This window comes from Rhodococcus sp. NPDC080181 (genome assembly GCF_040702225.1).
Classification (GTDB): domain Bacteria; phylum Actinomycetota; class Actinomycetes; order Mycobacteriales; family Mycobacteriaceae; genus Rhodococcoides; species Rhodococcoides fascians.
Genome location: NZ_JBFBKN010000016.1, coordinates 1 through 55,239, shown reverse-complemented (window position 1 = coordinate 55,239; position 55,239 = coordinate 1). Strand labels below are relative to the sequence as shown.

The window sequence follows — 55,239 nt, the reverse complement described above, 5'->3', positions numbered from 1 at the left end:
CGCCAGCACGTCGATCAGTTCCGGGCTGACGTCGACCGTCTGCACCGCGTCGGATCCGCGATCCTGCTGTGCGGGCGCGCGGTAGCCCAGATCGGACAGGACGGCGTAAGGAAACGATCCGTCCTGCGTCATGTACCGCAACGAGTCGGTGCGCACTCGCGCGACGGTCAACGTGCTGTTTTCCCGAGGTGAGCGTGACTCGGATTCGTCGACCGCCTGTCGATAGTCCGCCAGCAAACCGTCGGCGATCTCCTGCCGATCGAAGATTCCCGCCAGCTGCTGCAAGGTGTTCTGCCACGAGGCCGGGGTGTATTCCACGACGACGGTCGGCGCGATCGGGGCGACCCGGTCGTACAGCGCTCGGTTGTCCTCACCCGTCGTTCGCATGACGATCAGGTCCGGTGCGGCAGCCGTCAGAGCCTCGATGTCAACGTCGGCGTCGACGGATCCGATGTCGATCGGTTCGGTGGTGAGCCGATCCCGGACGACGGGTGCGTAGTCACCGGTGAGCGGCGGCTTCACCGCCGCGACGGGCTGGATGCCCAACGCGACGACGGCTTCCAACGTGCGGTCGCCGTCGAGCACGGCCACGCGCTGTGGATCGACGGGAACACTCGTCTCACCGAATGCATGCTGCGCGGTGCGGACCTCGCCGCCGGTCTCGCCCGGGGTCGATGCTTCCCGACTGCATGCGGCGACACTCAGCAGTAGCGCCATGGACAGCAACGAGACGACGGTTCGCCGGGCGGATCCTCTGTTTTTCACCGCAGCAGCGTATCGGCTGCCGAGCCGCAGTGGGCCGGCTACGTTTTCGGCTGGCACTCTCCCCATCTTGTGTGCCAGCCGTTTTCGGGTCATTCTTCTCCTTACCCAACGTCGTGTACCCGGCTTCTGCCTCGTACCTGTCTGGGAGGGATGCGCAATGGACGATCGAGATCTCATCGGTGTCTCGCCTTTTCACGCCGCCGGTCTACTGCGCGGGTTCGTGATCTCCGGTCGTTGGCCGGACACCACCAAGGAGTGGGCTCAATTCCTGGCGCTGGCCGTCCGGGTCGCGTCGATGCCGGGTCTGTTGGCGACGTCGACGGTGTTCGGGGTGCGGGAGGAGCTGCCCGAGGATCCGGAGCCGGGGACGGTCGGCCTGGTGTTGGCCGAGGGACCGGTGATCGGCGATTTCGCGTTGGCTCCCGGACGGTTCTCGGACCATCAGCCGGCCGCATTGCTGATGCTGCACCCACCGTCGGAGACGACGCCTTCTCTGCCGGAGTGTGCAGGCGCGGCCTCGGGTTGCGTTCTGCTGCCCGGTCTTCCGCATCTGGGCCTCGATCACCGGGCCGCGTGGGTGGAGGCAGAATCCGACGGCACCGTGACGTCGATGATCAGTCGGGTCGGCCTCGATCCGATCAGCGATCCCGACACCGCAGTTTTGGCGATGCTCCTCGCATCCTGACCGCTCCCCGTACACGATTTTTCGGGTCCCCAAACTTATTGGCGCATTGGACAATTGGAGAAACGGCACTTAAAGTCGTCTGCAGCGAAGGGGAGTAGCCCCCAATCAACGTGTCGACATACTGGTCGTTTTCCACGACCCGGCACCTGAACCGGTACTTCCGGTGGGCGAGACCTTCGGTCCGTTCGACGACCGAGGAGTCTGCTGTGCTGTCCGCTCTACTGTTGAGTTTCGCTGTCATTTTCGTGGCCGAGCTGGGTGACAAATCCCAGCTGATGGCCATGACGTTTGCCTTGCGCTACAAGTGGTACGTCGTCATCGGCGGCATCACGGTGGCCACGACCGTCGTGCATCTGGTCTCGGTCGCCGTCGGCCATTTCCTCGGTGTGTCCATCCCCACCGAAGCCATCTCGATCGTCGGCGGGCTCGCGTTCGTCGTGTTCGGTCTGTGGACCCTGCGCGGAGATTCGCTGTCCGACGACGAGGGTGCCAAGGCGTCGCGAGTCACCAAGTCGGCCTTCCTGGCCATCGCGTCCGCGTTCTTCCTCGCCGAACTGGGCGACAAGACGATGCTGGCCACCGTCACTCTGGCCGCCGACAACGATTGGGTCGGAGTGTGGATCGGCTCGACGGTGGGCATGGTCGCCGCCGACGCCCTCGCTATCGTGCTGGGTGCCGTTCTCGGAAAGCACTTGCCGGAACGGATGATTCAGTACGGTGCGGCCATTCTGTTCTTCGTCTTCGGCGCGGTCCTGTTCTTCGAGGGCCTGATGCCGGGTACGTCGGCTCCGTACGTGGCGGCCGCAGTCGTGGTGGCGATCTCGGCCCTCGTCGTCGCCGCTGCGTTCGTCCGACGCTCCCGCAGCGACGCACCGCAGGAAGTGGAGAAGCGCAGCACCACCGAAGACGTCTGACCTTGGTTTACACTCCTCGCGGAGGGGTGAATGAACGACAACCTGCAGGCGACGGGTAGCGACGCGGCACACCGTTCGACCGATCGGCTCATCAGGATCTTCGGCCGGTTCGTCGGTACCGGCTACGCGGCATATCTACTGCTGCTCGTTCCCGACATCGCACGCAGCAGCGTCACCGTCCCCGGGTGGTGGACCCCGGCCGCCGTGATCGTCGTGTTCGGTACCGGTCTCGCGTTCGGAGCCTTCACCTTTCACCCGAGCATCAGGGTCAGCCAGGTTGCGGGTTCGATCGCAGCGTTGGCATTCCCGGTCATGGCCCTGCTGTGGTGGGTGGCCTGGGACGGGACCACCTTCGATCGGAGCGGAATGTTCCTGTCCGCATTCCCCGGCCTGGCCTCACTCGCGGCCGCGACCGTGTGGCGACCCATCCCGGCATTCGTGCACACGGCCGTCTCGGTGGTGATCGTGCAACTGATCAATCAAGCTGTGCGAGAGCCGTTTCCTCGCAGCAACATCATCGCCGAAATATTCTTCGGGCTGATGTTCTGCACGGTGTTCGTCGCGGCGACTCTGGCCGCACTGCGTACCGGTCGCATTCTCGATGCCACCATCAGCGCCACCCACGGCGATGCCGCACGGGCGGCTGCGGCGAATGCACGCGAAGTCGAACGGGAACGGTTCGACGCCCTCATCCACGACGAGGTCATGTCATCGCTGCTGGCAGTCGCTCGCCAGGGCCGCACTGCCAGCCTGGCCCGTCAAGCACGTTCGGCATTGGCCCATCTGGACGGACTGCACACCGACACTGCGACACACGATTTCACCGTCGACGACACGATCGCTCTGATGCGGGCCTCCGCATCGACAGTCGACGAGTCGATCGATTTCAGGGTCGCCGAGGACCCCGCCGATTCCCCTGCGAACTACCCTGCCGATGCGGTCCGGTCGATCGCGGGCGCACTAGCAGAAGCACTGCGCAACAGCGTCGTTCACGCTCAGGCGTCGACCAGATCGGTGACGGTCGAGCTGGCCCCGTCGGCACTGCGAGTCATCGTGCGAGACAACGGTATCGGCTTCGATCGACGCTCGGTGCCTCCGCACCGACTCGGCGTCGCCGTCAGCATCGAGGGGCGGATGCGTCAGCTCGACGGCGGTTCGGCCGAGATCGACACCTCCCGCCGCGGAACCACTGTGCGATTGAGCTGGGCGCGATGAACGGCGAGGATGTTCGCGACCTGCTGTCGATGAAGTCGGGGGCCGCGTACGCCGTCGCCGGCTTCTACATCCTCGCGTGCGCCGTGTGTGCGTCGGCGACGCTGAAGGGTATGTCCGCGATGTGGCCGCCGTTCGTCTCGGTGCTGGTGTTCTCGGCCGCGGTCATCCTGCTGCTCAGAGCGCCGGGGGATCCGCTGAGCCCACGGTCGACGGCGTTGCTCACCGCGTCGGGGCCGGTGGCCGCGTCGTTCGTCTTCGCCGTGGTGCCGGTGCCGCTGACCGGCAGTCTGCAGTCCTGGCCTCTGGGTATGTCCGTCGTGATCTACACGTTCATGTGTGTCCGTGGCCGCACGCCGGCCGCGTGGTTCGGACTCGCGCTCACCATGTCTGTCGTCGTCGGTTGGGCAGCCTGGACGGGTCAAGGCGCACTGTTCGGGTTGTCGTTCAGTGCCATCAATATTGCTTCGTTGTTGATGGCGACGTTCTTCGCCTTCACCATCCGACCCCTCGGTGCAGCGATCTTCGAGCTCCGTGAACAATCCACCATCCGCATCGCCGCCCAGGCCGCCGCTGCGGCGGTACTCGAAGAACGTGACGCCCGCCTGGCCAGTCTCGATACGCTCGCCCGCCCGCTCCTGCAGCGCATCGCGGACGGCCCCGATCTCACCGACGAGGAAGTCCTGGCGTGCCGACTCCTCGAAGCCGAGCTCCGCGACACCCTGCGGGCTCGCGGGCTCGTACTGCCCGAGTTGGCCAGAGCGGCACGCTCGGCTCGCGCCCGTGGCGTCGAGGTCACGATGCTCGACGACCGAAGCCCCACGGCACTGAGCGAGAAGGTCCGCAACGACATCGCGGCGGGGGCGTCGAGCAGTCTGGACGGTGCCGTGACGGGATCGGTGACGGTTCGCTTGCTGCCTCCGGGCCGACCGGCCGCGGCGACGATCCTGCTCGACGACTTCGGTGACGGTGCCCAGCGAGTCGAGTACGACGACTCCGGCCGCATTCTGCCCTGATCGGCGGGCACAGGAGTGAGGTTCCGTCCTGCCTGGTGTGGGGCCGGAGCCGACCCTCATCGGCCGCCGTCCTACTACTCCTGGCCGGATGCGGTTTCGTCGAGTCCGGCCCGTCGCAGCCGACCGAGGCGATAACGTTGGCTGCATGTGATGGAACGACCACGATTCAGTGTCAACGGGGCACGGGCTCCCGTCGGGATGCAAGGAGTTGGCGATGAATGTTCCGATCGGGACAAGGTGGGTCTTCTTCTGGTCGGCACTGACGCTGCTGTGGGCCGTTGTTTCCGTGAGTCGAACTCAGGACGGTGAGTTTTCGATCTGGTCCTGGGTGGCTACTTGTTTGTTTGCTGCGGCCGCAATCCTGACCGGGCTTCGTACATTTCGCCGCAGAAGTGACGACGAGCGCAGAAGTGACAACGAGCATGGACTCACGAATTCTTAGGGAGTATCACCGTCACTCGAAGGGCGGTAGGCCGACCGACCCCTCGGTGCGGGAGAGTCGGGTGCGGGAGAGCGGGGTGCCTGGGAGTGGGGTGAGGTCCCCCGCCGGTTATGGTGCAGAACACAGCGTGGTCGCTGCCTGTGCCGCGACCCGACACCGCTAACGAAGGGGATCGTACGACGTGGAGATTTCAGGAACAGCAGCACTCGTCACCGGTGGCGCGTCGGGCCTCGGAGCAGCAACCGCAGCACGTCTGGCAGGCGCCGGCGTCACGGTGTTCGGTCTCGATCTGCCGCAGTCCATCGAGCGCGCCGGAGACAGTGTCCCGGACGGCGTGACCCTCATTCCCGCCGACGTCACCAGTGAGGCCGAGGTCGAGGCCGCACTGGACACCATCGTCGAGTCCGGTGTGCCGCTGCGCATCGTCGTCAACTGTGCAGGCGTGGGCTGGGCGGGTCGCATCCTGTCCAAGAAGGGACCGCACGATCTCGAGCTGTTCCGCACGGTCATCACCATCAACCTGCTCGGCACGTTCAACGTGATGCGGCTGGCCGCCAACCGCATTCAGTCGCAGTCCACCGTCGACGACGCCGGCCAGCGCGGCGTTGTCATCAACACCGCATCGGTCGCCGCATTCGAGGGTCAGATCGGCCAGATCGCCTACACCGCCTCCAAGGGCGGCGTGCACGCGATGACCATCACCGCGGCCCGTGACCTGGCCCAGGTCGGCATCCGCGTGAACACCATCGCCCCCGGCATCGTCGACACCCCGATGCTCGCCGGTGTCACCGAGGAATACCGTCAGGGCCTCGAGGCGTCCGTGCCCTTCCCGTCGCGTCTCGCGCAGCCCAGCGAGTACGCCCAGCTGGTGCAGATGATCGCCGAGCACGACTACCTGAACGGCGAGACGATCCGCATGGACGGCGCGATCCGGATGGCACCGCGCTAGAAGTCCTTTCGCGTGTGGCCCCGACTTCTCGGGCGCGGGGTCACACGCGAGCGCGCAGGTCCGCCACGGTCGGGATCTCGTGCTCGGCGCGGTCGGACATCCACTCGCGCAACACTTTGGTGGCGAGCACATCGTCCTCGTTGTAGACGAGTAGCCGTTCTCGCTGGGTGTGATCGGGATCGGCGTCGTATCCGACGGCCTCGCGGTACCAGCCCATCGACGCCTCGCCGCCGGCTTCCTCGTCGCGCCAAGAGAATCCAGCCACCGGGGCAATCTTCTTCAGCCCCTTGCCGTTCGGGCAGATGAACTGGTCACTGACGGCCTGATAGATATCCACCCACTGCTCGCTGTCGATGAATTCGCGTATCTGCGCCTCGGTGGGCACTCCGGGGACGTCGGCGAAGCGTCGGGCCGAGTCGAGTAGCCATTTGTCCTCGGCTTGTCTCGAATAGCAATACGCTGCAAACGTTTTGCCGCGAGCCGCGGCATCGGCCCGCGTGTCCATCAACCAGTTCCAGAACACCGCGAACGAGCGTCCCTCGTCGACGGTGGGCAGCGGATCCCACGTGACGAAGCCGCGATACTCCGACGGCGGTCCGCCTGCCTCGGTGAGGAGCGTGCCCCACAGGTACGCGCCGTGCTCCTGATAGCTCTCCATGTCGACGTCCACCTCCACGTCGGCGCGGTGGACCGTCACGGTCTCCGATCGACGCAGCAGCGGCACGTCGGCACGCCAAGCCAGCGCCGCGGACACCGCGTCGTCGAAGTTGCCGAAGGGCCACTCCTCGGGAGCCGGACCGGTCCATTGCGCCAGCTCGTCGATCGTCCGCACTCCAGCGCTGCGCAGCACGTCCGCTCGGGATCCCGATGCGACGAGAGAGACGTCGCGGGCCGCCACCAACTGTGGCTTGCAGTCGAACCACCAAGCACACGAACGACATTCGCTGATCTGCGAGGGAACGGTCACCGCGTCACCGCTCGCGACAGCAAGCCGGTCCGCGAAGCGAATGTCGTACTCGTCGAGCGCGGCAGTCAGGTCGTGTACCAACACGCACTCTCCGCGGTAACCCACTGCACCCCCGACCGGGGTGGCCGTGGCCAAGCCCTCGTGGGCGAGCATGCGGTACAGGTGCGCGAGGCGGAGCTGATCGCGCAACTGACTGCGCACCTTGCGGGTCTCGTCGACGGCCGGAGCCCAGTGCGTGAGCGGGGTGGTGCGCGCGCCGCGCCCGGGGTCGGTCACCTTGTGATTGACGACGATCACCGGAATGTAGCCGCCCGACGCGTCCCGCACGAGAAGCTCGCTCCGTCCGCGGCGGCCGGTATCGCGTTCGAGTGGCAGAACTGCATTCCAGATACGTTCGACGCCTGCGCGGCAGGCCGCGACGGTCGCATCGGCCGCAGCACGGGCCGTGGGCTCGTCGATCTCGGTCCATTGCATGGGGTCGGCCGCTGCCAACTGCGCGCGAATGTTCTCGCGATGCGCCTGGGCCGCCTCTCGGCGTTGCCGCACCCCGGGATTTTCGGGTTCACCGCGCAGGAGCGCCCCGTAGGCGGTGTCGAGATAGAGCCGGTGCCGACATCGCGTCAACGATCCGGCGTCGAGCAGCACAGGTACGTGCGACGCTGCCGCATCTCGTTGACCGTTCACACCGCTAGACATTAGGTGAGCCCTCCGACAGCCGAAGAAGAACAGCTGCCTATCAGGCGGGAGTGGAGCCTGCGGAATGACCCATTAGGCTGTGTGGAACGCACCGTTACCGCCTAGCAGCACATGTCAGGAGCCTTGTCGATGGGTCTGTTCCGTAAGCGCAAAGGTCGTGCCACTCGCAAGGCGGAGGCGAAGGCCCTCAAGCACAAGGCCACTCTGGAGGCGAAGCTCGGCGCGAAGAACGAGCGCAAGCAGCTGAAGTCGATCGCCAAGGCGCAGCGCAAGCTCAGCGCGGTGGAGGCGAAGTCGCAGAAGAATGTCGAGAAGGCGCAGGTCTCGGCGTTGCGGGCGCAGCAGAAGGCGGCTGCGGCCGGCACGCTGAACGTGGCTCAGATTCGTAAGTATCTCGGTATTGCTCGGCTTCTGCTGCCGGTCCTGGCTCCGATTGCCTACCGCGCTGCCACCGTCGTTCGCGGGCAGCTCGACAACCGTAAGGCGCAGCAGTTGGGTGTCGCACCCGATCAGCTGAGCGAGTACTCGGGCCACGGCGGCAAGCTCAGCGCCCGGATCGCCGGTGCCGAGAAGTCGCTGAGCACCATCGGATCGCGTCATTCGGATCCGGAGACCAAAAGTTTCGGTGCCGCGATCAGCGAGCGTCTCGACGATCTGACCACCGCTGTGCGCGCCGCCGAGCAGATGCCGCCTGCGCGCCGCAAGACTGCCCACGCCGCCATTTCCGCTGAGCTCGACGGCATCGAAGCGGACGTGCTCGCTCGCCTCGGCGTGCGCTGATCTCACCGACCATCCGATGACCGACGGCTCTGCTGCACCGCTTCGCGGCGGAGCTGTCGGTACGGTCACCGCCGCGCTCGCGGTGGCTGCGCACGGAATGGCGGGCGGCGGCTATCTCAGCGGATCGGGATTGGCTCTGCTGATCGTGGTCAGCCTCGGCGTGGGTGCCATGACTGCCGTTCCGCGTCGCTCGACCGTTCTGTTGCCCGCCCTGATGGGTGGCCAACTCCTCGCTCATACCGCACTGAGCCTGAGCGACATGGCCGGCATGTCGGGCTCGTCACACAGCCATTCGCTGCTGCCCAGCGTCGCGATGATCGGCTTTCACGCGGCCGCGTCGCTGGTCGCCGCGCTGTTGATCGCCGCAGCCGAACGTCTCTACGGCCCGATCACATCGATCGTTCGTGCCGTTCTCGCGCTCCTCACTCCCCTGCCCGACGGTTCTGCTGTCGGTCGCGTCCGGTTCTCCGTCGCGATGCCGTCGGCGCACGGTATTGCCCTGGACTGGGCCATTTCTCGTCGTGGGCCCCCGATGTCGGTCAGCTCGTAACTCTGATCCGACATCCCCTTTCACCTTCGTACAGAAATGACCCAACAATCATGAAGAGTTCCATTTCGCGTGCCTTGTTCGTATCCGGTGCCACCGTCGGCGCACTGCTGATCGGCGCAGGCGCAGCCTCCGCCCATGTGGTCGTCTCCGCGCCCGACGCCGCGCAGGGCGGCTACTCGGTCCTGACGTTCCGCGTCCCCACCGAGTCCGATACCGCATCGACCAACTCGGTCAAGGTCACCTTGCCCGGCCTCAATTCTGCTCGCACCCAGCCCATTCCGGGGTGGACGTCCACCGTCGAGAAGGACTCTGCCGATCTCGCCGTGTCGGTGACGTGGACGGCGAATCCCGGTGCCGAGGTCGGTCCGGGCCAGTTCCAGCAGTTCCTGCTCTCGGCGGGGCCACTGCCCGAGCAGGAGACCGTGTCGTTCCCGGCCACCCAGACCTACACCGACGGTGAGGTCGTGCAGTGGAACGAGCCGATGACCGAGGACGGCAGCGAGCCCGAATTGCCCGCTCCCACACTGACCCTCGCAGCATCGAGCGGTGACGCGCACGGCGGAGCCCACGCCGAGACGACGGACGCAGCCGAGCAGACGTCCACGTCCTCCTCGGACACCACCGCCCGTTGGATTGCCGGTGCCGGGCTCGTTCTCGGTGCCGTCGGTGCCGGCCTCGGAATCGGTGCAACCGTACGGAGCCGACGCTCGTGAGGGCGCTGACCGTGTCCGCCAAAGCGGTGGTCGTATCGGCGGTGGCCTTGCTGGCACTGCTGGTCGCGGCTCCGATGGCCTCGGCACATTCGCAGGTCACCGGGTACAGCCCGGCCGACGGCTCCTCGCTCGACGCATCTCCGGCGACGGCATCGGTGACTTTCAACGAGGTGCCGCAGTCGCAGTTCGCCACGCTCAACGTCGTCGGCCCCGACGGCAACATCTGGTCGAAGGGCGATGCTCGCATCGAGGGCCAGAGCGTGGTCGTCGATGTCGGTGATCTGGGCCCTGCCGGCGAGTACACCCTCGCCTACCGGATCACCTCGGCCGACGGTCATCCGGTGAGCGGCACGGCCACGTTCACGCTGACGCAGGAAGGGTCCGGAACACCCGGGGCACCGGCCGATGCGTCGGGTACCTCGGAAGAGTCCGAGGACGGGTTCCTCGGCGGCTACGGTCCCATCGTGCTGGTCGTGGTTGCGGTCCTCGCCTTCGGCGGAGCATTGGCATTCGCACTGCGTAAGCCAAAAGACCAGCGCAAGCCGAAAGACCAGCGCAAGCCAGAAGACCAGCGTAAGCCGAAGAGCGAGAAGTAGATCCGACGTGGCTGCGGTGAGCGAGAGGAGCGTTCGGCTCGTGCTCGCCGCCGCAGCCTCGGCGGTGGTGGGGGTCGCGGCAGCGTTCGCGCTGGCGTACCCCACCTTTCCCAGCGGGTCGTCGTGGCTCCGCGTCATCGCTGTCGCGTCGGGTTCGGTGGTGTTGGGGTTCGGAATTCTCGCTGTCCTGGACGGTAATTCCGCATCTCGACGCCCCGCCCTCGACTCGCTGGTGATGTGGCGGTCGATCGGGTTCCTGTCGGGTCTGTGGGCGGTGGCCGAGTTCGTCCTGTTGGCAGCGGCCGCAGCCGAGGCCGAGGGCCGAGCAGTGACGGCGCTGTCGCCGAGTGCATTTGCGGCCTTCGTCGCGTCGATCTCCGTCGGTCGACTCGGCGCGACGACGGTGCTCCTCGCGCTCGTTCTGTGCGCCATGGGCGTACTCGGATATCGACGAGACGCATCCTGGTCCCCGGTTCCCGTGGTCACGCTGGCGGCGCTGGCCCTGGTCGCGCGACCGATCACCGGACACATGTCGCAATTCGCATTCGGGTCCATTGCCGTTGCCGTGCATGTGGTGTGCGCCTCGGTGTGGCTCGGTGTGCTCGGCGCGATGGCGCTGAGTCTGCGGACCAAGACAGCCTGGGCGACGCTTTTACCGGCCTACTCCCGGATCGCGCTGTGGTGCGTCGTCGGGGTGACCCTGACGGGCGTATTCGACGCGGTACTGAAGTTGGAGAGCCCGGCGGCTGCGATCGAGACTGGTTACGGCCGAATCGTTCTCGCCAAAGTCGTGATGACCGTGATCCTGGTGGCCCTGGCATCTCGGATCCGCCGCACGTGGTTGCCGACCGCCACTGCGCACCGCTCCACGGCGGACTACTCGGTGGGACGAGCTGCCGCCCATGTCTGTCTGCTGACGGTGGCGTTCGGACTGGCGGCGGCGTTGGCGACCACGGCCTGAGGCCGGAGTGCAGCCAGCGGAATGACCAGACAAGCGAGTCTGTCGGGGCTCTGTACTAGCCTGAGTGCATGCCGAAGTTGACTGTGGTGCCGGGTGGTTCCTCGGTGTCCGCGCGCGATCGGATTCCCACGGTCGCCGAGTTCTTCGCAGGTATTGGTTTGGTGCGAATGGGCTTGGAGCAGGCCGGTTTCGAGGTGTGCTGGGCCAACGACATCGAGCGCGACAAGCACCACATGTATCGCCAACACTTCGGTGACGACGCGGCCCATTTTCAGCTCGGGGATGTTGCCGGCACGCGCGGCGACGATCTGCCGGACGGTCTGTCGTTGGCATGGGCGTCGTTTCCGTGCACGGATTTGTCTCTGGCCGGGGGCCGGGCCGGTCTCGCCGGTAAGAACTCCTCGACATTTCGGCACTTCACTCGGGTGCTGGACGAAATGGGTGACGGCCGTCCCGAGGTAGTAGCGCTGGAGAACGTCGTCGGCCTGGCCACCAGTCATGGGGGCGACGATCTGGCGGCTGCGGTCCGTGAGCTCAACGAACTCGGTTATTCGGTGGACGTCCTCACCATCGATGCTCGACGGTTCGTCCCGCAGTCCCGTCCTCGTCTGTTCCTGATCGGTGCGCAACATCCGCCGGAGGATGCCCGCGATCCCAACAGTGAACTGCGTCCGGATTGGTTGCAGGCGGTCTACGGCGATTCGACGCTGTCGACGCATCGGGCTCCGCTGCCCAGCCCGCCGATCCCGTTGACCAGTGGTCTCGGCGATCAGGTCGAGCGGATGGATTACCGCGACGAGCGCTGGTGGGATGCAGACCGCACCGAGGCGTTCGTACGCTCGTTGTCTCCGATTCAGTTGCAGCGCATCGAGATCCTGAAGAAGGCACGCAAGGTCAGTTACCGCACCGCCTACCGTCGTACCCGCAACGGCGTCGCGGTGTGGGAGGCCCGCCCCGACGACATCTCCGGCTGCCTGCGTACTGCGCGCGGTGGGTCGTCGAAGCAGGCGGTGGTCAAGATCGGCCACGGCCGGTTGCAGGTGCGCTGGATGACGCCTCTCGAGTACGCCCGCTTGATGGGAGCCGGCGACTACACGCTCGGCGGTCTGCGGAACAACCAGGCGCTCTTCGGTTTCGGTGATGCGGTGTGCGTTCCGGTGGTCGCGTGGCTGGCGGAGCACTACCTGATGCCCCTGGTGAACGGGACACTCGGTTCCATCGCGCCGAATGCGACTGCTGCGCATGTCCAGTCACGGTAAGTCCTCGCTGCGGGCGTCGGCGGTCGCGCCGCGCAAGAGCAGTCTGCCTGCGGACGATGTGCAGTCATTTCGAGCTGCACTGCGAGAAGTGCTGAGCGAGAAAGACGATCGAGGGCGCGTCTGGTCGGCGGCCAAGTGGGGCGTGTATGCGTTCTACGACTACGACGGCGAGCCGATCTACGTGGGGCAGACCAAGGAGAAGCTCAGCGTTCGGGTACAGCGGCATCTGACCAATCAGCGGACCGACGCCGTCGCGATGCGAGTGCTGGACGTGTTCGAGGTCGCGGAGATCGAGATCTGGCCGCTCTGGCAGTACGAGGACCTCAAGAAGTCCGACGGCGCAGAACAATTCCGCGCAGCCGAACGAGATTTGAACGCCCACGAGTACACGGCGTACCTCGAGGCCATCGACAGGTCGCGCCACAAGGCGATCCTGAACGAGAAGATCCCGCCGGTCTCCGAGCCCGTCACTCTGCCTGCGTCACTGCGGCGCTCGCTGATCTCCGAACAGACCCGAATCGAGCGCGGGCACCCCGACATTCGGATCGCGCGACGCGCGGAGACCATCTCCCGATTGGCTGCGGTCACTCGCGAGCGCGGTGAGGTGTCCGAGGGTCTGCGACGCGTCCTGGTGGTGCAGGCGGTGCGTCTGGCGTATTTGTCTGCGGAGCGACTCGCCTTTGTCGAGGGTCACCCCATTCCCGATCCCGCGGCCATCGACGTCACCGCCCTGGTGGGTTCGGTGCTGCACGAACGTAGCGATCCCGAGGATCCAGACGACCCCGGAGACCCAGAGGACCTACCCGAGCCCGACGCCGAGCTGGACCTGTTCAGCGACTACTGACTCCCGTCGCCGTAGGCTCGACCTGTGCCGCTTCCCCCTCACGTTGCCGATCTCACCAGCATCGATCTGTTGCTGTCGGTGGCAGAGCTCGGCAGCATCGGCCGTGCCGGACACGCCCACGGCATGTCGCAGCCCGCGGCAAGTTCTCGCATTCGCGCGCTGGAGCGCCGCGTCGGAGCGCCGTTGTTGAAGCGGGGCGCACGCGGAACGGTGCTGACCGAGTTCGGCGAGCTCGTCGCGAGTTGGGCAGCGCCGGTCGTCCGGTCGGCCGAGGACTTGGCGACGGCGATCGCCACGCTGCACGCCGAGCGCATCGGCCACCTGCAGATCGCGGCCAGTCAGACTGTCGCCGAGTACCTTCTACCGCGATGGCTCGTCACGCTGCATACAAAACTGCCCCAGATCGTGCCCACGCTGAGCTCGGGCAATTCGGCGGTGGTCGCCGCGACGGTGCTCGCCGGAGACGCAGACCTGGGGTTCATCGAAAACCCCAGTGTCCAGGCCGAACTCACGTACCGCACCGTCGCAACCGACGAACTGGTTCTCGTCGTGGCACCCGGGCATCCGTGGGCGCACTCTGCACCGTCGACCGAGGAGGTGGTCGAGACGGCGTTGGTCACCCGCGAGGCCGGGTCGGGAACCAGGTCCGTGTACGAGAGTGCCGTTGCTGCAGCCGGTCTCGGCCCGCCGACAACTCCTCTGCTGGAAGTGTCGTCGACGACGGCCATCAAGTCCGCTGTCGCGGCTGGGATCGGCGGTGCCGTCCTCAGTTCACTGGCCGTCGCGACGGAGCTGGCGGCGGGCAGTCTGATCGGAGTGCCGCTCCCCGATCTGTCCCTGCACAGAGACTTGCGCGCCATCTGGCGATCGGGCCGTGAGCCCAGCGGCCCGGCCGCAGAACTTCTGACGGTCGCGACGTCCATCCAGCCATAAGCTTCGGTTATGGCTGGCTAGCGAATTGCTGTCTACCGGACGTGGGCCGCGTCGCGCACAGTGAGGTCATGACCGTCCTCGAGTCCGTCTCGTATGCACCCCGGCTGTCGCGCAGGCGGACCGTCGAGCACATCACCCCCAACTGGTTCGCCGCCGTCATGGGAACCGGCATCGTCGCCACCGCGGCCGCCACACTGCCCGTCGACCTTCCTGCGTTGCACGTCTTCGCCGTCGTCGTATGGGTACTCGCTGCCGCAGCACTCGTAGTGATCGGCGCAGCCTTCGTGCGGCACTGGACCGGTTACCGCGCACGCGCAGTCGACTACGCGCAGCACCCGGTGATGATGCAGTTCTACGGCGCACCGCCCATGGCCTTGCTCACCGTCGGTGCCGGGGCCGGCCTGCTCGGCGGAGACCTCATCGGTCCCACGGCGGCGACCGCACTGTTCGCAGTCCTGTGGGTCGCCGGCACGGTCACCGGCCTGCTCACCAGCGTCGCCGTCCCCTTCCGAATGATCACATCCGCTCACCGGGAGCAGGTCACGGCACTGCCCGCGTGGCTGATGCCCGTCGTCCCGCCGATGGTGTCCGCGTCGACCGGCGCGTTGCTGCTCCCTCACCTGCCCGACGGCCAGTGGCGGTTGGCGCTGCTGTGCGCGTGCTACGCGATGTTCGGGCTGTCGCTGATCGTCGGAATGCTCACGTTGACTCTGATCTACGGACGCCTGCTGCACGGCGGTCTGCCGTCCGTCGACGCGGCTCCGACGGTCTGGATCACGCTCGGGTTTGTCGGCCAGTCGGTCACGGCGGCCAATCTGCTGGGCAACGATGCAGCGACGGTGTTCACCGGTGCGCAGTCGTCGATCGCCGTCGGGCTGCACGTCGTCGGGATCGGCTACGGACTGATCATGGGCGGATTCGGCGCGCTGATGTTCGCACTGGCCACTGCGCTGACCGTCCATGCGGCGCGGAGGAAGATGAGCTTCTCACTGACGTGGTGGTCGTTCACTTTCCCCATCGGCACCTGCGTCACCGGAGCGACCGCACTGGGCAATGCCCTCGATTTCGGCGCGGCCCGTGCCCTTGCCGTACTGCTGTACGTCGTACTCGTGACGGCCTGGATCACTGTCGCTGCTCGAACCCTCCGAGGCGTGTGGCGAGGAAACCTGCTGCAGCCCAGCTGATCTCACATGTGCGCGAGTACGTTCACCACGTTGCCGCCTGCGTCTCGGAAGAAGAATCGGCGCACGCCCCACTCCTCGTTGGTGATCTCGTACGCGATTTCGAGATTCGCATCCACCGCGGCGCGGTAGGCCGCGTCGACGTCGTCCACTTCGAGAGACGCCGACGGATTCACCGGGCCGGTGGGGTCGACGGTGATCAGACTCAGTTGCGCGGTGCTGTCCCCCGGTGACGCAAGTGTGGCGATCCAACCGTGGTTCATCACCACCTCCATGCCGGTGACCTGGACATACGCGTCCAGAGCAGCATCGAGATCGGTGACCGTGAGCAGGGGCATCGCGCGCACAACGTCCATCGTCGGACTGTATCGCGCCGAAAGCGTCCCCGCGGGGACGTTCTCGACAGGCATCTCGCACATGGGGGACGATGTTTCGATGCTGACGATCAAGGTGACTCTGGCCGACATCGAACCAGCGGTGTGGCGGCGGTTCACCATCAATTCCGACGCCACACTGCCCGAGCTACACGACGTCATCCAAGATGTCATGGGCTGGGAAGACCGACACCTGCACATGTTCTTCGTCGGCGACGATCCCTATCGAACCAGTCGACGCTACGAGATGAAGTCCGCGCTCGAAGAGTGGGACGACGGCGCCGGGACGCTCGAGGACGGCGTTCGAGTGGACGAAGTCCTCGGTGCCGTCGGGGATCGTCTCGGGTACGAGTACGACTTCGGTGACGGATGGACACACCACCTGGTCGTCGAAGAAATATCGCCCGTTGCCGGTACTGCAGCCTGCCTCGACGGCGCCCGCGCCTGCCCACCCGAGGACTGCGGTGGCACGTCGGGCTACGACGAACTGTTGAAGGTTCTGGCTGATACCGATCATCCTGAGCACAACCATATGAAGCAGTGGGCGGGCAGCTTCGAGGAACGCTTCGCGGTGGCCGACGCGAACAACAGAATCGCGTTGCGGCGCGCGGTGACGGAGTTGGCCGGACGCGTGCGGGAGCGCCTACCCAAACTCGGCTCGCTTCTCGAACGCGGGCCCCTCGAGTATCACCCCGATCTGCCCGATGTCCTCGCACGCGTCGATTTCGATGTGGCACAGCTGGACCCCGTAGCGGCGGCATCGGCAATGGAAAAGCTGACATGGATGCTGGCGCGGGTGGGCGCAGACGGAATCACGCTGACTGCTGCGGGCTATCTCCCACCCAAAGACGTCGCTGCGATGCGTGCAGAGCTCGAGTGGGGTGCCGAATGGTTCGGAAGCTCCAACCGCGAGGTGGACCATCAGCAGGTGCACTGGCTTCGGGCTGCAGTGACGCAACTCGGGCTGGTTCGCGTGCTGAAGGGACGGCTACTTCGCACCCGGTTGGGCAACACCCTGGCCACCGACCCGCTCCGACTGTGGTCGCACGCCGCGGCTCGGATGCCCTTCGGCCGCGAGCAGTACGAGAAGGATGCAGGCCTGCTGCTGCTGGTTTCGGTTGCAGGGGGTTGCTTTGCGACCGAACGCAATTCGCTGATCCTACGAAGCCTCGAGACCATCGGGTGGCGAATCCCCGAAAGCGAAAGACGCTACGCCCAGTACCTCGCTCGACCGACCTTCGACTTCCTCACTCTGATCGGCGCTGTGCCGTCGACTTTGGGTCGCGACGGGGCCGTACCGGATTGGGGACGCACTTTTGCCGTACATGCACTCGGCTCGTGAACCAGAAGGTGCTACCGGCCGCTCGTCAGGTCATGCTGCGCGCCCTGCGCGCCGCAGACGATCTCGATCGAGCGCCTCGAGCAGCAGGGGCGCCAGAAGGTCAGGTACGCAGAACTTGTCGTTCACCTTGACGAGCAATCCGAGGTCGAACATCGACATGAACCGGAGTGTCGCGACGGTCTGAATCACCTTGCTGTCGGACATCTTTCCCAGGACGACACCGTCGGATTCCCCTACCGGATCACCGACGAGGCTGCGCACGAGCACGGTGGTCGCCAACGTCGAGCCTGCCACGAGCTCGGACTGCACGGAATCATCGCCGGAGTCGTACACAGGCGTCAAGCAGGATGCGTACGCCTCGACCACGGCGGCGCGAGTTCGGTCCGCACTTGGAGACACCACCCAAGCTCCGGCTTCGGGTCCGCGGGTGTAAGTCTGGCCCGCGTGCTCGAGAACCCCGACCCTACGGGCGGTATCCAACACCGATCGATAGTTCACCATTGCCATGAAGTCAGGTTGTTCAGGGATGCTGTCGAAACCCGGAATCCCGAGCGCGGCAACGATCTCGGCCGAGTCGTCCCAGTAGTCGATTCGGGCCGATGGCGCGCGGCGCTCGGTCGCAGCCCACGATGCCAACCGTTGCAGGAGTGAGACCATTATCGGTGTACTCAGTGGGCTCGAGCGCCCCGGCGATATCGGAGAACTGGGCACCGACGCGAATGCAGACGGGAACCCGATCTCTCTCGAGATCTCTTCGTTCTGAGATGGCGACAACCGTTCGGCGACGACGAACGTGCCGAACAGATCGATGGCGCGACGTATCTCGTCGCGCTCCCATGGCGACCGCTCATAGTCATCGAGGTCCAAGTACTCGTGATCATCGAGACAGAACATGTCGATCGGAAAATCTGCGCCGTACACGCTCACGTTCCGCTCGCGGACCGACCGATCGACTGTCATTGCTGTCGCAAAAGCCGTCAACTGATCTGCGACCCAAGCATTCTCGATCAGCCAATCGGAGAAGTGAAGAAGCGCGCTCGGCCAAAATAGAGGTTCCCTTTCACGCTGAACCTGACTGTGGGCCTCGCGACTGGTCTTTCTGCTACGCGATCTGCGGTTGCTCATGATGTCCCCCCGGATGTGTGTGGTCGAGAGAGTAGACGAGGGGTACGACAAGCGAGCGAAGGCGGCTGATGACCCGCAATGCCGAGGATCTTCGAGGCATCGAGCAGATCGGCTCACCCGAGGACGTGGTGCGCGCTCCGACATCGGCGTTCGTCGCGCGTTTCCTGTCCGACGCCACCCTCGTCGACGGCGTTGTCGCAGACGGCACCTTCACTTCGGGCTCCCTCACACTCGAGGCGGAGGGCTCCGGACCCGGGACGCTCGCAATCCTGCCGACCGACATCGACATCGTGCCCGGATCTGCGGACGACACTGGTGAGGTCAGTGGCACCGTCACGTCGTCATTGTTCGGCCGCGATGCGAGCGACGTCCTGGTGCACTGCGACGACGTCGACTTCCGCTGCTCGACGCGCGGGCCGCGGCCCGAGGTGGGCGAGACGGTCGGCCTGTCCGTGCGGCGATCCTTCTTCTATCCGCACTAGCGTCACCGGCCCGAAGGATCTGGCCATCCCCACATCGACGCTGTGACCCACCAGACAGGAATATTGTTTGCTTAGCGCATATATGTATATATATGGTTGCAGACAGCAAGTAAATCGAACTCAGCGTTGGAGTACTCATGGCAGTTCAATCCACGACAGCGGAATCGCTCGTCGAAGAGGTTTTCCTCTTCGGGCGCACGCTGAAGCGGGCCGTGACCACCGGAGTCGAGGATTCACCGTTGCCGCAGGCGCTGACCGGAGTTCTGGCCATCCTCGCGACAGAGGGTGAATGCAGACAGACCGACCTCGCCAGCAGGCTCTGCGTCAGCCAGTCCGCCCTCAGCCGGCAGATCGCGGACCTCGTCGAACTCGGCTACATCGATCGGCACCCCGATCCGGACGACAGAAGAGCGTCCCGGGTCTGCGTGTCGGACGAAGGCCAAGCTCGACTGAAACAGATTTGGGACAGGCGAGCTCGTCGCCTGGCAGAGATGTTGAGCGAGTGGAGCGAAACCGAGGCTCTCGATGCCCTCGATTCCATCCGCAAGCTCAACGACACGTTCACCGAAGACGCCCACGCCCAGCACCAGGACGTGGCCCGCATTGAATTGATTGCGAGATAACCAATGACAACATCCGCGGAGAATCCGCCGAATCAGGCAGTCGCCGATCCCGATGCGATGACGCATCGCCAGATCCTCGAAGCCCTCACCGGTCTGCTGGCCGCGCTGTTCACCGCGCTGCTGAGCACCACCATCGTCTCGACCGCATTGCCGACCATCATCGGTGACCTGAAGGGTTCGCAGACCGCGTACGCCTGGGTCATCACCACCGCCCTGTTGGCCAACGCCGCGTCGACGCCCATCTGGGGCAAGCTCGCCGACCTGTTCAACAAGAAGGTCCTGGTCCAGAGCTCGATTCTGATCTTCGTCGCGGGCTCGCTCATCGCCGGCTTCGCGCACAACGTTCCGGTGCTGCTCGCCGCACGTGTGGTGCAGGGCATCGGCATGGGTGGCCTGACGGCACTCGTCATCGCCATCATCGGAACCATCGTCTCCCCGCGTGATCGTGGCCGCTATTCCGGTTACACCGGTGCCGTCATGGCCGTATCGATGTCCGGTGGCCCCATCCTCGGCGGCGTCATCGTCGACAGCCCCCTCGGGTGGCGCTGGTGCTTCTTCGTCTGCGTCCCGTTGGCTGTCATCGCCCTCGGCCTGCTGCAGAAGACGCTGCACATCAAGACCGTCCGCAAGGACAACGTCTCCATCGACTGGCTCGGCGCACTTCTGCTGACCGCAGGCGTGTCCGTTCTCCTCGTGTGGGTTTCGTTCGCAGGCAAGGCCGACTACTACGCCTGGATCTCTCGTGAGACCGCGTACCTCGTCGGCGGCGGAGTTGCGCTGCTCGTCCTGACGATCATCGTCGAGGCTCGACACAAGTCGCCGATCATCCCGCTCAAGATCGTCACCGAGCGCACCACCGGCCTGGCCATCATCGCGTCCATCGCGGTCGGCGTCGGCCTCTTCGGAGCCACCACGTTCCTCGGCCAGTACTTCCAGACTGCTCGCGGCTACACCCCCACCGAAGCTGGATTGCTCTCCATCCCACTGGTGTTCGGCATGCTCGTCGCCTCCGTGGGCTCCGGTCAGCTGATCACCAAGTTCGGTCAGTGGAAGCCGTTCATCGTCACCGGCTCCATCTTGCTGGTCATCGGATTCCTGCTGCTGGGCACCATCGACCACGCCACCAGCCTGGTGACGGTCGGCATCTTCATCACCATCGTCGGTCTCGGTACCGGCATGCTGATGCAGAATCTCGTTCTCGCAGTGCAGAACACGGTCAGTGTGCAGAACGTCGGTGCAGCATCGTCGACGGTTGCCTTCTTCCGTACCTTCGGCGGAGCGATCGGCGTCTCGGTTCTCGGTTCGCTGCTGGCAACCCGTGTCGCCGAGAAGTCGGCAGCCGGTCTGGCGCAGCTCGGTGTGGACGGTTCGGCCGGAGGCGGCGGATCGCTCGACCTCACGGCACTGCCTGCTCCGATCGTCAGCGTCATCCGCACCGCATACGGCGACGCGACCGGACGCATCTTCATGATCGCCGGCTTCGTTGCGATCGTCACGCTCATCGCAGTGGTCTTCATTCCGAATCGCCCGCTGCGCAAGACGATCGACATCGCGTCGGCACCGGCGCAGGGACCCGTTGCCGATCTGGACAAGACCGATCTGGACCGGAACGATCTCGACGCTGACGCTCAGGCACAGCCCGAACGTCGCGAACAGCTCGCCGAGATCCCGTCCTTCGGGGCGACTCAGGATTACGTCGGAGCGCAGTACGGCAACGAACGTCGCTTCGAGCGTCGCAACGAAGGTCGCCACGAGGCTCAGCCGGGTCAGCGTCCCTTCGATGGACTGAGCACCGATGCCCGTGATCGACTGCTCACGCTGCTGCTGCCCCAGCCCGAGGACACGTTGACCGCTCTCGACGAGGCCGAGGCCATTCGCGCCGAGGTGATCGAGCTGCAACAGGAGCTCGACGCCAAGATGCTCGACTTCGATGCAGTGTGCGAGCGACTTCGTCGACTCGGACTCAGCGAGCAGCAGGTGGCTCGGGTGTTGGGAGACAACCACATTCCCGACAGCCACAATCACTACGCGAACGCCGGACTGAACGGCCACAGCGTCAACTGATCCGACACAGAACAGCGAAAGGCCCCGCACACCCGAAAGGGAGTGCGGGGCCTTTTCTCGTCCGTCTACCGACTACTACCGGCCGGGTATGTACTTCAGCGCTTTGACGAAGGGAGGCATGATCTTTGCCCACAGCTTCGGCGGAAGTCCGCGCGGTCCACCGAGATTGAGCAGGCGGGTCGTCGCGATGGTCTGCGGCTCGGTGTACTTGAGCAGTCCCTCGTTTCCGTGCCTACGGCCCATGCCGGAGACGCCCATTCCGCCCATCGGCGCACCGGTGGTGCCCCACGTCGGCGCGTAACCCTCGTCGACGTTCACCGTGCCCGCATGCAGACGTGCCGCAATGGCCTCGCCCTGCGCCTTCGTCTTGGCCCAGACGCTCGCGTTCAATCCGTAGTCGGTGTCGTTGGCCTTCGCAATGGCCTCGTCGACGTCGGCGACGGGGTAGATCGACACCAGCGGCCCGAAGGTCTCGGTCGCCGCGCACTCCATGTCCTCGGTGACGTTCGTCAGCAACGTCGGCTCGTAGAACAGCGGGCCGATGTCGGGACGCGCCTTGCCGCCCGCGACGACGGTCGCGCCCTTGACCTTGGCGTCGTCGACGTGCGCCGAGACCGTCTTGATCTGGTCCTCGGAGATGAGGCTGCCCATTTCGATGCCGAACTCGTAATCGGCACCCACGGTCATGTTGCGTACCCGCTGGCCGAACTTCTCGGTGAACTCGGCGGCGATCGACTTCTCGACGTAGATGCGCTCGATGGAGATGCAGAGCTGACCGGAGTTGGAGAAGCAGGCGCGCACTGCCGCGTCGGATACTTCCCGCAGGTTCGCGCCCTTCGCGACGATCATGGCGTTCTTGCCGCCGAGCTCGGCGGAGAAACCGATGAGTCGACGCCCCGCCTGCTCGGCCAGGAGCTGACCGGTGGCCGTGGAGCCGGTGAACATGACGTATTCGGTGTTCTCGACGATTGCGGTGCCCACCACCGAGCCGGGGCCGGGGACCACGGCGAACAGGTCGCGGGGCAGACCGGCCTTGTAGAGCAGCTCGACGCAGGCCAACGCGCAGTACGGCGTCTGGCTGTCGGGCTTGAGCACGACGCCGTTACCGGCCAGCAGCGCCGGAATGGCGTCGGACACCGCGAGGGTCATCGGGTAGTTCCACGGCGAGATGATTCCGACGACGCCCTTGGGCTGGTACCGAACGCGAGTCTTGGTCAGCACGGGAAGCATGCCGGTGACCTTCTTCGGGGCCAGCAGTTTGGCGGCCGTGCGTGCGTAGTGCCGCGAGGTCATCGAGATGTCGAGGACTTCCTCGAGGGCGGCGGCGCGGGACTTGCCAGTCTCGGCCTGCGCCATGTCCATGAGCTCGTCGCGGTGCGCGAGCACCAGGTCGCGGTAGCGGTGGAAGATCTCTGCGCGCTCGGAGACCGGACGCTTGGCCCAGGCCGCCTGAGCGGTACGGACGCGCGCGATCGCAGCCAGGGCATCTGCAGCCGTACCGACCGGAATGGTCGCCAGCTCCTTACCGGTGAACACCTCGGTGATCGTCTTGGTGGGACGCGAGTCCGCGTCGGGAATGGCGATGAGATCAGCGAGCCGGGAAAAGGTCGCAGTGGACGGAGCAGGCATTTTTGCATCCCTACTGATGAGTAGTGTTCGGAGTAACAGACAACCTACCTGGTCTTCGGCTCAGTTCACAGGGCCGATGTTCCCTGGCCCTGTGGCACGATGGGCGGTGGTCTACTCCGACGTCGGGGCGTTCGGAAGCAACAGGGTGGGGAATCCATGCGCAAGGCACTAGTTCTGGCCGGAGCAGCAGCACTGATGGTGGCATTCGCGGGGTCTGCGCAGGCAGATCCGGTCCAAGATTTCATTGCTCCGCCGAGCGATCCGGCTGCGTATCTCCCCTCGTCGCTCGGCGATCCGTGGTTCGATCCGCCGGCGGGATACCAGAATCTCGTGCCCGGCACTGTCCTCGCTCGACGCGATGTCGCGGTGACGCCCGAGGCCTCGTCCGTCCAATTACTCTTCCGCTCCACCGATTCGAAGAATCGTCCCATCGCAGCGGCGACGACGGTGCTGACTCCCACCGCGCCGTGGACCGGTGGTGGAGATCGCCCCGTCATCGCATACAACGAGGCGACGGATTCACTCGGCAACACGTGCGCGCCGTCGTACACCCTCCCGCGGGGCAACAACAAAGAGATCGATCAGGTCCGGATCCTGCTCGGCCGCGGTTACACCGTGGTGATGACCGATTATCAGGGGCCGCGTCAGGCGTATTCGGCCGGTCTCGTGTCGGGGCACACCGTGCTCGACGGTCTGCGCGCCTCCCGGACTGCAGGCGTGAGCGCGGATGCACCCATCGGCATCACCGGATATTCCGGCGGTGCGATCGCCTCGGGCTGGGCGGCGCAGTTGGCACCCGAGTACGCACCCGAGCTGAACATCGCCGGAGTCGCGTTCGGCGGTCCGCCCACCGATTACAAGATTCTGCAGACGTCGTTGAACGGTCAGATCGGGTCGGGCTTGTTCACTGCGGCGACGATCGGACTGTCCCGGGAGTACCCGGAGATGCGGCAGCTCGCCAACGACAACGGCAAGCGACTGGCGCTGGCACAGAAGGATCAATGCGTGGATGTGTTGTCCTACAGCGGACTACTGCTGTTGGACCAGCGAAATCTCTCCAACGTCCCGGACGTCTTCGCGCATACGATCACCACGGCCGTCGTCGAGGAAAACCGCATGGGCCAGACGAAGCCGGACGCGCCGGTGTACATCTACCAGGGCCTGCAGGACTTCCTCATTCCCAAAGAAGGTGCCGAGGCCGTGCAGGATCAGTGGTGTGCAGCAGGAGCGTCGGTACATCTGGAAGAGGTGCCCGGCGACCATTCACTGGCCCAGACCAACGGCCGTCCCGGTGCCTACGATTGGTTGGCGCAACGCCTGGCCGGTGTGCCGACCTCGGGTTGCGAACGTGTGATTCGCTAGAGGTCCATAACGAATCGTTTTTTCGTCTTGACCCTCACGCCACGGGAGGCAGCACAGTGTCCTTCGTGAGTGATTCGTCCGCGAACAGTTCGGTTGACGTCCAGGTCGGCATGCAGGTCGGCGCGGTCTCGAAGTTGGTGGGTGTCAGCGTCAGAACGCTGCATCACTACGACGAGATCGCGTTGGTGGTGCCGTCGGGGAGAACTCCCAAGGGCTATCGGACGTATTCATCGGCCGATGTCGAACGGCTGCATCAGGTATTGACCTACCGCGAGCTCGGGTTCCCGCTCGAGGTCATTGCAGCGTTGCTCGACGACCCGGCCGTCGACGCGATGGCGCATCTGCGGCGGCAGCGCGACCTGCTCGGCGAGCGGATCGATCACTTGCACGCAATGGCTGCGGCCGTGGACAAGATGATGGAGGCGAAGAAGATGGGTATGCAATTGACTCCCGAGGAGCAGCGAGAGATCTTCGGCGACAACTGGCCCGGCGAGGAATACGCCGAGGAGGCCGAGCAGCGCTGGGGCGAAACCGACGAGTGGAAGCAGTCTCAGCAGCGGACGGCGTCGTTCACCAAGGACGATTGGAAGGCCGTCAAGGAAGAGACGGACCTCCTGGAAGCCGATCTCGCTGCCGCGATGCAGCGGGGTGTGTCGCCGGATTCCGACGAAGCCGGGGAATTGGCCGAACGTCATCGCGCGTCGATCGAGCGGTACTACGACTGCGGTTACGAGATGCAGGTGAACCTGGCGGAAATGTACATCGCCGACGAGCGATTTGCCAAGCACTACAACGCTATCGCCGACGGTTTGGCGCAGTATCTCCGTGACGTCATCGTCGCGAACGCCGCTCGTCAGAGCTGACTCGTCTCGATCCGCACCCCTTTTCGGAATCCGCGCCTCCTGCAGGGGGTGCGGATTCCGAACCGGGGCGTAGATGTCCGGGCGAACGCTGCTCGTCAGGGTTGACGCGAGCGGCAGGCGGCATTCATCTGCCAATCCCAGTGCTCTGAGAATGGTTGTAGTGCTTGCGCTTCCATCGAACTCCCGTACGCATCAAACACTCAACAAACTGCGGGCATTGCCGGATGTGACGGCGCGCCAGTTCTCCAGTCCACCGTCCGCGGCTCCCGCGTCGAGCGAGCGCAGCTGCTCCTGCACCGCGCCGATCGGGGTGAAGCAGTAGTCGCTGCCGTAGACCAGACGATCGGGTCCGACCGTCGAGAGCAACGCCGGCAGCTGCCGCGGAACCGGCGTACCGGCGAGGTCGAACCACAAGCGCTGCAGTACATTCGGCGTCGACGGGGTACCGAGACCGACCTGCGTCCGGAAGAAGTCGACCCGATCTGCCAACAGCGGCAGTACTCCACCGCCGTGAGTGAACACCCAGCGGATGTGAGGGAACCGATCGACCACGCCCAGCAGAATCAAGTCGATGACGGTTCGCGCTGTGTCGAAGAGGAATTCGACCATCGGAGCGGGCCTACCGAGCGCTACCGCAGCTGCGTTCGGCGGCGAGGTGGGATGCACGAAGACCACCGCCGAACGCGCATCGAGCGCGGTGAGCAGTGGCGTCAGCACCGCGTTGCCCAGATACATGCCGCCGGCGTTCGACATCACGGTGACCCCGTCGGCACCGAGCTGATCGAGAGCCCGAATGGCCTCGACCGTCGAGTCGACGACGTTCGGAAGGGGCAGCGACGCAAAGAATCCGAGGCGTGGCTGGCCCTGGACAACTCCGACTCCGAAGTCATTGACCCGTCGGGCCAGATCGGAAGCCTGGCCGTCGTTGCCGAAGTGCACCCCAGGGCTCGACACGGACAGGATCGCCCTGTCGATCCCACACCGGTCCATCATCTGCAGATGCTCGGTCACCGACCAGGACGGCCACTTCGGCATGCCGTCGGGAAAGACGATGCCGGACGCGAGCGCTTCCCGCAGGTAGAAGTCGGGGACCATGTGCGAGTGCACGTCCACTACTCCCCCGGCGGCAGGCGTCGGTGACGCCGACGCGGTCGCTGCGGACAGGGCGACGCCCGAGAGCGTGGCTGCACCGAGCGCGCCGAGCAAGGTTCTGCGGTCGATCACGATCTACGTCCTTGTCGTCGACACCACCCGGTCCGAACTGACGCTATCGTCACATATGAGATTATCTGCAGTCAACGGTGACTTGTACCAACTGATGTAGGACTAACATGGCGCGATGACGACCGAACGTACGAAGCCCAGTCCTGCGCAATTTTTGGGGTACTCGTTCGGTCGGGTCCTGCCCCCGTCGATGCAGGATTGGGTCCGAAACGACCTCGTCGGCAACGGGGCCCAGGTGCGCTACCTGGCTCGATTCACGGTTCCCGTCATCCCGTTGCTGCTGCTGTTCCTGCTGATTCCCGGCCCACTGTGGATGTCGCTGGCGATGATGGCGTTGCTGTTCATTCCGCTGGTGTACTTCGCGATAGCGCTGATGAACGTCTATCGGCGGCACCGATTACTCATTCACGGCCTCGATCCCCAGTTGATCAACGCCAAGGCGCAGAGCCGTGTCGACCGCACCCGGGACGACTACGAGCGACGTCACGGCCGCGGCTGACGATCGGACGTTAGTCTTCTGCGCATGACTTCACCTGTGGAATTCAAAGCAACCGCTGATCTGGCCGACGAGATCGGTCCCGACATCCGCAGCTGCGACACCCAGTTCATCCAGTTCGGCAAGCACACCGAGTTCGCCGGACCCATCACCACCATCCGCTGCTTCCAGGACAACTTGCTGGTCAAGCAGACGTTGAGCGAGCCCGGCAACGGCGGCGTTCTCGTGGTCGACGGCGACGCCAGCATCCACACCGCGCTCGTCGGCGACATCATCGCCGGGCGGGGTGTCGACAACGGCTGGGCAGGCGTCATCGTCAACGGCGCTGTGCGGGACTCGGCGATTCTGCGCACCCTCGACATCGGCGTCAAGGCATTGGGGACGAACCCACGCAAGAGCACGCAGACGGGATCAGGCGAGAAGAACGTGCCGGTGACCTTCGGCGGCGTCACCTTCACCCCCGGCGAGATCGTCTACAGCGATCACGATGGAGTGGTCGCGGTCTGATCCGACGCGAAAGGGACGGCCGCGGTGCCGTCCCTTTCTGTTGCGTCTTGTACGACGTCGGTGCTACTTCACGAATGCGAGAAGCGCGTCGTTCACTTCCTGGAAGTGTGTCCACAGCAGCCCGTGGGGTGCGCCGTCGACCTCGACGTACGTTGCCTCCGGGAACGCCTCGTGGAACGGGCGGCCGGTGGAGTCGATCGGCAGGATGTTGTCGGCCGTGCCGTGCAGGATCAGCGTCGGCTTGCCCGATGCGCGGACCTTCTCGACGTCTCCGCGAAAGTCTTCGAGCCAGGTGGGCACGACGGCATAGGCCGCGACGGGCGCGCTGGTGGTGGCGGTGTTCCAGCTGGCGCGCACGGTGGCCTCGCTGATGCGGCTGCCGAGGTTCTCGTCGAGGTTGTAGAAGTCCTTGTAGAAGTTCTCGAACCAGGTGAAACGATCCTCGCGCGCTGCGGTCTCGATGCCGTCGAACACCGACTGCGGAACGCCGGTGGGGTTGTCGTCGGTCTGTAGCAGGAACGGCTCGAGCGAGGCGAGAAACGCGAACTTGGCGACGCGATCGGTGCCGTACTTCGCGGCATACCGAGCCAGTTCTCCTGTGCCCATGGAGAATCCGACGAGGATGACGTTGTTCAGGTCGAGCTCGGTGAGTACCTTGTCCAAGTCTGCAGCGAAGGTGTCGTAGTTGTAGCCGACGGTGGGCTTGCTCGACTGCCCGAATCCACGGCGGTCGTAGGTGATGACGCGGTAGCCGGCATCGAGCAGCGCACGCGACTGGCGCTCCCAGGAGTTGCCGTCGAGCGGGTAGCCGTGGATGAGCACAACCGGCTGGCCGGAGCCGTGATCCTCGTGGTAGACCTCGACGGGGGTGGAGTTCTCGGTTCCGACGTTGATGTACGCCATGATCCTGCCTTCCTGTGTCCTGAACATCGAGCGGGAGAACGGTCGTTCTCTCCGTGTGTGGACTACTGTAGAGAACGTTGGTTCTCTCGGCAAGGGGTAAGCGATGACCATTACGGAAATCGGACGGGCACAGGTGGTGAACGCCGCGGACGAATTGTTTTATGCGCGCGGCATCCAGGCCGTCGGCATGGATGAGCTGCGCACCGCAGCGGGAATCTCTCTCAAACGCATGTACACACTGTTTCCGTCCAAGACGGCCATCGTGGCCGAGGTCCTCCGTGGCCGCACTGCCCAGTGGAACGACGGGATCCGCGCCGAGGCGGACCGACACGACACGCCGCGCGGAAAGCTGTTGTCCATCTTCGACTTCCTGGATCGATGGTTTCGAGAGGACGACTTTCGCGGGTGCGCGTTCATCAACTCCTTCGGCGAACTGGGCGCAACCATGCCCGAGGTCGCCGACGCCGCGCATCAGCACAAGAAACGTTTCATCGAGTACGTCACCGCCTTGGCCGTCGAAGATGGATGCGAGCCGACCGTCGGTCTGCAAATCGCACTTCTCGCCGAGGGTGCTCAAACCACCGCCGCCATCACCGAACTGGCCGAATCCGCCTCTGCAGCAAAGACTGCGGCCGAGGTTCTGTTGAATTCGAGCGCGAAGTGACCGGCATCGCGGATCACTGACATTTGACACTGAAATTGTCCGTTTCGGGACGTTAGTGTCGAATCCATGAGCAAGCTACGAGTCCTCGCCGCCCTCACCGTCTCGACGTTCCTGCTGGTCAGTGGATGCACGTCGTCCGACGAGCCCTCAGCCGTGCAGGCGACCACTACGACGACGTCGAGTGGGAACATCAGGACCGACGACGTCCAGGCGGCTCTGGACGCGCTGGTAGCGGCCGGGTCCGTCGCCGCTGTCGCGCAGGTGCGCGACGGCGAGGATTCCTGGTCGGGAGCGGCAGGACTCGTCGAGCGTGATGGCACCGAGCCGGCGGGTGCCGATGATCCGGTGCGCATTGCAAGCGTCACCAAGTCGATGGTCGCGGCGGTGGTGCTGCAGCTCGTCGACGAGGGAAAGCTGCAGCTCGATCAGCGGGTCGACGAACTCCTTCCGGGCCTGCTGTCCAAGTCCGTCACCGTCCGACAACTGCTCGACCACACGAGCGGAATACCCGACTACCTCACCGGACTCGATACGGCGCAGCAGATCGCTTCTCGCGCCGATGATTCCGTCTCCGACGATGAGCTGATCTCGAAGGCATCGGCCATGCCGTGGACAAGTGAACCGGGCCAGGAGTTCAGCTACTCGAACACCAACTACGTTCTACTCGGGCGGATCGTGGCCGATCTCGATGGGAAGCCCGTCGGACAGTCGTTGCAGGACAGGATCTTCGATCCTCTACAGATGACCGACACCACTTACCCCACCGACGCTGTTATCGCCGGCGATGCACTGCACGGCTACGTGCTGGAGAACGGGATCTACACCGACGTCACCGAATACGACGCGAGTATCTGGTCCTCGGGTGCTGCTGTGGTGTCCACGGTCGGCGATCTGAACACCTTCTTCAGAGCGCTGTTCGACGGCATGCTCATCCCGCAGAATCTGATCGACGAGATGCAGGTCCTCACGCCGTCCGCGTATGGACTCGGACTGCTGCTCGGCGGCGATGCCTGCAATCCCGGTTCCGGGGAACTGGTATTCGGTCAGCGCGGCAACGGCTTCGGCTACAGCACTCTCGCGTTCGCGAGTCCGGACGGGGAGCGCCAAGTCGCACTGTCGTGGACCTCCGCGGCACCTGACCCCGCAACCGATCCCCTGTTCCAGTACGCCAGCGCCGCGCTCATTGCCGGACTCGAGTCGACCTGCCCCGCCTAGCGGCTACAGCACACTCACCCAGCCGTGCACTTCGTCGCTCGTGAGTGCAGCCTGGTGACGCTTCCGCAGAGTGCGCGTCGCCGGTCCGGTTACCTTGATTCCTATTGCGCGGCCGTCGATTTCGTACACCGGGGCAACCCCGGCCGACGTGCCACACACGAAGACCTCGTCGGCGATGTACAGCTCGGTGAGGTCGACGGTGCGTTCCTGAACCGTCATTCCTTCTTCACGCGCAAGGGTCAGGATGGTTCGACGGTTGATGCCATCGAGAATGTCGCTGGTGACGTCAGGCGTGACGAGCACTCCGTTTCGGACGAGGAAGATGTTGGCGGCACTGAGCTCGCAGACGTGTCCGTTGATGTCGAGGAAGATGCAGTCGTCGAAACCGCTGTCGATCGCATCCTGTTTCGCCAGAACGGAATTGACGTATGCCCCGTTGACCTTGGCGCGGGAGGGAATGACGTAGTCGGGAATGCGACGCCAGACACTTGTCTTCAACCGCATGCCGTCCTGCGGGACAATGGGATTGGCGTCATAGAGGAAGATCGACACTGTCGTGTGCAGGCCACGGACCCGTGTTCCGGGAATGGACTCGTCGACGTGGACGGTTGCCCGCACGTAGACCTCGTCGGTCGGGGCGTTGGCGGCGATCACGTCGCGTGTCGCCTGTACGAACCGCTCGAACGTCCACTGTGACGCGAACGTGTCGATACCGATGATCTTGCAGGACTCGACGAGTCGCTGGTAGTGATCGAGCAACCGGAAAGCGGTGCGCCGATCTCCGTCCACCTGCACCGGAAACACGGTGTAGACACTCAGGCCGTAGAGGACGGCCGAGGTCGCGACCCCGAGTGTCGCGTCCTGCGCATCGACCAGTCTGTCGCCGAAATACACCTTCGAGTGCGGGAGTGCCATGCGGCGATGCTAGTCGCCCGGTGAGACCAAGCGACAACGCTTTTACTTCTCTATGGTCGAGTACATGAGCGAACGCACAGTATCCTGGCCACCCCTTGGTCGTTCCGCAGGCTCCGCTCCCGCCCGCACACTCTGGAACGACGGCCCCGAGGTGGGTGCCATCGGCTTGGGCTGCATGGGAATGACCTGGGCATACAAGGCAGACGACCAGACGGAGTCCCCCGATCGCGTCATCGGGCACGCCTTGGACCTGGGTGTGAACTTCATCGACACCGCCGATGTGTACGGACCGTTCACCAACGAGGAAGTCGTCGGCGCAGCCATCGGCAGTCGACGCGACGAGGTGGTGCTCGCGACCAAGGGCGGATTGACCTCCCACATCGGCGACGCCGGAGAGCCGGTCATTTCCGGCCCCAACGGCAAGCCCGAGCATCTGCGGTCTGCCATCGACGATTCGCTCCGACGGTTGGGCGTCGACCACATCGATCTGTATTACCTGCACCGTCCCGATCCCGAGGTCGACGTCGAAGACAGCATCGGCGCGATGGCCGAGGCCGTGCGGGCCGGAAAGGTTCGCGCACTGGGTGTTTCGGAGTTCACCGTCGAGCAGCTCGATCGGGCTCAGCGGGTGCATCCGATATCTGCTGTGCAGTCGGAGTTGTCGTTGTGGACACGCGACCACCTGGCAACCTCGTTGACATGGACGAAGGACAACGGTGCCGCCTTTGTGCCGTTCTCACCGCTGGGCCGAGGGTTTCTGACGGGCAACTTCCGCGGAACCGCACCCGCTGCAGATGATTTCCGCTCTCGACTGCCGCGTTTCAGTCACGACAACCTCGATGCGAACCTCGTCATCGTCGACGCCATCGCGGCCATCGCCGACGAGCTCGGTGCGACGCCTGCGCAGGTGGCCCTGGCATGGGTGCTGGCGCAGGGAGAGCACGTGGTGCCGATTCCCGGCACTCGCCGCACTTCGCGTCTCGACGAGAACGCCGGTGCCGCCTCGCTCACGTTGAGCTCCGAGCACCTCGCCGCGCTCGACGCATTGCCCGAGCCCGCTGGTGGCCGGTATTGAGATAGCGCAGGTCGATCCGTCGACGGATCGGTTGTCGGCCGAGAAAATCCTGGCCGTACAGAGGAGTGCGTACGCTGTCGAGGCCGAGCTCATCGGCGACGACCGCATCCCACTACTGCACGAGTCGGTGGATGATCTGTGTGCAGCACAGGTCCACTGGCTCGTCGCGCTTGATCTGGACGAAATCCTCGGTGCCGCAGCGTGGTCCGGATCCGAGATCGACCGTCTGGTGGTGGCTCCGCACGCACATCGCCAGGGCATCGGTCGCGGTTTGGTTACCGCGGCACTGAATTGCATTGCCGGAGAACGTGTGCTGGTGGCTACCGGGCGAGACAATGCCCCGGCCCGTCGCCTGTACGAGTCACTCGGCTTCGTGCACAGCCAGAATCAAGAGGTGTTGCCGGGACTGTGGCTGGCCCGCTACGAACTCAACCGTTGATCTGTATCGGGCTTACGCGGGCGAGCGACGAACCATATCAGTGCGCCTGAGATGGGCATCAGCAACACGAGCAGACACCACCAGAACACCGATCCCCGACGAGCCTGATTGCTCCGAAGTATCGACACCCATGCGACACCGACGAGTAGCAGCCACAACACGATCCCAGCCATCCATGCGAGATCGAACCATAACGGCAGAGCCGGGTTACCGTCAGCATCCATGGTCTTCCGACTCCTTTCACCTCAGGGCAAGACTAACCACGACGCAGGCATAAGGTGCGACCATGACTTCTGCCGGCGGCGCGATTGCATTGGCTCTCTTCGGCATTGCTCTCGTGTCGATCGTCCGTGACACAGGCTCCAACTGGCTCATCAAGCTGGCATGGGTAGTGGTGACACTGATCCTGCCCATCGTCGGCCCGATCCTGTGGTTCGCAGTCGGGAAGCGCTATCCGTATGGGGTGAACGGCGGCAACAGCTGAGAGTTCAGTGTCCAGTCGCATTGCATAGGTCGATGTTGATCAGATGGCTTACCTGGTCGCGGAGCCATTCAACCGTCTGCGGGTTGGGGGCGGGTGTGTGGGCCAACAGCGTCCAGCGAAGTCGGGTTGCTGCGGTCAGATCGAACTGCACCAGGATGTCGGGAAGACTCGGCCACGGCGAGCTCCACACCACGCGGTCGAACTCACTACTCTCGACGATGCGCGGCAGAGCGGCACCCTCGAACATCACCGGCCAGGCGAACCCTTGATTCTTCGGATGCAGGTCTGGGCGCATCAGTGCCTTCCAGACGAAGAAGACCGGCGGCGACAACTCCGCAGTCCTGCTGGCGAGAACCATCATCGACCCACCGTACGCAGGTACCGACTCGGGAGCCTTCTATTTTTCGCGCACGACCGGTATGGCGGCTGCAATGTACCGACGACAGGCAGAGCTGTGCCCTGACGCTTGTGTGGGTCGTCATGCGGGTTGTCGTGGTTCTCCGTCGCCTGTGTCGCCTGTGTCGCGGGTGTCGCTGTGGTGGTCGGGTGGGTAGAGGACTTCCTCGGGGTGGTGTGCGTGGTTGATCAGACCACGGCGTGTGGGGTCCATCCCGGTTGGTGGGTGCCACAGGGTGCGGCCCGGATGGCGATGTCCTGCTGTGGTTTTGGTGGTGGCCCACTTTCCGGAGCCGGTGCCGACGAGTGCGTGGTGCATGTCGCATGCGAAGGTGAGGGAGTCGATGTCGGTGGGTCCGCCCTCGACCCAGTCGTCGAGGTGGTGGGCTTGGCACCAGGTCGCCGGGCGGGTGCAGGAGGGGAAGCTGCAACCCCTGTCTCGGGCAATGAGCACGATGCGTTGGTCGGCGGAGGCGATGCGTTTGGATCGGCCGAGGTAGAGGGCTCTACCGTTGTCGTCGAAGATGGTCAGGTAGTGGTGGGCGTGCGATGCCATGCGGATGGCGTCGCGGATCGAGACGCGGGATCCGCTGGCGGTCATGGCGTAGCCGCAGCCGGCGTCGAGGTCTTTCAAACTCATGGTGACGATGGCGGTGACGGGTAGGCCGCGGTGGGTGCCGAGGGTGCCGGAGGCGAGGGTGTGCCGGAGTGCCATCTTCAGGGCGTCGTGACGGCGTTCGTTCTGGGTGCGTAGATCCCGCGCGGCGGCAGCGTCGCGAGCAGCGGTGTCCGATGCGTCGGCGTCGGGTTGGCCGCCGGGTTCAGCAGCGCTGTCGGAGCCTGCGTCGTCGTTGGTGTCGTTGGTGTCGGACGTGCTGTGTGGCGTTGTGCCGCAACCACAGTCACTGCTATCGGCGCACTCACCCTCACCGCAGCCGTCGCCACTGCGGTCTTCGCCACTGCGGTCGTCGTCACCGTAGAAGTTGGCACCGTTGTCGTCGGTCCCATCCCACAGGTATTCGTCATCCGATCGAGCATCGCTGGATCCTGCCTCGTCGGGCATCGGCCCGGGCTTCGGCGTAGCCGTACTGCCGTCCCCGCCGTCGTCCCCGTCCCCGCCGCCGTCCCCGCCGCCGTCCTCGTCGCCGGTGGTCTCATCCTCGTGGACGATCGATGTCGGGTCTGCAGGGTTGTTCACCCCCGGCTTCGCAGCTTTCGAGAACAGGGCTTCGAGGTAGGCCCGTAGTTCGGAGTCGACGCAGAACTTTCCCTCGGACATTCCGTCGGACCCCGGTCGTCGCATCGATCGAGTGCGCTCCCTGATAGTCACGAAAAATTCGGACCAGGCCATTCGCCAGGTCTACGGCACCCCAGCGGTCACCGTAGCGCAACAGGCGTTGAGAAACCAGGCTTGGCAGTGAATTCCCGACACATCTCGAGACGGCCTCCCGGAGCCGCCTCGATAACCGACCGGGCGTCTGTAATCAAATGTTGAACGACCCTGTGAATGGGACGTCGCAGCGGTTATGGTTCGTTTCGATGCTCCTCCCCCGAACCCACAAGGACTCGCCATGAAGAGACGCCTGATCGCCTATTCCATTGCTGCACTTGCTATCTCCGCCACCGCAGTGGCGCTTCCCACCGGAGTGGCCTCGGCCGCGCCGTGTTCGGATGTGGACGTCTCGTTCGCTCGCGGCACCGGGGAACTTCCCGGCCTCGGCATCACGGGTACTCCTTTTGTGAGCACCGTCAAATCGCAACTCTCGGATCGCTCGGTCAGCACGTACGCCGTGAACTACGCCGCCGACTTCACCCAGGCCAGCGCGGGACCCGGATCTCGCGACCTCGTGGCTCATCTCAATTCCGTTGCGGCATCGTGCCCGTCGACGAAATTCGTGATCGGCGGTTACTCGCAGGGGGCGACCGTGGTGACCAACGCAGTCGGTCTGCGCACTCCCAGCAGCTTCACCGGTGCCGTCATCCCGGCCGCGATCGCCGACCGTATCGAGGCCGTTGTGGTGTTCGGCAACCCATTCTGGCTTACCGGCAGGAAGATCGAAACAGCCAGCAGCACATACGGTTCACGCACCAACAGCTTCTGCAACTTCGGCGACCCGGTGTGCCAGATCGGTGGCTTCAACACCTTCGCTCACCTGACCTACGGCACCAACGGCTCGACGACGCAGGGTGCCTCGTTCGCGGCCGCTCAGGTACGGAGCTGAATCGACTCACCGAAATCGGTGCGCGGGCCCCGATGGTTCTGCGGATAGAAAAGTCGGTTCCGGTAGCCCGGATTGCTGTGCGCTCGTGAAGATTTCCTCAGCGACTGCATCGACCCGAGCTATCGGAACCAACGCAATGGCCGAACCCCCGAACCCCCCACCCGTCATACGGGCCCCGTATGCCCCGGCTCGCAGCGCAGCATCGACGGCGCTGTCCAGCTCGGGGGAACTGACCTCGTAGTCGTCTCGAAGCGAGACGTGCGACGCCGTCATCAGGTCGCCGAGTTCGGTACCGATGTCACCGCCGTCCAGCAAAGCTACTGCCCGCTCGACTCGTCGTATCTCGCTGGTGACGTGACGAACTCGGGGAACGAGAGCCTGATCGACGAGCCCCGATACCGCCCGCTCGGGGTCGAGTCCGCGCAGCGTCGACACACCCAGCTCCAGGTAGGCCCGGTCGAGGGCGGCCCGGCGGGCACCGTACTGGCCGTCGACCAGACGGTGCGGAGCGTTGGTGTCGATCACCATGATGCGAGCACCCGACGCCGCGACGTCCAGTGGGATCTGCCGGGTCGACCCGTCGAGGCAGTCCAGAAGCAGGGCATGCCCTCGTTCGGCAAGCATCGCGATGGCTTGATCCATTCCCCCGGTCGACGCGCCGGCCACATCGTTCTCGGCGCGAATGCTGGCGTCGATCAGTACCTTTCGATCGACGTTCAGATCGAACAGATCGCTCAGGGCCAAGGCGAACGAGCACTCGAGGGCCGCCGAACTCGACAGGCCCGAGCCCACCGGTACCGAGGAGTGCACGGCAACATCGACTCCGCCTATCCCGTGCTCCTGCAGCGCCCAGGCAACGCCCGCGACGTACGCGGCCCATCCCGACGGACTTCCCGGTCCGATGTCACCGAGTTGCCCCGTCCACGTCTGGTCGGTGTGCGTCGAGACCGCCCGCATCGTGGCATCCTCGCGCCGCCGAACAGCGACTGCAGTGGCGAAGGGCAGCGCGAACGGCAACACCAGACCTCCTGCGTAGTCGATGTGTTCGCCGATCAGGTTGACTCGCCCCGGTGCCAACCAGACGCCGTCCGGCTCCCCGCCGAACGCGGTGTCGAACAGCCCCGAAGCACCGTCGGCGAGGCTCTGCTCGGACACGACGCTCAACCAGTTCACACCAGCACCTCGCGCAATCTGTCTGCGATTCTCTCGGGAGTCGTGTCGTTGATCCATGCGCCCATCGCCGACTCGGATCCGGCCAGAAACTTCATCCGGCCCGGTGACCGCATCATCGAGAACAGTTGCAGGTGAAGTCGTCCCAGCTCTCGATCGGATCCGACGGGGGCCTGGTGCCACGCCGAGATATACGGCACCTCGTCCACGCCCTCGAAGAATGCGTCGACGCCCCGCAGCAATGCGCGGTAGACGCCGGCCAGCTCGTCGCGCTCCGCGTCGTTCAGTTCCGCAAGATCTGCGACGTCGCGGCGCGGAGCAAGATGTACCTCGAGCGGCCACCGTGACGCCGCGGGGACGTACGCCACCCAATGCTCGACATCCACGACTATCCGTCGGCCCGAGCGCAATTCGGCGGCGAGTACATCGGCCAACAGAACTCGACCGGTGTTCTCGAAGTGCTTGCGCGACTGCCTGATCAAAGCATCGGTACGAGGAGGAAGGTAGGGGTAGGCGTAAATTTGGCCGTGCGGGTGCGTCAAGGTGACACCGATCTCCTTGCCACGATTCTCGAAGCAGAACACCTGTTTCACTCCATCGATCGCCGAGAGCTCCGTGGTCCGGTCTGCCCACACGTCGATGATCGTTCGGACCCTCGACAGTTCCAGCGAGACGAAAGACGCGTCGGGATCACTGGCGAAACAGACGACCTCGCACCGACCGGTACCTGCCGCCAATGGCCACATCGGCTCACCGTCGACCGCTGCCGGAAGAGTTTGTTGTGCAGCACTTCCCGCCAACGACGGGAAACGGTTCTCGAACACCACGACGTCGTAATCCGAGGCCGGGATCTCGGTCGCCGGCCGGCCCGGACGGCTGGGGGCCAACGGGGACAGGTCGGCGGGAGGCAGGAACGTGCGGTCCATCCGCTGGGCAGCCATGACGATCCACTCGCCGGTGAGAACGTCGAATCTCATCTGCGAGAGCGACATCGACGGCGGCAGCGGCCGTGAATCCACCAGCTCCCGGGTGGCACCACCGGAAAGGTAGGGCTCGGTGTCGTCGTAATAGATCAATTCTCGACCGTCGGCCAGCGTGGTCGAGGTCTTGCGCATCGGATGGCTGGTGTCCTGCGTGGTCATCGACTGCTCTCTTCTCGAGTTGTCGGCCGGGGCTCGGCGGGACCGGTTGCGAGGACCACGTCGTCGACGATGTCGGTCAGCGCGTCGCGAATACGTTCGGGCACATCGACATCGGTGACGATCACGTCCACCTCCGACAACGCAGCGGTGGTTGCGAGGGCGCGAACACCCCATTTGGTGTGATCAGCGAGGACCGCGACGCGTCGAGCCGAGGCGACGAAGGCCTGATTGGTCTGTGCCTCCAGCAGATTGGGGCAGGTGAGGCCCGCATCGATGTCCACTCCATGCGTGCCGAGAAACAGAATGTCGACGTGCAGCGTCTGCAACGCACCGACCGCCAACGGGCCGACGAGTGCGTACGACGGGGTGCGTTGGCCTCCGGTGAGCAACACGGTGTGGTCTGCTCTGCCGCCGGCGTGAAGGACGTCGGCGACGGGCAAGGAGTTGGTCACCACGGTGATGTCGGGTACACGAAGCAGTTCCCGCGCCAGCGCGTGTGTCGTCGTACCTCCGGAGATGCCGATGGTCGTTCCTGGCCGGATCAATCGTGCTGCGGCGCGGGCAATGGCGGCCTTGGCGTCACGGCTCTGCTCGGACTTGACCGGAAAACCCGGCTCGAACGCGCTCGCGGAACTCGGCGCGGTGATGCCGCCATGCACTCGCTCGACCAGGCCCTGGGCGACCAGTTCATTGACGTCACGTCGAATGGTCATGTCGGACACCGACAGAGCAGTGCCCAACGCGGCCACCGTGACGGCTCCCTCGGACAGCACCCGGTCCAGAATCTTTTGCTGACGTTGATGGGCGAGCATCACACCATCACCAGACCTGATTCCATGCACACAACATTCACCAGATAACAACAAATGTCAACAAAAGCGAACAGGGTGCGGCGATGTGGTCAGAAGTCGTCGTCGCTCTCGGACGCGGTTCGTGTACGCCCGATCCGTGTCAGATGCACCCGTCGCGCCAGTCGAATCACGGGACGAATGAGCAGTTCGATACTCCCCAGCAGGAAGAGCCACGTACCGATGACCGTCGTGCTCTCCTGAAAGAAGAGGATGCTGCCGGCGATGAACCAGACCGCAACGAGAATGTCGTTGATGATGCTGACAACTTCCCACCGCTGGCGAATCACCAGCTCCTCGTGCCCGATGGTGAAGGTCAGGTCGTTCATAGCGGCTCCTTCGTAAAACGTCGGTGTACCCAGTCCGACTACCCGGATCCCTCCCAATCGACCCGGGCTGCCATCTCGAGCAGTTTCCGACGGCGTGTCTCGCTGGTCTCGCCGATCCGCGCGATACGTCCGTACACATGGGCACGGAAGTCGGTCAGAACGTCCCGATTCTGTTGAACTGCACCGCTACCGATGCAGTTGTGCAGTAACGCGCGGAGGTTGTCGTACTCCTCTCGCGGAACTGCGGGCCACGCATTCACCACCAGCCCGGTGAGCTGTTGGCGTTGATGCGCGCGCCGCACTCGGGTTTTGTCGGGATGAATCGTGAAGCCCTCGTCGTGCACAATCTGGGACAGCACCCATAGCAACTTGTCGACGTCGAGGTCAGCCGGACCGGAGAACGCCAGGTCGTCGGCGTAGCGGGTATACCGGGCACCCATGGTGCGGGCGAGCCCGGCAGCTCGAATATCGAGTTGGCGGGCAGCCAGGTTGGCCAAGGCGGGCGACGTCGGTGCGCCCTGCGGCAAGTGAGTGGTGCGAAGCCTCGCCGCCGTCGCGCGGTCCATGCCCGTCAATTCGCCGGCCGGGGTGACCGTTGTGCACAGCGCGGCAAGATTGGCCGCGACCTTTCTGCGGTAGCCGACGGCCTCGAAGATCGCAACGACGCGATCGAACCCAATGGACGGAAAGAAGCGACGTAAGTCGACCGAGACCACCACCTCACGCTCGGCGTGGGGCGTCGCGAACGTGCGGGGGCTTCGCCCTTTACGAAAACCGTGCGCGGCGGGATGTGGTGGAATTCGATCCAGGATGCGGTGCAGTATCTTTCGCTGAATCTCGCGCAGGCGCGGTTTGGGAACCTCCAGCAGTCGAATGCCCTGACGTTTGTCCAGTCGCGCAGATCGATAGTGCTGCAACGGGAACGGCGCGGTGCGCAGCCTCCCCTGCAGGTCGGCAAACCATTCGATTTCGGAGATCGTCAGGTCGAGAGACCGTGCAAGCTGACCGGTCGATTCGTACCGTGGTACCTCGAATCGCCAGGGCTTGAAGCCGGAGCTCGTATTCGGCCGCTGCGAGGACGCGGAGGGCTCCGAGATGAACGGAAGATCGCGCAACAAACCGAAAATCGACGCCTCGTCGAAGGGTGGGTTGGGATACAGATTGATGATTCGGGCTGCGAGCCACGAGGCTCTTTCGGGCATGAAATGTGCGAACGCAACCTCGAGCCCCGACCGCGTCCACTCTGCGTCTGCAGCCAGACCTGCGAGAGTTGCGGCGGCGCGCGGCGTCAGTTCGCGGTCGTTCACGTGTGTCGCTCCGCCGGGTCTGGGGCGAGGGAATGCAGCGACGCGGGGCGACCGAAATCTTTCGTCCTCGGAGCAGTCGGGCACGCGTAGCGTGCGGAGCTGCTTCGGACGCAGTGCTCGATTCTCTTCCTATACCCAGGGGTTACCCCTGAGACCGGTCCCGCGGACCAACTCTCGCCCACGCGCCGCTGCATCCCACCACAATGCCAAACCGACGCGGATCTGTCAGCGGGATGACTCGCTGGTTCGACCGACCGGTCGGGTTTTGAAGTTCTAGTGAGTTGCTCAATTGCGAGCCGGAGCTCTCGAGTCCGGAGGAGGTGAACGGAACCAGCGCCGACTCCGTTGCGTCCAACCCATAGATGGGGTCTTGGGAAAGGACAGTGCACATGCATCGAAACAGTCGATGGGCATCGATCGCGGTGGGAGTGCTCCTGCTCAACGCATGTTCGACGGGCCAAGACGGTACTGCAGTCCCAGAAGTCATCGCAACAACCAGCACGGCCGTCGCAGCACCGACGCCCTGGGATCCATGCACCATCCCCGACGACGCCATCGAGCAGGCGGGATTGAACACGGCCACCAAGGAGTCGGGGGTGTTCGGCAGAGATCAAAACGGATTCAAAATTTGCGGCTGGGAGGCCAACCCTCCGAGCAGCGAGTACTTCTTCTCAATATTCGTCGGATTGGAGAACATCGATTACATCGACGATCCGAGTTACTTCGACCGACTTCAACCCGTTCGAGTGGGCACGCGTAACGCCACCCAATACCAGCAACTGTCTGCTGACTCGTCCCGAAACTGCGGAGTCGCCTTCGTGGCCGGCGCTGAATTGATCAGGGCCACGATCATCACCAGCGCGTTGGTACGCGACCCGCCGTATGCCCCTTGCACGGAGCTGAACTCCTTGGTGTCAGTGCTCGACTCAGAACTCCCCAGCTGAATCCATCGACCGAAAGAGGCGACACCGTGACTGAAGCCAGGCCGGACCTCATCGCACACTGGCGAGACCTCAACGCCCAAGCCGACGCGGGCACCATCACGATTCCACCCGACGTCGCCGCGAAATGCGACGCGGCATGCGCAACCTACCTCGTACACCTCGCCAAGATGCAAGCTCAAGCAACCCAGCTGAGCGAAGTCAAGTCCTGGGGCGACTTCAAGTCTGCTCAGGATTTGCAAAACAGGTTTGCTCGCCTGGCGACCGGCAAAAGCACGTCACTCGATGTCATTCTGCAGCAACACATCGACGTCATCGATTCGATGCGTACGTTGTTTCGGCGCTACTTCGACGAGACGGCAGAAGTCGACAGCAGAACGGCCGCGAATATCGTCGCGCTCACTCCAGAGAACTGACGGCCTGCAGCACTATTCGATGGACATCGACCTCGCGTTTGTCGTTGTCCAGTCGCCGCTACACCGGCTCGCAACTGCGAGAACGCCACCACTCGATCCGCGCCCTCAGCCGTCAGGCACACCCCACCGACGAGGTGAAAATCCCGACGATGGGCGTGAATCCCCGCCTCCCCGCGTTTTCGTCGCGTCCGGAGCGTAGCTGCAAGCAAGCCTCCTGAGACGGATCAAGGCCGCCCAGGTTGGAGCTCACACCTAGAGGTTCGCGTGGTGGAGACTCAGCCTCCGTGCGCCTCGACGGCCACGGGCTGCCATTCGCGCCAGTTCGCCAGGCGTGATTCGTAGTCCTTCGTCGCGATCTGGAGCGGTGCCTCTCCGAAAAAGACTCGCAGCGGCGGCTTTTCGGCGTCGACGACCTTGAGCAGCGCCGCACGCGTAGCTACCGGATCGCCAGGAGTCGCCTGCCTTGCACTCCGCAGTTCGGCGGCCTTCTTCCGAATCGGGTCGTACGCGGCGATGTCGGTGGACTTCTTGGCAGACGGACCGGCCCAATCGGTGGAGAAACCACCCGGTTCGATCAGCGTCACATGGATACCGAAGTCCTCGACCTCCTGCGCCAGGGCCTGACTGAATCCTTCGAGGGCCCACTTGGACGCGTGGTACGCACCGACATTGGGGAATGCGGAGATTCCGCCGATGGACGACACCTGCAGGATGTGGCCGCTGCCCTGCTCACGCATGAACGGCAACGCGGCCTGAGTGACCCACAGCGCTCCGAAGACATTGGTCTCGATCTGCGCGCGGGCGTCCTCCTCGGAGATCTCTTCGATCATCCCGAACTGGCCGTAGCCGGCGTTGTTGACGACGATGTCGAGCGATCCGAAGGTCTTGTGCGCCAGGGCGACTGCTGCGAAGTCGGCAGCGCGGTCGTTCACATCCAGCTCGATCGGCAGAATCGCGTCGCCGTATTTTTCCACGAGATCGTGCAGTGTCGCCGTGTTGCGAGCCGTGGCTGCGACTCGATCGCCGCGGTCGAGGGCTGCAATAGCCCACTCGCGTCCGAATCCCTTGGAAGTGCCGGTGATGAACCACGTCTTGGCTGCCATGAATCTCGCCCCTTCGCTACACGGACAAAAGTAAGGACGACGTCCGCTGCAAACGCCTCTCGGCGAGTGGTCGCTCGTAGCGACAAATGGGGTGAGGCCCGGGGCTTGCCAAGCGAACGCCGTCGAAAGAGTCCAACGGGGTACGTCCGCCGACTATTCCCCGCACGTCAACTGCGTTCCGTTCAGCTGTGCTCGGTGATCATTACCGCCATGGTGTTCGGCTCCAGCGCCTCGAAGATATGCAGCGCGTCGCCGGGGTAGGCGACATAGTCGCCGGGCAACAGTTCGACTGCCTCGCCCACCGGCCCCACCAGCGCTCGTCCGGCGCTGAGCACCACGTGCTCGACCACGCCGGGGGAATGAGGGTCCGAGCGCCTGGGCTCGCCCACGTCCGCACTGACCAGATAGATGTCTCGTCGCGCGTTCGGCGGAGACGACGCCAGCAGCGTCGCCGAGTAGTCCGCCCGGTCCGACGCGAATCTCGGCCCCTCCCCCGCACGGATCAGCCGGACCGACTGCTTCGCGGGCTCGACCAGTCTGGAGAACGGCACGTCCAGGGTGACGCTGAGCGCCCACAGAGTTTCCAGACTTGGATTCCCCGTACCCGATTCCAGTTGCGACAGAGTCGATTTGGCGATACCCGCACGACGCGCCACCTCGGCCAGCGAGAGGCCGACGCGTCGTCGTTCCTGCTGCAGAGCAGCAGCGATGGCTGCGATCGGTGGTCCGGCGTCCGCCATTCGTTCACTCCATCGGTACGTTCGTTTGATTTGACGAACAGCCTAACATCGTCCACTATAACGACCATGCGTTCGACATGGCGAACCCTGCAGGGGGTCAATATTCGCGACATCGCGTTGGTTTGCCTGGCCGACGCCTTGGTCGGGGCCTCGTTCGGTGCCATCGCCGTCGCCGCCGACCTGCCACTGTGGCTACCGGTGGTGATGTCCCTGGTGGTCTTCGCGGGCTCCTCCCAATTCATCTTCGTCGGCATCCTGGCCGTCGGCGGCAACCCCGTCGCCGCCGTGGCGAGCGCCTTGCTCGCCAATACCCGGCTCGTGCCGCTCGGATTCTCCATAGGATCCGTTTTCGAGAACGTCTCGCCATGGAAGCGACTGCTCGGCACCCACCTGATCACCGACGAAGCGGTCGCATTCAGCGTCGCCGAAGAAGACGAAGGACGGCGTCGAACAGCGTTCTGGCTGTGCGGAATCGGACTGTTCGTCACCTGGAACATCGGGGTGGTGATCGGCACTCTCGGTGGTGGCGCAATTACCGATACCGCCGCACTCGGACTCGACGCCGCATTTCCGGCGATCCTGCTCGGACTGATCATGCCTGCGCTCCGAGATCGGGGCACGCGCAATGCCGCACTCGTCGGCGCAGGGATCGCCCTGGCAGCGTCGATGTTCCTACCGAGCGGACTGCCGGTGCTCCTCTCGCTGATCGCCGTGGTCCCCGCACTGCTGTCCACCAAGCCCGCCGCAGGCAAGGAATCCGCATGAGCCTCACGATCCCGCTGATCGCCATGATCGTCGGCACTTTCGCGCTCCGCCTCATCGGCCCGGCCCTGCGCTCGCGCATGACCATCTCGCCCCGCATCGACCGCGTCATGTCCACCTCGGTCGCCGTCGTGTTCGTAGCCCTCATCGCCACCTCGACCCTGCTCGTGGGCAAGGACTTCGCGGGCTTCGCAGCCCCTATCGGCGTCACCGTCGCCGGAATCCTCGCTTGGCGCAGAGCACCCTTCGTCGTCATCGTGATCGCCGCTGCCGCAACCACCGCTGCCCTCCGCTGGATCGGTGTCGCCTGACCGAACCGCGGCACCCCAAGTCCACTAGATGTGACATTGACCCCCGAAAAGTCCACTCGACGTCACATTGAGTACCCCCGGGCGGGGACAATGGAGAATGAACACAATGTCTCGATGTGGGGAGCAGCAATGACCGCGCTGGATGCAGTACGACGACGCTGGCCGAAGACGATGCCACTTCAGCCGCTTCCGTCGGAGTCGTGGGCCAAGCAGGAGCCGACGTGGAAGGGTGCGAATCCTCAGGTCATCGAGTCGGCGTTGAAGCGTGCGAAGACTCGGACGTCGGGCAATTGGTTCGTTTTCGCTGCCAGTCGCGACGTGAAGGCCGACAAGCCGTTCGGTCGCTATGTCGGCACCACCGAGTTGGTTGCGTGGCGGGATTCGGCGGGCAAGGTGCACATCGGTCCGGGTGCGTGTCCGCATCTCGGGGCGGCACTCGATACCGCGAAGATCGAGTGCGACGCGTTGGTGTGCCGGTGGCATGGGCTGGCGTTGGGTCCGAAGGGTAAGGCGGGCTGGCGGCCGGTTCCTGCGTTCGACGACGGTGTTCTGGTGTGGGTCCGGCTCGACGAGCTGGGCGGCGAGGAGCCGACGCCGGTGCCGGTGGTACCGATCAGGCCCCCTGCGTCGACGTCCATTCCTGGTGTCGTCACGTTGATCGGGAAGTGCGAACCGGACGACATCATCGCCAATCGCCTCGATCCGTGGCACGGCGCATGGTTCCATCCGTACTCGTTCGCGAGGCTGAAAGTGGTCAGCGCGCCCACCGACATCGATGTGCCCGAGGAGGACGATCGCTTCCTGGTCGATGTCACGTTCCGCGTCAGTCGCGGCATCGGTGTTCCCGTTCGAGCCGAATTCGTCTGCCCCGGCCCACGCACCATCGTCATGCGCATCCTCGACGGTGAGGGGGCGGGAAGCGTCGTCGAGACTCACGCGACTCCCCTGGCTCCTGCGCCCGACGGCACCCCGCGGACGGCGGTCGTCGAGGCGACGATCGCGAGCTCGGATCGACCCGGCTTCCAGATGGCGCGCAAGGTCTCGGGATTGTTGCGTCCGGCGATGAACTTCACCGCCGCACGTCTGTGGAAGGACGACCTCGACTACGCCGAACGTCGTTACGAACTGCGCTCGACGGGTCGCGCGTGATCTAGCCTTCGACGAACGCGGCGAGTTGGCCGATGACGGTTCCCCAACCGTCATGGAAGCCCAACTCCTCGTGCATCTTTCGGTCTTCTACGCCTGCCACCCCTGGGGATAGATGCAGTCGTACACGAACGACGGGACCGCCTCCTGCACGAGCGGAAACACCGGTTCCCACGCGCGAAGCGACAGCGCGAGCAACTTGGCCCGATACCGGGGGACGCACGGCACGATGGTCACCATCGGACCGAGTGTAGGTTGCAGCATTTGAGCGAGGCGGCGGTTCGACCGTCATACCGACTGCCGCACGCCACCCCCATTGCGCCGCAGCACTATTGGGTGGAAAGAATTTCCAAAAAAGTGCCGAAAAGGTCTTGGCACTCGCGGCATTCGAGTGCTAATTTCTGTGTTGCACAGTTGAGGAGCGCCTCGCCACAGGGGCGAGCGCATCTGGGTACAGGAGGTGGTTGCTGTGCTTCGTTTCGATCCGTTCCGTGACGTCGATTCGCTCACCTCGGCATTGTTGGGTGCGTCTACCGGTTCGGACCGCGCACCGCGATTCATGCCCATGGATCTGTACAAGGTCGACGATCACTACGTACTCAGTGCCGACCTTCCCGGCGTCGACCCGGGATCCATCGACGTCGACGTCGATCGCGGCACATTGACGCTCACCGCGCGACGAACAGTGCCGGAAAGCTCCGGCGTGCAGTGGATTTCATCGGAACGGTTCGCCGGGACGTTCCGTCGACAGATCTCTCTGGGTGACGGCGTCGACACCGAGGGCATCTCGGCGTCGTACGACAACGGCGTCCTGTCGATCACCATTCCGCTTGCCGAGCGAGCGAAGCCGCGCAAGGTCGACATCGCTCGTGCCGAGCTGACCGGCGAGCAGAGATCCATCGAACACCAATCGACCTGATCCGTCACGCGCACAAGCACATCGAGCACTGTCGAACTACTCAGGGAGGGTGATGCATATGGAAACGGATACCGTGGTCTGGCCGGAATCTCCCGATCGTGACCAATGGTGGCGCACGGTTCTCGGGGTCGGGACCGAGATCCGTGAATGCGCCGCGGCCGATCTACTGGATCAGCAGCGAGCAGAGCCGGTCGACGACGACCTCTACCCGCACGTACCGCGACAGCCCGTCGCTGCGTGATCCCAACGACCGCAAGGCCGGCACCGACATTCGGTGCCGGCCTGCGTCATTGCCGCACCGAGTAACTGGTCACAAGGCCAGACATCACAGGACCAACGAGTAGAACGTGCTCGACGGGTCCACGACGTAGTCGCCGAACGGGGGCACTGCGACGAATCCATGTCGCTCGTAGAGGCGTCGAGCTGCGGCGAAGTAGTCCTGGGTGCCCGTCTCGAGGCTGACGCGCTCGAACCCCAGCCGCCGCGCCTCCGTCAGAACGTGCTCGAGCAGTTCGGACGCCACCCCGCGGCCCCGCGCGAAACGCGAGGTACGCATCGACTTCAGTTCCCCGTGTTCAGGAGTGAGTGTCTTCAGCGCGGCAATGCCGAGCAGTGCCCCGGCCTCCCACGCCGTCCACACCCGGATGTCCGGCCCGCGCAGGCCCGACTGATCCAGTGCGTGAACACTCTCTGCCGGGGACGTCGCGTGCATGTCCGCAAGGTGCTCGACGAGCAACGCACCGACCTCCGGCCGCGACAGATCGTCGACCTCGAGACGCATGCAACCTCCTGTCGTGAGTGGAAGTTCGACCCCTGCTACGAAGTACCACTCACCTGCGGCGAAGCCGCTCCAAAGCGTCGAACATCTTGAATCGTCCACTCGTGGGCACGGTTTCGATGTCGTGGCCGGTGACGCCCCAGCCCGCCAACAGGGTGTTCGCTGCCTGCAGTCCGGTGGTGGCGGCACGTTCCATGAGAGCAACGGGCAGATCGATTCGAATGCCGTCACCCGCGAGTACCAGCGAGGGCTCGGGGGTGCGCACGGTGGGCCGCTCGGCGAATGCTCCGAGGCCGAACATCGGACAGTCGTCTCGCCATTCGGATCGTTCCGCGATTACTTCTGCCGCAGCGGTTTCCGGGTAGATCTCGTGCATGCGAGCCATCAGCTGCGCGCGGGTGACCTCCTCGGATTCCTCGGCGGCGTAGGCATGCAGTTCGACCACGGAACCTCCGGTCCTCGCTGCCCACTCCGCGGCCTCGTCCTCGAACCGCTCGAGCACACTGATGTTGTCGATCGGAGGCATACCGCCGGTGCCGATGAACGCGGGACGATCGGCATTCACCGCCTTGCTCAGCCACACGCGGTGGACCATGAAAGGCGGGGTGTTCTGCAGCGCGCCGATCTGCTTGCGCCACGCCGGCGTCCCGAGCTCGGGGGATTCCTCGAGCACCCGCTGCAATCCGGCGATGTCGGTAGCGAGGACCACCGCGTCGGCGTCGATGATTCCGCCGGCGTCGACGCGGAACTTGCGCAGGCCACCGCGGGTGATCTCGCCACACGGAGTGGACGTTCTGATCTCGACACCGAGACCGCTGAGGTACTCCCCCAACGGGTTCCACAGTGCCTGTGGGTAGGGATCGCGGGGGACGTCGAAGATCAGACCCTCGGAGGAGCCGAGGAAGTAGATGTGGAACATCATCGCCAGTTCGGCAGCCGACATCTCCTCCGGGTCGGCGAAGAAGCTGCGTGAGAACACCCCGAACGCCAGATGGCGTGCCGCTTCGGGGAAGTTGATGTTGCGCAGGAACTCCGCCGCGGGAGTGGTGTCGAGTTCGTCGAAGGTCTTCGGCACGCTCACCGTCATCAGTGGCAGGGCGGCGATTCCGTTGAGATCGGTGAGGTCCTTCCACCGGAACGTCGGACTGCGCTTGACGAACGCGAATGCATTGAGCGGTGGCGTCTCGGGCAGACCCTTGAATCCGTCGATACGTCCGTCGCCGTCGATCAGCGGGTAGTCGTCGACCGGGCGTAGACGCGCCAGGTCGGGGTCGGTGCGGCGCAGCAGGTTTCGCAGGTTGTAGTACTGCCGGAAGAACGCGTGGAAGCCGCGGCTCATCGTCGCGGGCGAGCCGTCCTCCAGCGTCGTGTCCCAGCCACCGACGCGGCCACCGAGGTAGCTTTCGCGTTCGACCAGATGAACCTTGACGCCGCGTTCGGCCAGCGCGGTCGCGGCGCTCAGCCCCGCGATACCGCCGCCCACCACCACCACATGCGGGACGTCGGCCAGCTGGCCTGCGTCCGAATATCCTTGCACCGCAGCATGGGTGACCTTCTTGGAGTCGGTCAACGCTCTTCCTTCGCGGGTCGAGAGCCCAGGAACGTGTGCACCACACCGTTCTGCCATCCGGTCATCGTCTCTCGGGCGACACCGCTGTAGCCCGCACGCTGCATCCGTCGCATGAACGCCGATGCGCCGTCGAACGTCACGACGCTGCGCCACAGATGCCGATACAATGTGGCGTCTCGCGTCGCGAGCCAGCCGAGCGGGATGATGATGCCCCAGCTCACGACGTTCCAGGAGATGCGAGCACGCAGTGAATCGTGCACCGAGTATTCGTGGAACGCGATCGTCGAACCCGGACGCAGCAGCGCCAGTAGCGATTTGAGTTCGGTGTCGGGGTCGTCGACGTTCCTGATCAGATATGCGGCCAGGATGGCGTCGAACGGTCCGTCGACCCCGTTCACGGCCAGATCCTCCACCCGCGAATGCACGAACGTGACGTTCGACGGCCAGTCCTTGCTCCGGGCGACCTCGAGCATCTCGGCGGACGCGTCGGCGGCGACGATCTCGGCGTGCGGTGCCGCTTCGAGCAGCGCTGCGGTGGACGCACCCGTACCGCAACCGATATCGAGCAGGCGCAGTCCGCTCCCGAGGTCGGGGATGCGGAGGCGCTGCGCGGACTTGACGAGGTGCTCGTGGTAGCCGGGGTTCGCTCCGACGAGTCGGTCGTACGCCTTGGCACCGACGTCGAATGCGCCGGGAACTTCGTTTCGCGGCAGACCGCGCTTACCGACCTTCACAGTGCCTCTTCCTTGCTCACGCGGGCAGCTGGCCCACCCTGGACCGACACGACATCTCCGTGCTGCAACTGCCGTCCGCGGCGGATGTCCACGTCCCCGTTGACGCTGACCAGGCCGTCGGCGATGATGCCCTTGGCTTCGGCACCGGATTCGATCAGGTTGGCGAGCTTGAGGAATTGGCCCAGCCGGATCGATTCGTCGCGGATGGGGACATCGTGTGCATCGGACATGTCTCCATCCTGTACTAGCGGGCCGCTCGCTGCTACCAACGAGTCACATCGCGGCGCGGAAGCGGCGCAATCGCAGGCTGTTGCTCACCACGAACACCGAGGACAGCGCCATTGCAGCCCCGGCGAGCATCGGGTTGAGCAGGCCCGCCGCCGCGAGGGGGATCGCCGCGACGTTGTAGGCGAACGCCCAGAACAGGTTGCCCTTGATGGTGCTCAGCGTGCGACGCGAGAGCCGGATCGCATCGCCGACCGCCCGTAGGTCGCCGCGGACCAACGTCAGGTCGCTCGCCTCGATCGCGACATCTGTACCGGTCCCCATCGCGAGCCCCAGGTCGGCGGTGGCCAGCGCTGCCGCGTCGTTGATGCCGTCGCCGACCATCGCCACGACCTTGCCTGCGGCCTGCAGTTCACGAACGGCATCGACCTTGCCCGACGGCAGCACACCGGCAACGACCTGCTCGATGCCTACCTCCGCGGCGATCGTTCGGGCGGCGGCCTCGTTGTCGCCGGTGAGCATGACCGGCGTCAGGCCCAGCTCGCGCAGTTCTGCGACGGCCTGCTTCGACGTCGGCTTGACCGAGTCGGAGACCACCAAAACCCCGCGGGCCTTCCCGTCCCACCCGATCGCGACGGTGGTACGTCCCTGGCGTTCGGCGTCGTCGAAGGCATCGGCCAGTTCCGGTGGCAGGGGCATCGACCAGTCGGCCAACAGGCTGCGACGGCCGATGACCGCGGCGCGACCCTCGACGACGCCCTGGACACCGAGACCCTCGAGGCTGGCGAACCCCTCGACAGCCGTGGACTGGGTCGAACCTGCGATGGCCCGAGCGATGGGATGCTCCGAACCCGATTCCAACGCTGCCGCCACGGCACGGACCACGTCCTCGTCCTCGCCGTCCGCCACGTGCACCGAATGCAGTGTCATCTCACCGGTGGTGACGGTGCCGGTCTTGTCCAGCACGACGGTATCGATGCGGCGGGTCGATTCGAGCATTTCGGGGCCCTTGATCAGAATCCCCAGCTGCGCCGCCCGACCGGTGCCGACCATCAGTGCTGTGGGGGTGGCCAGCCCGAGTGCGCAGGGGCACGCGATGATCAGGACGGCTACCGCCGCCGTGAAGGCAGCGGCCACCGAATTGCCGGTACCGAGCCAGAATCCGAGCGTCGCCACCGAGACGGCGATGACGATCGGTACGAAGATTCCCGAGATGCGATCGGCCAGACGCTGGGCCTGAGCCTTGCCGGTCTGCGCATCTTCCACCGCCTTCGCCATCTGCGCGAGCTGGGTGTCTGCACCGACTCTGCTGGCGCGCACGGTGATTCGACCACCGACGTTCACCGTGGCTCCGATCACCGCGTCGCCGGCCCCGACCTCCACCGGCACCGACTCGCCCGTCAGCATCGACCGATCGACAGCCGAGGATCCACTCTCGACGGTTCCGTCCGTGGCGATCTTCTCACCCGGACGAACGACGAACAGATCGCCGACGGCGAGCTGATCGATCGGAATCTGCTGTTCCTCATCGCCTTTCAGCACAGCGACGGTCTTGGCACCGAGGTCCATCAGTGCGCGCAACGCCGCACCGGCCTGCCTCTTGGACCTGCTCTCGAACCACCGGCCGGCCAGGATGAAGGTGGTGACACCCGCAGCCGCCTCGAGATAGATATTGCTCGCCCCGTCCATCCGCGCGATCGTGAACTCGAACGGATGCGTCATGCCGGGCTCGCCGGCTGTACCGAAGAACAGCGCATATAGCGACCAGCCCAGTGCAGCAAGGGTTCCCATGCTCACGAGGGTGTCCATCGTCGACGTACCGTGCTTCAGGTTGGTCCACGCGGCCCGGTGGAACGGCAGCGCTCCCCAGACCACGACCGGCGCGGCGAGAGTCAACGACAGCCACTGCCAGTTGGTGAACTGGAGAGCCGGAATCATGGCCATCGCGATGACCGGAATGCTGAGCACTGCCGAGACGACCAACCGCTGTTTCAGCGGATCGGTAGGGAGATCGTCCTGTGGCTCGGCGGCGGGCAGCGTGGCGGTGTACCCGGCAGCTTCGACGGCGGCGATCAGGTCCTCGGTAGCAACACCGTCACTGGTGACGCGCGCCTTCTCGGTGGCGTAGTTGACCGTCGCCGATACCCCGTCGAGCTTGTTGAGCTTGCGCTCGATGCGGTTGGCGCACGACGCACAGGTCATGCCGCCCAGAATCAGTTCGGTTTCCGTACTCATCCCTGATTCCCTTCTGCCTCGATGACGAATGTGGCCGTGCGGACGACACCCTGCGGCTGAAAGTCCGGATAGAGCGCAAATGTTCCGTCGTGGGACTCGTGGTCGGAATGCGTCGGTTCGCTGGGCGACGCGTCGGGTCCGATCGCGTGGCCGACGAACAGGGCAAGAAAGAAGACGAGGGCTATGCCGACGACGAATCCGACGAGCTTGGTCGGGGTGCCGAGTTCCTGTCGTGTGGAGTTCACATCCCTACCCTACCCCCCCAGGGTATCTAGTGGGTAGCGCCGATCGCCTTCTTGAAGCCGACGTGTGAGGCAGTGAAGCCCAGACGGGTGTAGAACCGGTGGGCATCCACTCGACGCGAGTCGGACGTCAGCTGCACCAGAGCGCACCCTCGCCGCGTGGCCTCCTCGATCGCCCACTCGATCAACGCGCCACCGAGCCCGCGGCTGCGCCAGGTAGCGGCCACCCGTACGGCTTCGATCTGAGCGCGCAACGCACCACCTCGCGCCAGTCCCGGAATGACCGTCGACTGCAGAGTTCCCACCACCTCGTCACCGTGCACGACGACGACCAGCACGTTCCGTGGATCGGAGGAAATGTCCTCGAAAGCGGTGCGATATCCGTCCATGTTCTCGACGGATTCGCGCGTCGCGCCCAACTGGTCGTCCGCCAGCAGCGCCACGATCGACTCGAGGTCCGACGCCACCGCCTCACGCACGACGCAGGTCGATCCATCGGTCAGAGCTAATTCCATCGGTGTCATTCGGTCGTGAAAAGTCATGTCCACGACGGTAAACGAAGCGTTTTGTAACGCGAACCATCCGAGCGACGAAATGCCGGGTAACCCACTGGCAATTGCAGTCGGGATCGGTTCGGGCGTGGATGATGGGGATCGAAAACATGAATGGTGGCAAGTCGAAGCGTGTGCGCATCGCGCTCAGCGCGTTTGCGATCGGCGCACTCGGTGCCGGAGTGCTGGTAGCAGCACCCTGGTCTGCGTCGGAAACGAGTGTCGAGGCCTCCGTCGAGCTGGTCTCGACATCGACCTGCTACGACATGGTGAGCATCGCCATCGGCGGACGCGGTGACACCCCACGCGAGGGCGTCAAGTGGCTGACCAAGCCCGACGGCACCCGCCTGCCCGCAGCGATGTCCGGTGACTACTCGAGCGACTGGATCGACCAGGCCGTGCGAGCTCCGAACAACGGCAACGTGGTTCCCGACTCCTACGCCGCGGTCTACGTCGAGTACCCGGCCGACCTGGCGAGCTACGAGAACGCCGTGCAGACGGGCGTCACCAACTCGCAGACCATCATGAAGGAAATCTCCGCGTCCTGCCCCAAGACTCGCTTCGCCATCGTCGGCTACAGCGAAGGCGCAGACGTTGCTCGCCGCACCGCCATGGAAATCGGCAATCAGGCCGTTCCCGAGGACGGCAAGTACGGCATCATCGACCCCTCGCAGGTCGTCGGCGTCGTCATCTTCGCCGACGCGGGACGCGTCGCAGGAGAGGGACCGTTCCCCGGTGCCGAGAACCCGTTCAGTAACCCGGACGGTTTCGACACCAAGTACCAGAACGGCAACAACGCCATCCCCGGACAGGGTGCATTGCCGGGAACGTCGGGCGGCTTCGGCGCACTCGACGGACGCGTCGCGTCCTTCTGCTCCGACGGTGACCTGACCTGCGCACTGCCCGCCAACACGTCGCTGATTCACCTGGCCGCCAACGTCGGTCGACAGGTCAACGCCGATGCGCTGCAGAACGAGAACCTCACCCCGGCCACCGGAGCCGACCTGGCTCTGGCACTGGGACGCATCGCAGTCAACGCCTTCAACGACATTGCGTCGCAGCCCAATTGGATGCAGAGCGACGAGACCTTCCTCGACGTACTGATCAAGGTGTCCGAGCCCAACTACAAGCCCGGCACCGCAACGACCCCCGTCTCGGCCAAGGTCGACGGTGAAGAGCCGATCGAGACCGGCCAGATGGTCGACATGGTGTACCTGCCGCAGAAGATCTTCAAGGAGATCACCGGGTTCATCTCGTCCAACCAGAACACGATCCCGGTCATCATGAACGATCCCTACGGCCTGACCCTCGGGCCCGGCTCGGGACACCACTTCGACTACTGGCGCGACGCCGACGCCGCCAACGGCAAGCCACTGACCTCGGTCCAGTACGCCGCAGCCTGGCTGACCCAGCTGGCCGAGCAGGCCAACCGGGGCGAGCCGGTGAAGACCAAGGAAGTACAGGAGAAGGCAGGCCGCGCAGCAATCCAGGCCATCGCCGCCACACCCGAGACCACCACCTCGGCAACGGCAACTCCGACGGCAACGACACCGGCACCGGTCACCACCAGCCCCGCTGCCCCGGCCGCCCCCGTTGCGCCTGCCCCCGCCCCCGCAGCCGAGGTGCCGGCACCCGCACCGGCGCCGGCTCCCGCTGCCGAGCCTGCAGAACCCGCCTGCACGACTCCGGTCGAGGGTGAGACACCCGTCGAGGGTGCACCGCCGGTATGCGTCACCGCGCCCGCCACGGAAACGCCGGTCACCCCCGAGGCCGCAGCTCCGACAACGACTGTCGCACCCACCCCGTAGGTGCGTGCCGACCGACGAGCCCCAGAGCACAGCCGTTATCGACAGCACGACACCCGATACACCTACGGCAATTGCCAGAGGAGCCATTCGGTACC

The 55,239-nt window shown here is 64.7% G+C and carries 62 protein-coding genes (1 of these 62 only partly in view); 36 read left to right on the top strand and 26 right to left on the bottom strand.

Going from position 1 to position 55,239, the window contains the following annotated elements:
* Nucleotides 1–765, bottom strand: partial view of an ABC transporter substrate-binding protein gene (locus tag AB0O58_RS18465; protein ID WP_283541716.1) — the 5' portion only. The gene continues 183 nt to the left of window position 1, outside the view; the window shows 765 of its 948 coding nt (coding positions 1–765); its start codon is at nt 763–765; its stop codon lies off the left edge, out of view.
* Nucleotides 766–922: 157 nt separating this feature from the next.
* On the opposite strand from AB0O58_RS18465, the gene AB0O58_RS18460 reads away from it, so the two are divergent.
* The 5 genes from AB0O58_RS18460 (at nt 923) to AB0O58_RS18440 (ending at nt 5,983) form a co-directional block, all read left to right on the top strand.
* A complete protein-coding gene (locus AB0O58_RS18460; RefSeq protein ID WP_027494858.1) occupies nt 923–1,450 on the top strand; it encodes a hypothetical protein in 528 nt (175 codons plus the stop codon).
* Between the two features lie 206 nt (nt 1,451–1,656).
* Nucleotides 1,657–2,364 (top strand): TMEM165/GDT1 family protein, encoded by a 708-nt coding sequence (locus tag AB0O58_RS18455; RefSeq protein ID WP_032388118.1) that lies wholly within the window; start codon nt 1,657–1,659, stop codon nt 2,362–2,364.
* A 30-nt stretch (nt 2,365–2,394) separates the two neighbouring features.
* On the top strand, nt 2,395–3,579 hold the full coding sequence (locus AB0O58_RS18450; RefSeq protein WP_230593540.1) for an ATP-binding protein: 1,185 nt from the start codon (nt 2,395–2,397) through the stop codon (nt 3,577–3,579).
* Complete coding sequence (locus AB0O58_RS18445) at nt 3,576–4,592, top strand: hypothetical protein (protein ID WP_366238584.1); 1,017 nt, start codon at nt 3,576–3,578, stop codon at nt 4,590–4,592. Before AB0O58_RS18450 ends, AB0O58_RS18445 begins: the two co-directional genes overlap by 4 nt.
* Before the next feature lie 623 nt (nt 4,593–5,215).
* Nucleotides 5,216–5,983 carry an SDR family NAD(P)-dependent oxidoreductase gene (locus AB0O58_RS18440; protein WP_027494862.1) on the top strand — a complete coding sequence of 256 codons (768 nt, stop codon included), beginning with the start codon at nt 5,216–5,218 and terminating at the stop codon, nt 5,981–5,983.
* Nucleotides 5,984–6,023: 40 nt separating this feature from the next.
* On the opposite strand, the gene AB0O58_RS18435 is transcribed toward AB0O58_RS18440, so the two are convergent.
* Nucleotides 6,024–7,592 (bottom strand): TM0106 family RecB-like putative nuclease, encoded by a 1,569-nt coding sequence (locus AB0O58_RS18435; RefSeq protein WP_032401154.1) that lies wholly within the window; start codon nt 7,590–7,592, stop codon nt 6,024–6,026.
* Nucleotides 7,593–7,775: 183 nt separating this feature from the next.
* Here AB0O58_RS18435 and AB0O58_RS18430 point away from each other — a divergent pair, with 183 nt between their 5' ends.
* From AB0O58_RS18430 to AB0O58_RS18390, 9 genes are all read left to right on the top strand, one after another.
* Entirely contained in the window at nt 7,776–8,426 is a 651-nt protein-coding gene (locus AB0O58_RS18430; protein WP_027494864.1) for a DUF6474 family protein, read from the top strand.
* 16 nt (nt 8,427–8,442) lie between these two features.
* Nucleotides 8,443–8,976 carry a hypothetical protein gene (locus tag AB0O58_RS18425; protein WP_032401098.1) on the top strand — a complete coding sequence of 178 codons (534 nt, stop codon included), beginning with the start codon at nt 8,443–8,445 and terminating at the stop codon, nt 8,974–8,976.
* Nucleotides 8,977–9,026: 50 nt separating this feature from the next.
* Nucleotides 9,027–9,689, top strand: a complete 663-nt coding sequence (locus AB0O58_RS18420) for a YcnI family protein (protein ID WP_032401097.1) — start codon at nt 9,027–9,029, stop codon at nt 9,687–9,689.
* A 74-nt stretch (nt 9,690–9,763) separates the two neighbouring features.
* Nucleotides 9,764–10,285, top strand: coding sequence for a copper resistance CopC family protein (locus AB0O58_RS18415; protein WP_080736573.1), 522 nt, complete (start codon nt 9,764–9,766; stop codon nt 10,283–10,285).
* Between the two features lie 16 nt (nt 10,286–10,301).
* The gene (locus tag AB0O58_RS18410) at nt 10,302–11,246 is read left to right on the top strand and encodes a CopD family protein (RefSeq protein WP_032381960.1); all 945 of its coding nucleotides are present in this window, start codon (nt 10,302–10,304) and stop codon (nt 11,244–11,246) included.
* Nucleotides 11,247–11,314: 68 nt separating this feature from the next.
* On the top strand, nt 11,315–12,505 hold the full coding sequence (locus AB0O58_RS18405) for a DNA cytosine methyltransferase (protein WP_230593539.1): 1,191 nt from the start codon (nt 11,315–11,317) through the stop codon (nt 12,503–12,505).
* Nucleotides 12,489–13,349 (top strand): GIY-YIG nuclease family protein, encoded by an 861-nt coding sequence (locus AB0O58_RS18400; RefSeq protein ID WP_052061670.1) that lies wholly within the window; start codon nt 12,489–12,491, stop codon nt 13,347–13,349. Before AB0O58_RS18405 ends, AB0O58_RS18400 begins: the two co-directional genes overlap by 17 nt.
* A 24-nt stretch (nt 13,350–13,373) precedes the next feature.
* Nucleotides 13,374–14,282, top strand: a complete 909-nt coding sequence (locus AB0O58_RS18395; RefSeq protein WP_032401096.1) for a LysR family transcriptional regulator — start codon at nt 13,374–13,376, stop codon at nt 14,280–14,282.
* Nucleotides 14,283–14,350: 68 nt separating this feature from the next.
* A complete protein-coding gene (locus tag AB0O58_RS18390) occupies nt 14,351–15,466 on the top strand; it encodes a TDT family transporter (RefSeq protein WP_052061669.1) in 1,116 nt (371 codons plus the stop codon).
* Nucleotides 15,467–15,468: 2 nt separating this feature from the next.
* On the opposite strand, the gene AB0O58_RS18385 is transcribed toward AB0O58_RS18390, so the two are convergent.
* Nucleotides 15,469–15,819 (bottom strand): VOC family protein, encoded by a 351-nt coding sequence (locus AB0O58_RS18385; RefSeq protein ID WP_032401148.1) that lies wholly within the window; start codon nt 15,817–15,819, stop codon nt 15,469–15,471.
* On the opposite strand from AB0O58_RS18385, the gene AB0O58_RS18380 reads away from it, so the two are divergent.
* Nucleotides 15,782–17,179: a plasmid pRiA4b ORF-3 family protein gene (locus AB0O58_RS18380; RefSeq protein ID WP_283348117.1), complete on the top strand. Its 1,398-nt coding sequence runs from the start codon at nt 15,782–15,784 to the stop codon at nt 17,177–17,179. The genes AB0O58_RS18385 and AB0O58_RS18380 overlap by 38 nt on opposite strands.
* 30 nt (nt 17,180–17,209) lie before the next feature.
* Here the strand turns inward: AB0O58_RS18380 and AB0O58_RS18375 are convergent, their stop codons facing one another.
* Nucleotides 17,210–18,106, bottom strand: a complete 897-nt coding sequence (locus tag AB0O58_RS18375; RefSeq protein ID WP_155288750.1) for a hypothetical protein — start codon at nt 18,104–18,106, stop codon at nt 17,210–17,212.
* Nucleotides 18,107–18,372: 266 nt separating this feature from the next.
* On the opposite strand from AB0O58_RS18375, the gene AB0O58_RS18370 reads away from it, so the two are divergent.
* The 3 genes from AB0O58_RS18370 (at nt 18,373) to AB0O58_RS18360 (ending at nt 21,473) form a co-directional block, all read left to right on the top strand.
* Nucleotides 18,373–18,786, top strand: a complete 414-nt coding sequence (locus AB0O58_RS18370; protein ID WP_027494874.1) for a hypothetical protein — start codon at nt 18,373–18,375, stop codon at nt 18,784–18,786.
* Between the two features lie 137 nt (nt 18,787–18,923).
* A complete protein-coding gene (locus tag AB0O58_RS18365; RefSeq protein WP_032366715.1) occupies nt 18,924–19,409 on the top strand; it encodes a MarR family transcriptional regulator in 486 nt (161 codons plus the stop codon).
* A 3-nt stretch (nt 19,410–19,412) separates the two neighbouring features.
* Nucleotides 19,413–21,473: an MDR family MFS transporter gene (locus AB0O58_RS18360; RefSeq protein ID WP_032401093.1), complete on the top strand. Its 2,061-nt coding sequence runs from the start codon at nt 19,413–19,415 to the stop codon at nt 21,471–21,473.
* A 75-nt stretch (nt 21,474–21,548) separates the two neighbouring features.
* Here AB0O58_RS18360 and AB0O58_RS18355 read toward each other — a convergent pair whose 3' ends face one another.
* Nucleotides 21,549–23,102 carry a succinic semialdehyde dehydrogenase gene (locus tag AB0O58_RS18355; protein WP_027494877.1) on the bottom strand — a complete coding sequence of 518 codons (1,554 nt, stop codon included), beginning with the start codon at nt 23,100–23,102 and terminating at the stop codon, nt 21,549–21,551.
* 156 nt (nt 23,103–23,258) lie between these two features.
* Between AB0O58_RS18355 and AB0O58_RS18350 the strand changes: the two genes are divergently transcribed.
* The gene (locus AB0O58_RS18350) at nt 23,259–24,464 is read left to right on the top strand and encodes a lipase family protein (protein ID WP_366238583.1); all 1,206 of its coding nucleotides are present in this window, start codon (nt 23,259–23,261) and stop codon (nt 24,462–24,464) included.
* A gap of 110 nt (nt 24,465–24,574) precedes the next feature.
* On the top strand, nt 24,575–25,327 hold the full coding sequence (locus AB0O58_RS18345; protein WP_032374299.1) for a MerR family transcriptional regulator: 753 nt from the start codon (nt 24,575–24,577) through the stop codon (nt 25,325–25,327).
* Between the two features lie 192 nt (nt 25,328–25,519).
* Here the strand turns inward: AB0O58_RS18345 and AB0O58_RS18340 are convergent, their stop codons facing one another.
* Nucleotides 25,520–26,551: an amidohydrolase family protein gene (locus tag AB0O58_RS18340; protein ID WP_230593538.1), complete on the bottom strand. Its 1,032-nt coding sequence runs from the start codon at nt 26,549–26,551 to the stop codon at nt 25,520–25,522.
* A 115-nt stretch (nt 26,552–26,666) separates the two neighbouring features.
* Here AB0O58_RS18340 and AB0O58_RS18335 point away from each other — a divergent pair, with 115 nt between their 5' ends.
* Nucleotides 26,667–27,050, top strand: coding sequence for a DUF5313 family protein (locus AB0O58_RS18335; protein WP_032366711.1), 384 nt, complete (start codon nt 26,667–26,669; stop codon nt 27,048–27,050).
* 24 nt (nt 27,051–27,074) lie between these two features.
* Nucleotides 27,075–27,554, top strand: coding sequence for a ribonuclease E activity regulator RraA (rraA, locus tag AB0O58_RS18330; RefSeq protein WP_027494882.1), 480 nt, complete (start codon nt 27,075–27,077; stop codon nt 27,552–27,554).
* Nucleotides 27,555–27,617: 63 nt separating this feature from the next.
* Here rraA and AB0O58_RS18325 read toward each other — a convergent pair whose 3' ends face one another.
* On the bottom strand, nt 27,618–28,457 hold the full coding sequence (locus AB0O58_RS18325; RefSeq protein WP_366238582.1) for an alpha/beta hydrolase: 840 nt from the start codon (nt 28,455–28,457) through the stop codon (nt 27,618–27,620).
* A 103-nt stretch (nt 28,458–28,560) separates the two neighbouring features.
* Here AB0O58_RS18325 and AB0O58_RS18320 point away from each other — a divergent pair, with 103 nt between their 5' ends.
* Together AB0O58_RS18320 and AB0O58_RS18315 are read left to right on the top strand one after the other, a co-directional pair.
* Nucleotides 28,561–29,121 carry a TetR/AcrR family transcriptional regulator gene (locus tag AB0O58_RS18320; protein ID WP_027494884.1) on the top strand — a complete coding sequence of 187 codons (561 nt, stop codon included), beginning with the start codon at nt 28,561–28,563 and terminating at the stop codon, nt 29,119–29,121.
* A gap of 66 nt (nt 29,122–29,187) precedes the next feature.
* A complete protein-coding gene (locus AB0O58_RS18315) occupies nt 29,188–30,336 on the top strand; it encodes a serine hydrolase domain-containing protein (protein ID WP_366238581.1) in 1,149 nt (382 codons plus the stop codon).
* A gap of 3 nt (nt 30,337–30,339) precedes the next feature.
* Here AB0O58_RS18315 and AB0O58_RS18310 read toward each other — a convergent pair whose 3' ends face one another.
* On the bottom strand, nt 30,340–31,251 hold the full coding sequence (locus AB0O58_RS18310; RefSeq protein WP_366238580.1) for an aminotransferase class IV: 912 nt from the start codon (nt 31,249–31,251) through the stop codon (nt 30,340–30,342).
* A 64-nt stretch (nt 31,252–31,315) separates the two neighbouring features.
* Here AB0O58_RS18310 and AB0O58_RS18305 point away from each other — a divergent pair, with 64 nt between their 5' ends.
* Nucleotides 31,316–32,326, top strand: coding sequence for an aldo/keto reductase (locus tag AB0O58_RS18305; protein WP_283550367.1), 1,011 nt, complete (start codon nt 31,316–31,318; stop codon nt 32,324–32,326).
* Nucleotides 32,313–32,765, top strand: coding sequence for a GNAT family N-acetyltransferase (locus AB0O58_RS18300; protein WP_052060668.1), 453 nt, complete (start codon nt 32,313–32,315; stop codon nt 32,763–32,765). Before AB0O58_RS18305 ends, AB0O58_RS18300 begins: the two co-directional genes overlap by 14 nt.
* On the opposite strand, the gene AB0O58_RS18295 is transcribed toward AB0O58_RS18300, so the two are convergent.
* Nucleotides 32,747–32,989, bottom strand: coding sequence for a PLDc N-terminal domain-containing protein (locus AB0O58_RS18295; RefSeq protein ID WP_222084544.1), 243 nt, complete (start codon nt 32,987–32,989; stop codon nt 32,747–32,749). The genes AB0O58_RS18300 and AB0O58_RS18295 overlap by 19 nt on opposite strands.
* Before the next feature lie 62 nt (nt 32,990–33,051).
* On the opposite strand from AB0O58_RS18295, the gene AB0O58_RS18290 reads away from it, so the two are divergent.
* Nucleotides 33,052–33,249, top strand: coding sequence for a PLD nuclease N-terminal domain-containing protein (locus tag AB0O58_RS18290; RefSeq protein WP_032366706.1), 198 nt, complete (start codon nt 33,052–33,054; stop codon nt 33,247–33,249).
* A gap of 4 nt (nt 33,250–33,253) precedes the next feature.
* Here AB0O58_RS18290 and AB0O58_RS18285 read toward each other — a convergent pair whose 3' ends face one another.
* Together AB0O58_RS18285 and AB0O58_RS18280 are read right to left on the bottom strand one after the other, a co-directional pair.
* Nucleotides 33,254–33,610: a hypothetical protein gene (locus AB0O58_RS18285; RefSeq protein ID WP_366238579.1), complete on the bottom strand. Its 357-nt coding sequence runs from the start codon at nt 33,608–33,610 to the stop codon at nt 33,254–33,256.
* Between the two features lie 117 nt (nt 33,611–33,727).
* Nucleotides 33,728–34,948, bottom strand: a complete 1,221-nt coding sequence (locus AB0O58_RS18280; RefSeq protein WP_366238578.1) for a DUF222 domain-containing protein — start codon at nt 34,946–34,948, stop codon at nt 33,728–33,730.
* Nucleotides 34,949–35,216: 268 nt separating this feature from the next.
* Between AB0O58_RS18280 and AB0O58_RS18275 the strand changes: the two genes are divergently transcribed.
* A complete protein-coding gene (locus tag AB0O58_RS18275; protein ID WP_032374603.1) occupies nt 35,217–35,867 on the top strand; it encodes a cutinase family protein in 651 nt (216 codons plus the stop codon).
* A 6-nt stretch (nt 35,868–35,873) separates the two neighbouring features.
* Here AB0O58_RS18275 and galK read toward each other — a convergent pair whose 3' ends face one another.
* The 5 genes from galK to AB0O58_RS18250 form a co-directional block, all read right to left on the bottom strand.
* Nucleotides 35,874–37,040: a galactokinase gene (gene galK / locus AB0O58_RS18270; protein WP_032374604.1), complete on the bottom strand. Its 1,167-nt coding sequence runs from the start codon at nt 37,038–37,040 to the stop codon at nt 35,874–35,876.
* Nucleotides 37,037–38,152: a galactose-1-phosphate uridylyltransferase gene (gene galT / locus AB0O58_RS18265; RefSeq protein ID WP_032374625.1), complete on the bottom strand. Its 1,116-nt coding sequence runs from the start codon at nt 38,150–38,152 to the stop codon at nt 37,037–37,039. The genes galK and galT overlap by 4 nt, the downstream gene beginning before the upstream one ends.
* A gap of 23 nt (nt 38,153–38,175) precedes the next feature.
* A complete protein-coding gene (locus AB0O58_RS18260) occupies nt 38,176–38,991 on the bottom strand; it encodes a DeoR/GlpR family DNA-binding transcription regulator (protein WP_366238592.1) in 816 nt (271 codons plus the stop codon).
* A gap of 89 nt (nt 38,992–39,080) precedes the next feature.
* Nucleotides 39,081–39,356 carry a YrhK family protein gene (locus tag AB0O58_RS18255; RefSeq protein WP_032374606.1) on the bottom strand — a complete coding sequence of 92 codons (276 nt, stop codon included), beginning with the start codon at nt 39,354–39,356 and terminating at the stop codon, nt 39,081–39,083.
* Nucleotides 39,357–39,394: 38 nt separating this feature from the next.
* Complete coding sequence (locus tag AB0O58_RS18250; protein ID WP_283348119.1) at nt 39,395–40,663, bottom strand: reverse transcriptase family protein; 1,269 nt, start codon at nt 40,661–40,663, stop codon at nt 39,395–39,397.
* A 389-nt stretch (nt 40,664–41,052) separates the two neighbouring features.
* Between AB0O58_RS18250 and AB0O58_RS18245 the strand changes: the two genes are divergently transcribed.
* Nucleotides 41,053–41,607: a DUF3558 family protein gene (locus AB0O58_RS18245; protein WP_206499016.1), complete on the top strand. Its 555-nt coding sequence runs from the start codon at nt 41,053–41,055 to the stop codon at nt 41,605–41,607.
* 26 nt (nt 41,608–41,633) lie between these two features.
* On the top strand, nt 41,634–42,020 hold the full coding sequence (locus AB0O58_RS18240; RefSeq protein ID WP_206499017.1) for a hypothetical protein: 387 nt from the start codon (nt 41,634–41,636) through the stop codon (nt 42,018–42,020).
* 275 nt (nt 42,021–42,295) lie between these two features.
* On the opposite strand, the gene AB0O58_RS18235 is transcribed toward AB0O58_RS18240, so the two are convergent.
* Nucleotides 42,296–43,123 carry an SDR family oxidoreductase gene (locus AB0O58_RS18235; RefSeq protein ID WP_204879171.1) on the bottom strand — a complete coding sequence of 276 codons (828 nt, stop codon included), beginning with the start codon at nt 43,121–43,123 and terminating at the stop codon, nt 42,296–42,298.
* 182 nt (nt 43,124–43,305) lie between these two features.
* Nucleotides 43,306–43,863, bottom strand: coding sequence for an XRE family transcriptional regulator (locus AB0O58_RS18230; RefSeq protein WP_032367567.1), 558 nt, complete (start codon nt 43,861–43,863; stop codon nt 43,306–43,308).
* Between the two features lie 66 nt (nt 43,864–43,929).
* Here AB0O58_RS18230 and AB0O58_RS18225 point away from each other — a divergent pair, with 66 nt between their 5' ends.
* The 3 genes from AB0O58_RS18225 to AB0O58_RS18215 all read left to right on the top strand — a co-directional run bounded on the left by AB0O58_RS18225 (nt 43,930) and on the right by AB0O58_RS18215 (nt 46,085).
* Nucleotides 43,930–44,628 (top strand): AzlC family ABC transporter permease, encoded by a 699-nt coding sequence (locus AB0O58_RS18225; RefSeq protein WP_094665933.1) that lies wholly within the window; start codon nt 43,930–43,932, stop codon nt 44,626–44,628.
* The gene (locus tag AB0O58_RS18220; RefSeq protein ID WP_283550383.1) at nt 44,625–44,936 is read left to right on the top strand and encodes an AzlD domain-containing protein; all 312 of its coding nucleotides are present in this window, start codon (nt 44,625–44,627) and stop codon (nt 44,934–44,936) included. The genes AB0O58_RS18225 and AB0O58_RS18220 overlap by 4 nt, the downstream gene beginning before the upstream one ends.
* A 129-nt stretch (nt 44,937–45,065) precedes the next feature.
* Nucleotides 45,066–46,085 (top strand): DUF5914 domain-containing protein, encoded by a 1,020-nt coding sequence (locus tag AB0O58_RS18215; protein WP_032374614.1) that lies wholly within the window; start codon nt 45,066–45,068, stop codon nt 46,083–46,085.
* An 87-nt stretch (nt 46,086–46,172) separates the two neighbouring features.
* On the opposite strand, the gene AB0O58_RS18210 is transcribed toward AB0O58_RS18215, so the two are convergent.
* Entirely contained in the window at nt 46,173–46,322 is a 150-nt protein-coding gene (locus AB0O58_RS18210; RefSeq protein ID WP_283541685.1) for a hypothetical protein, read from the bottom strand.
* A 229-nt stretch (nt 46,323–46,551) separates the two neighbouring features.
* Between AB0O58_RS18210 and AB0O58_RS18205 the strand changes: the two genes are divergently transcribed.
* Nucleotides 46,552–47,001, top strand: coding sequence for an Hsp20/alpha crystallin family protein (locus tag AB0O58_RS18205; RefSeq protein WP_032374627.1), 450 nt, complete (start codon nt 46,552–46,554; stop codon nt 46,999–47,001).
* A 58-nt stretch (nt 47,002–47,059) separates the two neighbouring features.
* Nucleotides 47,060–47,242, top strand: a complete 183-nt coding sequence (locus AB0O58_RS18200; RefSeq protein WP_032374615.1) for a hypothetical protein — start codon at nt 47,060–47,062, stop codon at nt 47,240–47,242.
* 84 nt (nt 47,243–47,326) lie between these two features.
* Here AB0O58_RS18200 and AB0O58_RS18195 read toward each other — a convergent pair whose 3' ends face one another.
* From AB0O58_RS18195 to AB0O58_RS18165, 7 genes are read right to left on the bottom strand one after another with little or no spacing between them, the layout of a single operon-like run.
* Nucleotides 47,327–47,782, bottom strand: coding sequence for a GNAT family N-acetyltransferase (locus AB0O58_RS18195; RefSeq protein WP_032374616.1), 456 nt, complete (start codon nt 47,780–47,782; stop codon nt 47,327–47,329).
* Nucleotides 47,783–47,831: 49 nt separating this feature from the next.
* Entirely contained in the window at nt 47,832–49,349 is a 1,518-nt protein-coding gene (locus tag AB0O58_RS18190; protein WP_032400926.1) for an NAD(P)/FAD-dependent oxidoreductase, read from the bottom strand.
* Nucleotides 49,346–50,083, bottom strand: a complete 738-nt coding sequence (locus AB0O58_RS18185; RefSeq protein WP_032367575.1) for a class I SAM-dependent methyltransferase — start codon at nt 50,081–50,083, stop codon at nt 49,346–49,348. Before AB0O58_RS18185 ends, AB0O58_RS18190 begins: the two co-directional genes overlap by 4 nt.
* Nucleotides 50,080–50,313, bottom strand: a complete 234-nt coding sequence (locus tag AB0O58_RS18180; protein ID WP_027494925.1) for an RNA-binding S4 domain-containing protein — start codon at nt 50,311–50,313, stop codon at nt 50,080–50,082. The genes AB0O58_RS18185 and AB0O58_RS18180 overlap by 4 nt, the downstream gene beginning before the upstream one ends.
* Before the next feature lie 43 nt (nt 50,314–50,356).
* Nucleotides 50,357–52,543, bottom strand: coding sequence for a heavy metal translocating P-type ATPase (locus tag AB0O58_RS18175; RefSeq protein WP_032374618.1), 2,187 nt, complete (start codon nt 52,541–52,543; stop codon nt 50,357–50,359).
* Nucleotides 52,540–52,788 carry a hypothetical protein gene (locus AB0O58_RS18170; protein WP_032374619.1) on the bottom strand — a complete coding sequence of 83 codons (249 nt, stop codon included), beginning with the start codon at nt 52,786–52,788 and terminating at the stop codon, nt 52,540–52,542. Before AB0O58_RS18170 ends, AB0O58_RS18175 begins: the two co-directional genes overlap by 4 nt.
* A gap of 26 nt (nt 52,789–52,814) precedes the next feature.
* Nucleotides 52,815–53,327: a GNAT family N-acetyltransferase gene (locus AB0O58_RS18165; protein WP_230593513.1), complete on the bottom strand. Its 513-nt coding sequence runs from the start codon at nt 53,325–53,327 to the stop codon at nt 52,815–52,817.
* A 119-nt stretch (nt 53,328–53,446) separates the two neighbouring features.
* Between AB0O58_RS18165 and AB0O58_RS18160 the strand changes: the two genes are divergently transcribed.
* Entirely contained in the window at nt 53,447–55,144 is a 1,698-nt protein-coding gene (locus AB0O58_RS18160) for a cutinase family protein (RefSeq protein ID WP_032367948.1), read from the top strand.
* The last annotated feature ends 95 nt before the right edge of the window (nt 55,145–55,239 follow it).

Coding starts and splice junctions, on each gene's coding strand:
- AB0O58_RS18460 (WP_027494858.1), top strand. CDS start 923: ATGGACGATCGAGATCTCATCGGTGTCTCGCCTTTTCACGCCGCCGGT.
- AB0O58_RS18450 (WP_230593540.1), top strand. CDS start 2,395: ATGAACGACAACCTGCAGGCGACGGGTAGCGACGCGGCACACCGTTCG.
- AB0O58_RS18445 (WP_366238584.1), top strand. CDS start 3,576: ATGAACGGCGAGGATGTTCGCGACCTGCTGTCGATGAAGTCGGGGGCC.
- AB0O58_RS18430 (WP_027494864.1), top strand. CDS start 7,776: ATGGGTCTGTTCCGTAAGCGCAAAGGTCGTGCCACTCGCAAGGCGGAG.
- AB0O58_RS18425 (WP_032401098.1), top strand. CDS start 8,443: ATGACCGACGGCTCTGCTGCACCGCTTCGCGGCGGAGCTGTCGGTACG.
- AB0O58_RS18420 (WP_032401097.1), top strand. CDS start 9,027: ATGAAGAGTTCCATTTCGCGTGCCTTGTTCGTATCCGGTGCCACCGTC.
- AB0O58_RS18415 (WP_080736573.1), top strand. CDS start 9,764: ATGGCCTCGGCACATTCGCAGGTCACCGGGTACAGCCCGGCCGACGGC.
- AB0O58_RS18405 (WP_230593539.1), top strand. CDS start 11,315: ATGCCGAAGTTGACTGTGGTGCCGGGTGGTTCCTCGGTGTCCGCGCGC.
- AB0O58_RS18400 (WP_052061670.1), top strand. CDS start 12,489: ATGTCCAGTCACGGTAAGTCCTCGCTGCGGGCGTCGGCGGTCGCGCCG.
- AB0O58_RS18390 (WP_052061669.1), top strand. CDS start 14,351: ATGACCGTCCTCGAGTCCGTCTCGTATGCACCCCGGCTGTCGCGCAGG.
- AB0O58_RS18385 (WP_032401148.1), bottom strand. CDS start 15,819: ATGGACGTTGTGCGCGCGATGCCCCTGCTCACGGTCACCGATCTCGAT.
- AB0O58_RS18370 (WP_027494874.1), top strand. CDS start 18,373: ATGACCCGCAATGCCGAGGATCTTCGAGGCATCGAGCAGATCGGCTCA.
- AB0O58_RS18365 (WP_032366715.1), top strand. CDS start 18,924: ATGGCAGTTCAATCCACGACAGCGGAATCGCTCGTCGAAGAGGTTTTC.
- AB0O58_RS18360 (WP_032401093.1), top strand. CDS start 19,413: ATGACAACATCCGCGGAGAATCCGCCGAATCAGGCAGTCGCCGATCCC.
- AB0O58_RS18355 (WP_027494877.1), bottom strand. CDS start 23,102: ATGCCTGCTCCGTCCACTGCGACCTTTTCCCGGCTCGCTGATCTCATC.
- AB0O58_RS18350 (WP_366238583.1), top strand. CDS start 23,259: ATGCGCAAGGCACTAGTTCTGGCCGGAGCAGCAGCACTGATGGTGGCA.
- AB0O58_RS18345 (WP_032374299.1), top strand. CDS start 24,575: ATGCAGGTCGGCGCGGTCTCGAAGTTGGTGGGTGTCAGCGTCAGAACG.
- AB0O58_RS18335 (WP_032366711.1), top strand. CDS start 26,667: ATGACGACCGAACGTACGAAGCCCAGTCCTGCGCAATTTTTGGGGTAC.
- rraA (WP_027494882.1), top strand. CDS start 27,075: ATGACTTCACCTGTGGAATTCAAAGCAACCGCTGATCTGGCCGACGAG.
- AB0O58_RS18325 (WP_366238582.1), bottom strand. CDS start 28,457: ATGGCGTACATCAACGTCGGAACCGAGAACTCCACCCCCGTCGAGGTC.
- AB0O58_RS18320 (WP_027494884.1), top strand. CDS start 28,561: ATGACCATTACGGAAATCGGACGGGCACAGGTGGTGAACGCCGCGGAC.
- AB0O58_RS18315 (WP_366238581.1), top strand. CDS start 29,188: ATGAGCAAGCTACGAGTCCTCGCCGCCCTCACCGTCTCGACGTTCCTG.
- AB0O58_RS18310 (WP_366238580.1), bottom strand. CDS start 31,251: ATGGCACTCCCGCACTCGAAGGTGTATTTCGGCGACAGACTGGTCGAT.
- AB0O58_RS18305 (WP_283550367.1), top strand. CDS start 31,316: ATGAGCGAACGCACAGTATCCTGGCCACCCCTTGGTCGTTCCGCAGGC.
- AB0O58_RS18295 (WP_222084544.1), bottom strand. CDS start 32,989: ATGGATGCTGACGGTAACCCGGCTCTGCCGTTATGGTTCGATCTCGCA.
- AB0O58_RS18290 (WP_032366706.1), top strand. CDS start 33,052: ATGACTTCTGCCGGCGGCGCGATTGCATTGGCTCTCTTCGGCATTGCT.
- AB0O58_RS18285 (WP_366238579.1), bottom strand. CDS start 33,610: ATGATGGTTCTCGCCAGCAGGACTGCGGAGTTGTCGCCGCCGGTCTTC.
- AB0O58_RS18280 (WP_366238578.1), bottom strand. CDS start 34,948: ATGCGACGACCGGGGTCCGACGGAATGTCCGAGGGAAAGTTCTGCGTC.
- AB0O58_RS18275 (WP_032374603.1), top strand. CDS start 35,217: ATGAAGAGACGCCTGATCGCCTATTCCATTGCTGCACTTGCTATCTCC.
- galT (WP_032374625.1), bottom strand. CDS start 38,152: ATGCGCAAGACCTCGACCACGCTGGCCGACGGTCGAGAATTGATCTAT.
- AB0O58_RS18260 (WP_366238592.1), bottom strand. CDS start 38,991: ATGCTCGCCCATCAACGTCAGCAAAAGATTCTGGACCGGGTGCTGTCC.
- AB0O58_RS18255 (WP_032374606.1), bottom strand. CDS start 39,356: ATGAACGACCTGACCTTCACCATCGGGCACGAGGAGCTGGTGATTCGC.
- AB0O58_RS18245 (WP_206499016.1), top strand. CDS start 41,053: ATGCATCGAAACAGTCGATGGGCATCGATCGCGGTGGGAGTGCTCCTG.
- AB0O58_RS18235 (WP_204879171.1), bottom strand. CDS start 43,123: ATGGCAGCCAAGACGTGGTTCATCACCGGCACTTCCAAGGGATTCGGA.
- AB0O58_RS18230 (WP_032367567.1), bottom strand. CDS start 43,863: ATGGCGGACGCCGGACCACCGATCGCAGCCATCGCTGCTGCTCTGCAG.
- AB0O58_RS18225 (WP_094665933.1), top strand. CDS start 43,930: ATGCGTTCGACATGGCGAACCCTGCAGGGGGTCAATATTCGCGACATC.
- AB0O58_RS18220 (WP_283550383.1), top strand. CDS start 44,625: ATGAGCCTCACGATCCCGCTGATCGCCATGATCGTCGGCACTTTCGCG.
- AB0O58_RS18215 (WP_032374614.1), top strand. CDS start 45,066: ATGACCGCGCTGGATGCAGTACGACGACGCTGGCCGAAGACGATGCCA.
- AB0O58_RS18210 (WP_283541685.1), bottom strand. CDS start 46,322: ATGGTGACCATCGTGCCGTGCGTCCCCCGGTATCGGGCCAAGTTGCTC.
- AB0O58_RS18200 (WP_032374615.1), top strand. CDS start 47,060: ATGGAAACGGATACCGTGGTCTGGCCGGAATCTCCCGATCGTGACCAA.
- AB0O58_RS18195 (WP_032374616.1), bottom strand. CDS start 47,782: ATGCGTCTCGAGGTCGACGATCTGTCGCGGCCGGAGGTCGGTGCGTTG.
- AB0O58_RS18180 (WP_027494925.1), bottom strand. CDS start 50,313: ATGTCCGATGCACACGATGTCCCCATCCGCGACGAATCGATCCGGCTG.
- AB0O58_RS18175 (WP_032374618.1), bottom strand. CDS start 52,543: ATGAGTACGGAAACCGAACTGATTCTGGGCGGCATGACCTGTGCGTCG.
- AB0O58_RS18165 (WP_230593513.1), bottom strand. CDS start 53,327: ATGACTTTTCACGACCGAATGACACCGATGGAATTAGCTCTGACCGAT.
- AB0O58_RS18160 (WP_032367948.1), top strand. CDS start 53,447: ATGAATGGTGGCAAGTCGAAGCGTGTGCGCATCGCGCTCAGCGCGTTT.